General features: G+C 68.7%; 61 protein-coding genes, 1 other RNA gene and 4 pseudogenes (1 of these 66 cut by a window edge). 29 read left to right on the top strand and 37 right to left on the bottom strand.

Annotated features, from left to right (window positions below; all coding sequences use genetic code 11):
• Window positions 1-198, bottom strand: partial view of a dihydrofolate reductase gene (locus Q0V34_RS06940; RefSeq protein WP_297509736.1) — the start only. 321 nt of this gene lie to the left of the window's left edge; 198 of the gene's 519 nt are visible here — the first part of the coding sequence; its start codon is at window positions 196-198; its stop codon lies beyond the left edge, outside the window.
• A gap of 101 nt (window positions 199-299) precedes the next feature.
• On the opposite strand from Q0V34_RS06940, the gene Q0V34_RS06935 reads away from it, so the two are divergent.
• A complete protein-coding gene (locus Q0V34_RS06935) occupies window positions 300-1,322 on the top strand; it encodes a medium chain dehydrogenase/reductase family protein (protein WP_297509733.1) in 1,023 nt (340 codons plus the stop codon).
• Window positions 1,323-1,373: 51 nt separating this feature from the next.
• Here the strand turns inward: Q0V34_RS06935 and Q0V34_RS06930 are convergent, their stop codons facing one another.
• Both Q0V34_RS06930 and Q0V34_RS06925 read right to left on the bottom strand, forming a co-directional pair.
• Window positions 1,374-2,216: a thymidylate synthase gene (locus tag Q0V34_RS06930; protein WP_297509729.1), complete on the bottom strand. Its 843-nt coding sequence runs from the start codon at window positions 2,214-2,216 to the stop codon at window positions 1,374-1,376.
• A 93-nt stretch (window positions 2,217-2,309) separates the two neighbouring features.
• Window positions 2,310-2,873, bottom strand: coding sequence for a DUF924 family protein (locus tag Q0V34_RS06925; protein WP_297509887.1), 564 nt, complete (start codon window positions 2,871-2,873; stop codon window positions 2,310-2,312).
• A 100-nt stretch (window positions 2,874-2,973) separates the two neighbouring features.
• On the opposite strand from Q0V34_RS06925, the gene Q0V34_RS06920 reads away from it, so the two are divergent.
• Window positions 2,974-3,975 carry an RcnB family protein gene (locus tag Q0V34_RS06920; RefSeq protein WP_297509726.1) on the top strand — a complete coding sequence of 334 codons (1,002 nt, stop codon included), beginning with the start codon at window positions 2,974-2,976 and terminating at the stop codon, window positions 3,973-3,975.
• Between the two features lie 251 nt (window positions 3,976-4,226).
• Complete coding sequence (gene ilvC, locus Q0V34_RS06915) at window positions 4,227-5,246, top strand: ketol-acid reductoisomerase (protein WP_297509722.1); 1,020 nt, start codon at window positions 4,227-4,229, stop codon at window positions 5,244-5,246.
• Window positions 5,247-5,389: 143 nt separating this feature from the next.
• Here ilvC and Q0V34_RS06910 read toward each other — a convergent pair.
• A pseudogene (locus Q0V34_RS06910) lies at window positions 5,390-5,481 on the bottom strand (hypothetical protein); the annotation flags it as partial.
• Window positions 5,482-5,567: 86 nt separating this feature from the next.
• Between Q0V34_RS06910 and Q0V34_RS06905 the strand changes: the two are divergent.
• A complete protein-coding gene (locus Q0V34_RS06905; protein ID WP_297509884.1) occupies window positions 5,568-5,924 on the top strand; it encodes a helix-turn-helix transcriptional regulator in 357 nt (118 codons plus the stop codon).
• On the top strand, window positions 5,911-6,402 hold the full coding sequence (locus Q0V34_RS06900) for an SRPBCC family protein (RefSeq protein ID WP_297509719.1): 492 nt from the start codon (window positions 5,911-5,913) through the stop codon (window positions 6,400-6,402). Before Q0V34_RS06905 ends, Q0V34_RS06900 begins: the two co-directional genes overlap by 14 nt.
• Here the strand turns inward: Q0V34_RS06900 and Q0V34_RS06895 are convergent.
• Window positions 6,399-7,205 carry a CAP domain-containing protein gene (locus tag Q0V34_RS06895; protein WP_297509716.1) on the bottom strand — a complete coding sequence of 269 codons (807 nt, stop codon included), beginning with the start codon at window positions 7,203-7,205 and terminating at the stop codon, window positions 6,399-6,401. The two genes, Q0V34_RS06900 and Q0V34_RS06895, sit on opposite strands and share 4 nt — an antisense overlap.
• Window positions 7,206-7,294: 89 nt before the next feature.
• Here Q0V34_RS06895 and Q0V34_RS06890 point away from each other — a divergent pair, with 89 nt between their 5' ends.
• Entirely contained in the window at window positions 7,295-7,855 is a 561-nt protein-coding gene (locus tag Q0V34_RS06890; RefSeq protein WP_297509714.1) for a nucleoside 2-deoxyribosyltransferase, read from the top strand.
• Between the two features lie 41 nt (window positions 7,856-7,896).
• On the opposite strand, the gene Q0V34_RS06885 is transcribed toward Q0V34_RS06890, so the two are convergent.
• A complete protein-coding gene (locus tag Q0V34_RS06885; RefSeq protein ID WP_297509711.1) occupies window positions 7,897-8,964 on the bottom strand; it encodes a serine hydrolase in 1,068 nt (355 codons plus the stop codon).
• 83 nt (window positions 8,965-9,047) lie between these two features.
• The gene (locus Q0V34_RS06880) at window positions 9,048-9,791 is read right to left on the bottom strand and encodes a methyltransferase (protein ID WP_297509708.1); all 744 of its coding nucleotides are present in this window, start codon (window positions 9,789-9,791) and stop codon (window positions 9,048-9,050) included.
• A 98-nt stretch (window positions 9,792-9,889) separates the two neighbouring features.
• On the opposite strand from Q0V34_RS06880, the gene Q0V34_RS06875 reads away from it, so the two are divergent.
• From Q0V34_RS06875 to Q0V34_RS06865, 3 genes are all read left to right on the top strand, one after another.
• Window positions 9,890-10,900, top strand: a complete 1,011-nt coding sequence (locus Q0V34_RS06875) for a polyprenyl synthetase family protein (RefSeq protein ID WP_297509881.1) — start codon at window positions 9,890-9,892, stop codon at window positions 10,898-10,900.
• A gap of 2 nt (window positions 10,901-10,902) precedes the next feature.
• Window positions 10,903-11,496, top strand: a complete 594-nt coding sequence (locus Q0V34_RS06870) for a hypothetical protein (RefSeq protein ID WP_297509705.1) — start codon at window positions 10,903-10,905, stop codon at window positions 11,494-11,496.
• 114 nt (window positions 11,497-11,610) lie between these two features.
• Window positions 11,611-11,997: a YccF domain-containing protein gene (locus tag Q0V34_RS06865; RefSeq protein ID WP_297509702.1), complete on the top strand. Its 387-nt coding sequence runs from the start codon at window positions 11,611-11,613 to the stop codon at window positions 11,995-11,997.
• Here Q0V34_RS06865 and Q0V34_RS06860 read toward each other — a convergent pair.
• Genes Q0V34_RS06860 through fumC form a run of 5 tightly spaced genes read right to left on the bottom strand, consistent with a single transcriptional unit; the run spans window position 11,994 to window position 15,163 of the window.
• Window positions 11,994-12,311 carry a CcdB family protein gene (locus Q0V34_RS06860; protein ID WP_297509699.1) on the bottom strand — a complete coding sequence of 106 codons (318 nt, stop codon included), beginning with the start codon at window positions 12,309-12,311 and terminating at the stop codon, window positions 11,994-11,996. The two genes, Q0V34_RS06865 and Q0V34_RS06860, sit on opposite strands and share 4 nt — an antisense overlap.
• Window positions 12,305-12,547, bottom strand: a complete 243-nt coding sequence (locus Q0V34_RS06855) for a type II toxin-antitoxin system CcdA family antitoxin (RefSeq protein ID WP_297509696.1) — start codon at window positions 12,545-12,547, stop codon at window positions 12,305-12,307. The genes Q0V34_RS06860 and Q0V34_RS06855 overlap by 7 nt, the downstream gene beginning before the upstream one ends.
• Window positions 12,548-12,559: 12 nt before the next feature.
• Window positions 12,560-13,300, bottom strand: coding sequence for an AAA family ATPase (locus Q0V34_RS06850; RefSeq protein WP_297509693.1), 741 nt, complete (start codon window positions 13,298-13,300; stop codon window positions 12,560-12,562).
• Window positions 13,301-13,334: 34 nt separating this feature from the next.
• Window positions 13,335-13,775, bottom strand: a complete 441-nt coding sequence (locus Q0V34_RS06845) for a GNAT family N-acetyltransferase (RefSeq protein WP_297509690.1) — start codon at window positions 13,773-13,775, stop codon at window positions 13,335-13,337.
• Complete coding sequence (fumC, locus tag Q0V34_RS06840; protein ID WP_297509687.1) at window positions 13,772-15,163, bottom strand: class II fumarate hydratase; 1,392 nt, start codon at window positions 15,161-15,163, stop codon at window positions 13,772-13,774. Before fumC ends, Q0V34_RS06845 begins: the two co-directional genes overlap by 4 nt.
• A gap of 93 nt (window positions 15,164-15,256) precedes the next feature.
• Here fumC and Q0V34_RS06835 point away from each other — a divergent pair, with 93 nt between their 5' ends.
• Genes Q0V34_RS06835 through Q0V34_RS06825 form a run of 3 tightly spaced genes read left to right on the top strand, consistent with a single transcriptional unit; the run spans window position 15,257 to window position 16,514 of the window.
• Window positions 15,257-15,577, top strand: a complete 321-nt coding sequence (locus Q0V34_RS06835; RefSeq protein WP_297509684.1) for a YbjQ family protein — start codon at window positions 15,257-15,259, stop codon at window positions 15,575-15,577.
• Window positions 15,577-16,116: a DUF1697 domain-containing protein gene (locus tag Q0V34_RS06830; RefSeq protein ID WP_297509680.1), complete on the top strand. Its 540-nt coding sequence runs from the start codon at window positions 15,577-15,579 to the stop codon at window positions 16,114-16,116. The genes Q0V34_RS06835 and Q0V34_RS06830 overlap by 1 nt, the downstream gene beginning before the upstream one ends.
• The gene (locus Q0V34_RS06825) at window positions 16,074-16,514 is read left to right on the top strand and encodes a RusA family crossover junction endodeoxyribonuclease (protein WP_297509879.1); all 441 of its coding nucleotides are present in this window, start codon (window positions 16,074-16,076) and stop codon (window positions 16,512-16,514) included. Before Q0V34_RS06830 ends, Q0V34_RS06825 begins: the two co-directional genes overlap by 43 nt.
• Here the strand turns inward: Q0V34_RS06825 and Q0V34_RS06820 are convergent.
• From Q0V34_RS06820 to Q0V34_RS06785, 8 genes are all read right to left on the bottom strand, one after another.
• A complete protein-coding gene (locus Q0V34_RS06820) occupies window positions 16,482-16,868 on the bottom strand; it encodes a hypothetical protein (protein WP_297509677.1) in 387 nt (128 codons plus the stop codon). The genes Q0V34_RS06825 and Q0V34_RS06820 overlap by 33 nt on opposite strands.
• Before the next feature lie 87 nt (window positions 16,869-16,955).
• On the bottom strand, window positions 16,956-19,100 hold the full coding sequence (locus Q0V34_RS06815) for a serine hydrolase (RefSeq protein ID WP_297509674.1): 2,145 nt from the start codon (window positions 19,098-19,100) through the stop codon (window positions 16,956-16,958).
• Between the two features lie 78 nt (window positions 19,101-19,178).
• On the bottom strand, window positions 19,179-19,946 hold the full coding sequence (locus Q0V34_RS06810; protein ID WP_297509671.1) for a C13 family peptidase: 768 nt from the start codon (window positions 19,944-19,946) through the stop codon (window positions 19,179-19,181).
• An 11-nt stretch (window positions 19,947-19,957) separates the two neighbouring features.
• Entirely contained in the window at window positions 19,958-20,431 is a 474-nt protein-coding gene (locus Q0V34_RS06805) for a PaaI family thioesterase (RefSeq protein WP_297509668.1), read from the bottom strand.
• On the bottom strand, window positions 20,428-20,907 hold the full coding sequence (locus tag Q0V34_RS06800) for an SspB family protein (protein ID WP_297509664.1): 480 nt from the start codon (window positions 20,905-20,907) through the stop codon (window positions 20,428-20,430). The genes Q0V34_RS06805 and Q0V34_RS06800 overlap by 4 nt, the downstream gene beginning before the upstream one ends.
• 186 nt (window positions 20,908-21,093) lie before the next feature.
• Window positions 21,094-21,457: a transfer-messenger RNA gene (ssrA, locus tag Q0V34_RS06795) on the bottom strand.
• 5 nt (window positions 21,458-21,462) lie between these two features.
• On the bottom strand, window positions 21,463-21,702 hold the full coding sequence (locus tag Q0V34_RS06790) for an Atu4866 domain-containing protein (RefSeq protein ID WP_297509662.1): 240 nt from the start codon (window positions 21,700-21,702) through the stop codon (window positions 21,463-21,465).
• Window positions 21,699-21,854 carry a hypothetical protein gene (locus Q0V34_RS06785; protein WP_297509659.1) on the bottom strand — a complete coding sequence of 52 codons (156 nt, stop codon included), beginning with the start codon at window positions 21,852-21,854 and terminating at the stop codon, window positions 21,699-21,701. The genes Q0V34_RS06790 and Q0V34_RS06785 overlap by 4 nt, the downstream gene beginning before the upstream one ends.
• A gap of 184 nt (window positions 21,855-22,038) precedes the next feature.
• Here Q0V34_RS06785 and Q0V34_RS06780 point away from each other — a divergent pair, with 184 nt between their 5' ends.
• Window positions 22,039-22,947 (top strand): AraC family transcriptional regulator, encoded by a 909-nt coding sequence (locus Q0V34_RS06780; RefSeq protein WP_297509656.1) that lies wholly within the window; start codon window positions 22,039-22,041, stop codon window positions 22,945-22,947.
• Here the strand turns inward: Q0V34_RS06780 and Q0V34_RS06775 are convergent.
• From Q0V34_RS06775 to Q0V34_RS06750, 6 genes and pseudogenes are all read right to left on the bottom strand, one after another.
• A complete protein-coding gene (locus Q0V34_RS06775; RefSeq protein WP_367272042.1) occupies window positions 22,895-23,755 on the bottom strand; it encodes a hypothetical protein in 861 nt (286 codons plus the stop codon). The two genes, Q0V34_RS06780 and Q0V34_RS06775, sit on opposite strands and share 53 nt — an antisense overlap.
• A 12-nt stretch (window positions 23,756-23,767) precedes the next feature.
• Entirely contained in the window at window positions 23,768-24,325 is a 558-nt protein-coding gene (ilvN, locus tag Q0V34_RS06770) for an acetolactate synthase small subunit (RefSeq protein WP_297509876.1), read from the bottom strand.
• 114 nt (window positions 24,326-24,439) lie between these two features.
• Window positions 24,440-24,667, bottom strand: a pseudogene (locus tag Q0V34_RS06765) (GIY-YIG nuclease family protein); the annotation flags it as partial.
• Window positions 24,668-24,818: 151 nt separating this feature from the next.
• Window positions 24,819-26,630, bottom strand: a complete 1,812-nt coding sequence (locus Q0V34_RS06760) for an acetolactate synthase 3 large subunit (protein ID WP_297509650.1) — start codon at window positions 26,628-26,630, stop codon at window positions 24,819-24,821.
• 103 nt (window positions 26,631-26,733) lie between these two features.
• Window positions 26,734-26,781: a hypothetical protein gene (locus Q0V34_RS06755; protein WP_024265762.1), complete on the bottom strand. Its 48-nt coding sequence runs from the start codon at window positions 26,779-26,781 to the stop codon at window positions 26,734-26,736.
• A gap of 203 nt (window positions 26,782-26,984) precedes the next feature.
• Window positions 26,985-27,455, bottom strand: coding sequence for a CinA family protein (locus tag Q0V34_RS06750; RefSeq protein WP_297509648.1), 471 nt, complete (start codon window positions 27,453-27,455; stop codon window positions 26,985-26,987).
• Between the two features lie 116 nt (window positions 27,456-27,571).
• Here Q0V34_RS06750 and Q0V34_RS06745 point away from each other — a divergent pair, with 116 nt between their 5' ends.
• Window positions 27,572-28,090, top strand: a complete 519-nt coding sequence (locus Q0V34_RS06745) for a hypothetical protein (protein ID WP_297509645.1) — start codon at window positions 27,572-27,574, stop codon at window positions 28,088-28,090.
• Here the strand turns inward: Q0V34_RS06745 and miaA are convergent.
• Complete coding sequence (gene miaA, locus Q0V34_RS06740) at window positions 28,077-28,970, bottom strand: tRNA (adenosine(37)-N6)-dimethylallyltransferase MiaA (protein ID WP_297509643.1); 894 nt, start codon at window positions 28,968-28,970, stop codon at window positions 28,077-28,079. The genes Q0V34_RS06745 and miaA overlap by 14 nt on opposite strands.
• Between miaA and serB the strand changes: the two genes are divergently transcribed.
• Window positions 28,951-29,829, top strand: coding sequence for a phosphoserine phosphatase SerB (gene serB / locus Q0V34_RS06735; protein WP_297509641.1), 879 nt, complete (start codon window positions 28,951-28,953; stop codon window positions 29,827-29,829). The genes miaA and serB overlap by 20 nt on opposite strands.
• Window positions 29,826-30,503 carry an HAD family phosphatase gene (locus Q0V34_RS06730; RefSeq protein ID WP_297509637.1) on the top strand — a complete coding sequence of 226 codons (678 nt, stop codon included), beginning with the start codon at window positions 29,826-29,828 and terminating at the stop codon, window positions 30,501-30,503. Before serB ends, Q0V34_RS06730 begins: the two co-directional genes overlap by 4 nt.
• Here the strand turns inward: Q0V34_RS06730 and Q0V34_RS06725 are convergent.
• Window positions 30,500-32,833 (bottom strand): EAL domain-containing protein, encoded by a 2,334-nt coding sequence (locus Q0V34_RS06725; protein WP_297509635.1) that lies wholly within the window; start codon window positions 32,831-32,833, stop codon window positions 30,500-30,502. The two genes, Q0V34_RS06730 and Q0V34_RS06725, sit on opposite strands and share 4 nt — an antisense overlap.
• 7 nt (window positions 32,834-32,840) lie before the next feature.
• A complete protein-coding gene (locus tag Q0V34_RS06720) occupies window positions 32,841-33,464 on the bottom strand; it encodes a methylamine utilization protein (protein WP_297509632.1) in 624 nt (207 codons plus the stop codon).
• 161 nt (window positions 33,465-33,625) lie between these two features.
• On the opposite strand from Q0V34_RS06720, the gene Q0V34_RS06715 reads away from it, so the two are divergent.
• The 3 genes from Q0V34_RS06715 to Q0V34_RS06705 all read left to right on the top strand — a co-directional run bounded on the left by Q0V34_RS06715 (window position 33,626) and on the right by Q0V34_RS06705 (window position 36,198).
• Window positions 33,626-34,519 (top strand): DUF3034 family protein, encoded by an 894-nt coding sequence (locus tag Q0V34_RS06715; protein ID WP_297509629.1) that lies wholly within the window; start codon window positions 33,626-33,628, stop codon window positions 34,517-34,519.
• A gap of 13 nt (window positions 34,520-34,532) precedes the next feature.
• Window positions 34,533-35,030, top strand: a complete 498-nt coding sequence (locus Q0V34_RS06710; RefSeq protein ID WP_297509626.1) for a group 1 truncated hemoglobin — start codon at window positions 34,533-34,535, stop codon at window positions 35,028-35,030.
• Window positions 35,031-35,097: 67 nt separating this feature from the next.
• Window positions 35,098-36,198: an Mrp/NBP35 family ATP-binding protein gene (locus Q0V34_RS06705; protein ID WP_297509623.1), complete on the top strand. Its 1,101-nt coding sequence runs from the start codon at window positions 35,098-35,100 to the stop codon at window positions 36,196-36,198.
• Window positions 36,199-36,257: 59 nt separating this feature from the next.
• Here Q0V34_RS06705 and Q0V34_RS06700 read toward each other — a convergent pair whose 3' ends face one another.
• The 5 genes from Q0V34_RS06700 to Q0V34_RS06680 form a co-directional block, all read right to left on the bottom strand.
• Window positions 36,258-37,556, bottom strand: a complete 1,299-nt coding sequence (locus Q0V34_RS06700; protein ID WP_297509618.1) for an outer membrane protein transport protein — start codon at window positions 37,554-37,556, stop codon at window positions 36,258-36,260.
• A 225-nt stretch (window positions 37,557-37,781) separates the two neighbouring features.
• Window positions 37,782-38,687: an SDR family NAD(P)-dependent oxidoreductase gene (locus Q0V34_RS06695; RefSeq protein WP_297509615.1), complete on the bottom strand. Its 906-nt coding sequence runs from the start codon at window positions 38,685-38,687 to the stop codon at window positions 37,782-37,784.
• A 425-nt stretch (window positions 38,688-39,112) separates the two neighbouring features.
• Window positions 39,113-40,120, bottom strand: a complete 1,008-nt coding sequence (locus Q0V34_RS06690) for an HlyD family secretion protein (RefSeq protein WP_297509612.1) — start codon at window positions 40,118-40,120, stop codon at window positions 39,113-39,115.
• Window positions 40,121-40,140: 20 nt separating this feature from the next.
• Window positions 40,141-40,890, bottom strand: a complete 750-nt coding sequence (locus Q0V34_RS06685; protein ID WP_297509609.1) for an ABC transporter ATP-binding protein — start codon at window positions 40,888-40,890, stop codon at window positions 40,141-40,143.
• Window positions 40,887-42,083: an FtsX-like permease family protein gene (locus Q0V34_RS06680; RefSeq protein WP_297509606.1), complete on the bottom strand. Its 1,197-nt coding sequence runs from the start codon at window positions 42,081-42,083 to the stop codon at window positions 40,887-40,889. Before Q0V34_RS06680 ends, Q0V34_RS06685 begins: the two co-directional genes overlap by 4 nt.
• 205 nt (window positions 42,084-42,288) lie before the next feature.
• Between Q0V34_RS06680 and Q0V34_RS06675 the strand changes: the two genes are divergently transcribed.
• The 4 genes from Q0V34_RS06675 (at window position 42,289) to Q0V34_RS06660 (ending at window position 46,916) form a co-directional block, all read left to right on the top strand.
• Window positions 42,289-44,331, top strand: a complete 2,043-nt coding sequence (locus Q0V34_RS06675; RefSeq protein ID WP_297509603.1) for a S46 family peptidase — start codon at window positions 42,289-42,291, stop codon at window positions 44,329-44,331.
• Between the two features lie 159 nt (window positions 44,332-44,490).
• Window positions 44,491-45,771, top strand: a complete 1,281-nt coding sequence (locus Q0V34_RS06670; RefSeq protein ID WP_297509600.1) for a nucleoside transporter C-terminal domain-containing protein — start codon at window positions 44,491-44,493, stop codon at window positions 45,769-45,771.
• 189 nt (window positions 45,772-45,960) lie between these two features.
• Window positions 45,961-46,284: an endonuclease domain-containing protein gene (locus Q0V34_RS06665; protein ID WP_367272043.1), complete on the top strand. Its 324-nt coding sequence runs from the start codon at window positions 45,961-45,963 to the stop codon at window positions 46,282-46,284.
• Entirely contained in the window at window positions 46,281-46,916 is a 636-nt protein-coding gene (locus tag Q0V34_RS06660; RefSeq protein ID WP_297509597.1) for a glutathione S-transferase, read from the top strand. The genes Q0V34_RS06665 and Q0V34_RS06660 overlap by 4 nt, the downstream gene beginning before the upstream one ends.
• Here the strand turns inward: Q0V34_RS06660 and Q0V34_RS06655 are convergent.
• Entirely contained in the window at window positions 46,900-47,355 is a 456-nt protein-coding gene (locus tag Q0V34_RS06655; RefSeq protein WP_297509595.1) for a PaaI family thioesterase, read from the bottom strand. The genes Q0V34_RS06660 and Q0V34_RS06655 overlap by 17 nt on opposite strands.
• A gap of 105 nt (window positions 47,356-47,460) precedes the next feature.
• On the opposite strand from Q0V34_RS06655, the gene Q0V34_RS06650 reads away from it, so the two are divergent.
• From Q0V34_RS06650 to Q0V34_RS06625, 6 genes and pseudogenes are all read left to right on the top strand, one after another.
• Window positions 47,461-47,751 (top strand): DUF3253 domain-containing protein, encoded by a 291-nt coding sequence (locus tag Q0V34_RS06650; RefSeq protein WP_297509592.1) that lies wholly within the window; start codon window positions 47,461-47,463, stop codon window positions 47,749-47,751.
• A pseudogene (locus tag Q0V34_RS06645) lies at window positions 47,708-47,865 on the top strand (hypothetical protein); the annotation flags it as partial. The gene Q0V34_RS06650 and the pseudogene Q0V34_RS06645, both read left to right, overlap by 44 nt.
• A gap of 35 nt (window positions 47,866-47,900) precedes the next feature.
• On the top strand, window positions 47,901-48,485 hold the full coding sequence (locus Q0V34_RS06640; RefSeq protein WP_297509589.1) for a uracil-DNA glycosylase family protein: 585 nt from the start codon (window positions 47,901-47,903) through the stop codon (window positions 48,483-48,485).
• Window positions 48,482-49,528, top strand: coding sequence for an alpha/beta hydrolase (locus Q0V34_RS06635; RefSeq protein ID WP_297509586.1), 1,047 nt, complete (start codon window positions 48,482-48,484; stop codon window positions 49,526-49,528). The genes Q0V34_RS06640 and Q0V34_RS06635 overlap by 4 nt, the downstream gene beginning before the upstream one ends.
• Window positions 49,529-49,589: 61 nt before the next feature.
• Window positions 49,590-50,651, top strand: a complete 1,062-nt coding sequence (locus Q0V34_RS06630; RefSeq protein ID WP_297509583.1) for a Glu/Leu/Phe/Val dehydrogenase — start codon at window positions 49,590-49,592, stop codon at window positions 50,649-50,651.
• Window positions 50,652-50,697: 46 nt separating this feature from the next.
• Window positions 50,698-50,988: a UvrB/UvrC motif-containing protein gene (locus Q0V34_RS06625; RefSeq protein WP_297509580.1), complete on the top strand. Its 291-nt coding sequence runs from the start codon at window positions 50,698-50,700 to the stop codon at window positions 50,986-50,988.
• Window positions 50,989-51,095: 107 nt separating this feature from the next.
• On the opposite strand, the gene Q0V34_RS06620 is transcribed toward Q0V34_RS06625, so the two are convergent.
• Together Q0V34_RS06620 and Q0V34_RS06615 are read right to left on the bottom strand one after the other, a co-directional pair.
• The gene (locus Q0V34_RS06620) at window positions 51,096-52,520 is read right to left on the bottom strand and encodes an MFS transporter (protein ID WP_297509578.1); all 1,425 of its coding nucleotides are present in this window, start codon (window positions 52,518-52,520) and stop codon (window positions 51,096-51,098) included.
• A 144-nt stretch (window positions 52,521-52,664) separates the two neighbouring features.
• Window positions 52,665-53,152 (bottom strand): annotated as a pseudogene (locus Q0V34_RS06615) (hypothetical protein); the annotation flags it as partial.

The following is a 53,152-nucleotide window of genomic DNA, read 5'->3' as shown; positions in this document are numbered from 1 at the left end:
GATGTTCATCCGGCCGGGCAGGGGCTTGCGCGGCAGGCTGTCCCAGGTCTTGCGACCCATGATGATCGGCTTGCCCAGGGTGCACGCCTTGAAGATGGCGAGGTCCGACTTCAGTCGCCAAGGCAGGTCGTTGTCACGCCCGATCACGCCATTGATCGAACGGGCGACCGGTCCAAGCGTCAGGATAGGCATGCTCATGCGCCCTGATTAGCGTTTGCGAGCGCGACGCGCCATGGCTTGATCCAAACCTGAACCGTGATCACTGTCGTCGCCCAAGACCACGGGCCGGGGAGGGCGCGATGACGGTGACGGCGTTCGAGATGCACATGGCCCGCACGGGCGGGGCGGAGGTGCTGAAGGGCCGCGAAGTGACCCTGCCGCCGCCCGGTCCTGGCCAGGCGCGGGTGGCGATCGAGGCGGCGGGCGTGGCTTTCGCCGACATCGTGATGCGCACCGGTCTCTATCCCGGCGTGAAGGCGCCAGTGACGCCGGGCTATGACTTCGTGGGCCGGATCGAGGCGCTGGGTCCCGACGTCGCGGGCTTTCAGGTCGGCCAGCGCGTCGCGGCGCTGACCGTGACGGGCTCCTACGCCACGCGCCGCAATGTCGAGGCGCGGCATCTGGTGGTCGCGCCCGACACCGCCCCGGCCGAAGCCTTGGTCGCCGGGGTGCTGAACGGCCTGACCGCCTGGCAGATGTTCCATCGCGTCGCCAGCGCCGCCCCGGACGAATGGGTGCTGGTCCACGGCGCGGCAGGCGGCGTCGGCGGCCTGCTGCTCGAGCTGGCGCGCCTGTCGGGCGTCAGGACCATCGGCACGGCCTCGGCTGGCAAGAAGGCCGAGGTCGAGGCCAAGGGCGGCGTCCATGTCGACTACCGCGCCGAGGCGGTCGCCGAGCGGGCCCTGTCGATCTCCGGCGGCGGGGTCGTGGCGGCCTTTGACCATGTCGGCGGCGCGCACCTGAAGGCCGCGTCCCTGGCCGCGCTGCGTGACGGCGGGACCGCCGTGCTCTATGGCGGCTACGACGCCACCAAGGGCGGCAAGGCTCGCCCGCTGGCCATGATCAAGATGCTGCTGGCGGACCGGCTCTCGGCGCTGAGCCTGTTCAGCGGCAGCCGGGGCGTGGCGGGCTACAACGTCACCTCCTGGCGCGACGCGCGACCGGGACCCTATCGCGAGGACCTGGCCAAGGTTCTGGACCTGATCGGCCAGGGCGCGATCCAGCCCAAGATCGCCAAGGTGCTGCCGCTGGCGGAGGCCGGCGAAGCCCAGGCGCTTCTGCAGTCGGCGAAGCTGGCCGGGAAGATCGTGTTGAAGCCGTAGCGGGCTGTCTCTCTTTCCCGCAAGAGGAAGAGGGCGACCCCGCTCCCACCCCTAAACCGACACCTCGGCCTTGATGTGCGGGTGGGCCTGATAGCCCTCCAGCGTGAAGTCCTCGTACGTGAAGCCGAACAGATCGCGCTTGTCGGCGATCTTCATCGTCGGGAACGGATAGGGCTCGCGAGTCAGCTGCTCGCGGGCCTGGTCCAGGTGGTTCAGATAGAGGTGGGCGTCGCCGAAGGTGTGAACGAACTCGCCGGGCTCCAGTCCCACGACCTTGGCGACCATCAGGGTCAGAAGGGCGTAGCTGGCGATGTTGAACGGCACGCCCAGAAAGACGTCGGCGCTGCGCTGATAGAGCTGGCAGGAGAGCTTGCCGTCGGCGACGAAGAACTGGAACAGGCAGTGGCAGGGCGGCAGGGCCATGTCGTCGACGTCGGCCGGGTTCCAGGCCGTGACGATGTGCCGGCGGCTGTTGGGATTGGTCTTCAGGTTCTCGACCAGGTTGGCGATCTGGTCGATCACCCGACCGTCGGGGGTGGCCCACGAGCGCCACTGCTTGCCGTAGACGGGCCCGAGGTCGCCGTTCTCGTCGGCCCACTCGTCCCAGATGCGTACGCCGTTGTCCTTCAGATAGGCGATGTTGGTGTCGCCCTTCAGGAACCACAACAGCTCGATGATGATCGAGCGTAGGTGCAGCTTCTTGGTGGTCAGGACCGGGAAGCCCTGGGCCAGATCGAAACGGATCTGCCGGCCGAACACGCCCAGCGTGCCGGTGCCCGTGCGGTCGCCGCGCTCGACCCCGTTTTCCAGGATGTCGGCCAGCAGGGCCAGATACTGGCGCTCGGGATGGTCGGTCGCGGCGGGCCGCGTGGCGAGGGGCAGGATGGCGTTCATGGCGAATCGTCCGCTTTGAACCCCTAGCCTCGCGCGGACGCAATGGGCTGGCCAATCAACTCTGAGCGAACCGCGCGCTTGCCTGTGGACCGTTCAGCCGGCGAAGCCGCCCTCGTCGAGGAATTCCTGCTCGGCGGGCGTGGTCTCGCGGCCGAAGCCCGCGTTGCGGTGCGGGAAGCGCCCGAAGCGGGCGATGATGTCGCGGTGGAGGAGGGCGTATTTCATCGATTCCTCGTCGCCCGTGTCGGCCTGCAGGGCCGCGAACAGCTGGACGCTGAACTCCTGGTCGACCAGCGATTCCGAATGCTCGAACGGCAGGTAGAAGAACCGGCGGAGTTCGGGCGCTATCGCCGGATCCTGGTCGTGGCCGGCGGCGATGGCCTGGCGGGCGAACATCCGGGCCAGCGGGTCGGTGGCGAAGGCGTGCGGCGTGCCGCGGAACATGTTGCGCGGGAACTGGTCCAGCAGGATCAGCAGCGCCAGCGCGCCCTCCGGCGCGTCGTTCCAGGCGTCGTAGCGGCGCATCGCGGCGCGATAATGCGTCTGCTCGAACTTCAGGATGATCGCCTGGTCGAAGGCGGTGTCCTTGGCGAACCACTTCTTGGGCCCCGCCTGGCGCCAGAAGGCGACGACATCGTTGAAGTGAGCGGTCATCATGCCCTCGTTCGGTTCGTTCAAGCCTGGTTCATCCGGCGAGTCCGAGAGTGCTATCAAGGGACAAGCCCGGGCCGCGCTTCAAGGCCCTTCGGAGCACGAAATGAAACGTCTGATCACGACCGCCCTGGCGCTCTCGCTGCTCGGCGGCGCGGGCGCGCAGGCGGGGGCGGCGGGGGCGGTGGTCGCGCAGCTGCAACAACAGGACCGGATGACGCCGTCGGACGGCGAGGGTCACCGCGATCGCGGTGATCGCGGCGGCGATCGTGGCGGCTGGCAGGGCGCGGGAGACCGTGGCGGCGATCGCGGCGGTTGGAACCGGGGCGGCGACCGCCCTCAGCCGCAACCTCAACCCCAGCCTCAGCCCCAACCCCAACCTCAACCTCAGAACCGGGGCGGCGGCGACTGGAATCGCGGCGACCGCGGCGGTTGGCAAGGCGGCGGCTGGCAGGGCGGCGATCGCGGCGGCTGGAACCGGGGCGGCGATCGTCCGCAGCCCCAACCTCAGCCGCAACCCCAACCCCAACCTCAGCCGCAACCCGGCGGTCGCGACTGGAACCGCGGCGGCGACGACCACCGCGACCGCGGCGGTTGGGACCGCAACGGAAACCGGGGCGGCTGGGACCGAGACGACCGGCGCGACAACCGCCCCGGCGGCTGGGACCGCGATCGCGACAACAACCGCTGGAACGACAACCGCTGGGGCAACAACTGGGGCAACAACTGGGGCGGTAACAGCTGGAACAATGACCGGGGCGGCTGGGATCGCGACGACCGGCGCGGTCCGGGCTATGGCCACTACCGCGATCGCGACCGGGGACGTCCGCGGTACGATCGCGACGACTTCCGCCCCAGCTACCGCGCCATCCACCGCTATCGCGCGCCGGCCTATCGCTATCCCAGCGGCTGGTACGTGCGGACCTGGAGCTTCGGCGACTATCTGCCGGGCGGCTGGTACTCCAGCTCGTACTATCTCGACTGGCGCCTCTATGACCTGCCGCTGCCGCCGATCGGCTGCGAGTGGGTCCGGGTCGGCGACGACGCCCTCCTGGTCGACATCTGGAGCGGCCAGGTCCTGAGCGTCTATTACGACCTCTTCTGGTAAGCCGGACGCCCCTTTCCTCCAAGCGGGGAAGGGGGCGAACGCTAGAGGACGGGCGGGTTTGGCCGCTTAAGGTCATGGTCGGCGTGGCGATGAGGCGCGCGAGCGCCTAGAACGGGTCCGCGAAGGGTCCGGATTTTCGCGTTCTGTCGGCTTCGCCTTGACGAAACGGCAAAAAAACGCTCAAACGCCCGGCCTTCGTCGCTCAACCGTTGCGTCGAGCGACCCTGATTGACCAGTCCTGGAGAAAAAACATGCGCGTCTACTACGACCGCGACGCTGATCTGGCCCGCATCCTGGACCGGAAGATCGCCATCGTAGGCTATGGCAGCCAGGGCCACGCCCACGCGCTTAACCTTCGGGACTCGGGGATCAAGAACGTAGCCGTCGCCCTGCGCGCCGGTTCGCCCACCGCCAAGAAGGCGGAAGGCGAGGGCCTGAAGGTCATGACCGTCGCCGAGGCCGCAGGCTGGGCCGACATGATCATGATCCTGGCGCCGGACGAGCATCAGGCCGCGATCTACAAGCACGAGATCGCGCCGAACATCCGTGACGGCGCGGCCCTGCTGTTCGCCCACGGCCTGAACGTCCACTTCGGCCTCATCGAGCCGAAGGACACCATCGACGTGCTGATGGTCGCGCCGAAGGGGCCCGGTCACACCGTGCGCGGCGAATACCAGAAGGGCGGCGGCGTGCCGTGCCTGATCGCGGTGCATCATAACGCCACCGGCAACGCGCTGGACCTGGGCCTGGCCTATGCCAGCGCCATCGGCGGCGGTCGCTCGGGCATCATCGAGACCAACTTCCGCGAAGAGTGCGAAACCGACCTGTTCGGCGAGCAGGCCGTCCTGTGCGGCGGTACGGTCGAGCTGGTCCGCGCCGGCTTCGAGACGCTGGTGGAAGCCGGCTACGCGCCGGAAATGGCCTATTTCGAGTGCCTGCACGAGCTGAAGCTGATCGTCGACCTCATGTACGAGGGCGGCATCGCGAACATGAACTACTCGATCTCGAACACCGCCGAATACGGCGAGTACGTGACGGGTCCGCGCATCATCACCGCCGAGACCAAGGCCGAGATGAAGCGCGTTCTGGAGGACATCCAGTCGGGCAAGTTCGTCCGCGACTTCATGCTGGAAAACCAAGTGGGCCAGCCCAGCTTCAAGGCCACCCGCCGGCGCTCCAACGAGCACCAGATCGAGGAGGTCGGCGCCCGCCTGCGCGGCATGATGCCCTGGATCGCCAAGAACAAGCTGGTCGACCAGGCCAAGAACTAAGCGCGATAGCCGAAAGTGGTCGCCGGTTTCGGCGGCCATCGCGCGGCGAGCCAAGCCCTTTTCAGTACCCAAGCTTAAATCCCACGAAGCCCTCGGCCCTCCCAGGCCGGGGGCTTTTCGTTTGGCGAGTTGTGTCGTCCCGGCCGGAAATCCTCGTCCTTCGACAAGCTCAGGATGAGGATTTTGTGCGAACGGCGCCCACTGTCGTCCTCACCCTGAGCTTGTCGAAGGGCGAGGACGCCTCCAAGGGGCGATCCACGCCGAGGCCAGCCTTCGTTTGGCGCTTGCGCCGGCGCGCCGACCGTGCCTAAACTGAACTACATGGTTCAGTATTTAGCCGCCCGCCTCGACGTTTCGTTCGCCGCGCTTTCCGACGCCACCCGGCGCGGCGTGCTCGAGGAACTCGGCCGCGGCGAGGCGTCGATCACTGAACTCGCCAACCGGTTCCAGATGACCCTGACGGGCATCAAGAAGCACGTCGCGGTGCTGGAAGAGGCGGGCCTGGTGAAGACGGAAAAGCTCGGACGGGTGCGGACCTGCCGGCTCGCCGCCGGGGGGCTGGACGCGGAAGCGGCCTGGATCGAGCGCTACCGCCAGCGCTGGGCGCTGCGCTTCGAAGCGCTGGACGCGGTCGTCGAGGATTTGAAGCGAAGGGAAGAGACGGATGGACGGGAATAGCGGCGCTCAGGCGCGTGAGACGGTGGTGACGCGCAAGTCGGACCGGGAACTGGTCGTCACCCGCGTGTTCGACGCCCCGGCGCGGATCGTGTTCGAGGCCTGGAGCCGGGCCGAGCTCTTCCAGCGGTGGTGGGTCCCCAAGGCTCTGGGCGTACCGCTGCGGGCCTGCGAAATGGACGTGCGAACCGGCGGCGGCTATCGCCTGGAGTTCGGCCTCGACGCCGCCAACGCCATGGCCTTCTACGGCAAGTACGTCGAGGTCGTCCCGCCCTCGAAGATCGTCTGGACCAACGAGGAAAGCGGCGAGATCACCGTCACGACCGTCACCTTCGAGGACCGGGGCGACAAGACCCTGCTGACGTTGAGCGAGCTCTATCCCAGCAAGGACGCCTGCGACGAGGCCCTGCAGGGCTCGGCCGCCGGCCTGCCGATCCAGTTCGAGCAACTGGACGAACTGCTCGTCGAACTGGCCGGCTAGCTCAGCACGAACACCGGCCCCCAGGCCACCAGGTAGTTGCGCTCGCTCGTGATCAGGTGCGGGCGCAGCTGCCAGGCGCCGGGCGCCAGCCTGGGCGGCGGGCGGCCCGGAACGCCCTCGACATAGGTCGTGGTCAGGATCTCGCCGCCCGGTTCGGAGACCGAGAACTGCTCGATCGACGGCGTGGCGTTCGTCAGGGCGCGGGCGATCGCGTCGGTCGAGGCCACGCGCAGAGGCGCGGGCGCGGCCAGACGCGCGACGACTTGGGCATAGGCGCCAACCGCATAGACGCGGAGGCCCTGGCGCAGAACGCCATAGCCCACATGGGTGAAGCCCGGGGCCAGCAGGTTGGCGCGGTGGCCAGGACTGGTCTTCCACTGCTCCATGATCTGTTCGGTCCGCACCGCGCCCGAGGCGTTGCGGCGCATGGCGATGTTCTCGCCCGGCGCGCCGATCAGGTCTCGGGCCAGGAGGCCGACGCGCCCGGCGGGGGAGTAGCCTTCGCGCGTCATGTGGTCGAACACGCCGGTGGTGGCGATGTCGGCGGCGTGCGCGCGGGCCGCCAGGCTGAGGCCCTTGTCCCAGGCCAGAGCGCCCCGGCCTTGGCGGTCGCGGAAGATGTTGTTGAGGTCCAGCAGCGTCTGTTCGAACTCGGGATCGAAATCGCCCCCTGGCGGATCGGCCAGCAGGCCGCGCAAACGCCCCTCGTAGGCGATCCACGGCTCGGCCCGCGCGGCCAGGGCCGGGGAGGCGGCCAGGCCAAGCGCGCCGGTCAACAAGGTTCTTCGGGGGATCGACCGCATCGGCTCCTAGACGTTCTCCTGATCGCGTTCCTGGTCTTTCGCCGGACGCGGCATTGACTCCGACCCTCGGGGACCAGACCTAAGACGCCATGCGCCCCGTCCGTTCCCTATGGCTCGCCGGCCCCGAGGCCTGGCTTCCCGACCACGAAGTCCAGGCCGCCCGCCAACGCGCCTTGTGCCTCGACGCCGGCCTGGAGGCCATTTTGCCCACCCGAATGCCGCCCGGCGAGAGCGGCGACGAGTTGGCGGCTCGCCAGTACTACGCCGCCCGGATGGCGCAATTGCGCCAGGCCGACGCCGCGGTCATCAACCTGACCCCGTTCCGGGGCCCCTCGGCCGACACCGCCGCGGTGTTCGAGGCGGGCGTCCTGGCGGGCCTTGGCAAGCCCACCTTCGCCTATCTGAACGTCACCGACGAGGTTCAGGCCGAGTACGTGGCGCGAGTCGACGCGATCATGGGCGCCAGTCTCGACGAGCATCGCGTCTGGCGCGACGGCGACGGCTGCGAGATCGAGGACCACGGCCTGCCCGAGACCGTCATGCTGTGGGCCGAGGCCAGGCGTCTGTTCGTGATCGTCACCCAGGATCCGCTGCGGGATTTGACCGGGCTGGAGCTGTGCCTGGAGGCCCTGGCGCTGTACGCGGAGTAGGGGGGGCGGGCTCGCTCGGCGCCGTCGCGCGGTCCTTCTGGTCAGCCGCAGAACGCCGCGCTCGCCAGGTCGTAGGTCAGCCCCTTGCCCTGCCAGATTTCCCCGAAATCGATCCCCGCGCGGTCCGCGAAGACGATCAGGGCCAGCTTCCTTTCGGGCGCGAGAAGGTTGCGGACCTCGACGCCGCCGATCTCCCCCCGGCGTTCAACCAATTTGACGGGACCCTCGCAGCCCTTCAGAGGCGCGGGAAAACTCCAGACCCCGAGAGCGACATAGCCCAGCTTGGGTTCGCCGGCCCAGCTGGCGGCCGTCGCCGCCTTGTCGAGCAGGGTCCCATTGAGAAGCGCGCGGTCGAACCGGGCGAGATCGTCCGAGCTGCCATAGGCGGCGCCCGCCGCGCCAAAGGTCGCGAGATTGAACGGAGGCTCCGGCGAGCCGTCTTCCATCACCCCCTTGACGAGGGCGCGCTGGTCGGTCGCCTTGGTGGCGATGCGAAGCGTGGCGAGCCCGTTCGGCCGCGCCAGGGCGTCGCGCGCGAGCAGAGCGTAGGGCTTGCCGGTCGCGCGTTCGAGAATGGCGCCAAGAACGATGAAATCGCAGTTGTTATAGGCGAACGCCTCGCCCGGCGGCCCCTTGGCCGGCCCCGCGCAGTAGCCGAGGGCGTCGGCCGCGCCGCCAGCGCCCGACCGCGTTCGGCGATAGAAGGCGGGAAAGTCCCGCTCCGTCGCGGCGGCGGTGTCGTCCGGATTGGGAAGACCGGAGGTGTGCCGCAACAGCATTCGGATGGTGACGCGGTTGGCGCTCGGCCCCTTGAACGCCCGCAGGCGCGCGCCGACGGTGTCGTCAAGGGAGAGGCGTCCGGCCGACACCGCCTGCATGGTCAGCGTCGCCGTCAGCTGCTTCGTCACCGACGCCCAGCGCCAGAGTTCGCCCCGCTTATGGGGCCGACCCGTCGCGGAGACGGCGCGCGAATAGGTGACCGCGACGGGATCGGTGACCAGCACCTCGCCCGCGAATCCCTTGGCGATCGCCCCCTCGAGAGCGAGATCGATCTTGCCTGGCGCGGTCGCCGCCACGGCGGCGGCGAAGGCGAGCGCGGCGGTCGGCATTAGCGGTGTCCCCCGTGAGAGATCATCGTTACACAGCCGCGCCGCGGTTGAAATCGTTGTCTAGTCTGACGGCGCCCGCCGGCTCACCAGCCCAGCGCCGCCTCGCCGCGCAAGATCGCCTCGGCCAGGGCCGTATGCTTGCCGCCGTCGCGGTCGTGCAGAACCAGCGGCGGCAGCAAGGCGAGCGGCGCCTTGCCGGTCTTGATGGCGCGCACCAGAACGCGCTTGGCCGGGGCGTCGGCGAACGGCGCGATCGGCCGGATCTGGAACGAGCCGGCCTTGGGGGCCAGCAGCGCCAGCAGGTCGGCCAGGCGGTCGGCGCGGTGGATCAGGGTGATGGTCCCGCCCTCTCGCACCGCCTTCAGACAGAAGGCGATCCAAGCCGCCAAGCCGCCGTCGGCCATCCACGCGGCTCGCTTGGCCGGGGAGGGCGCGCGAAGGGCGGCGGGATCGTCGAAGAAGGGCGGATTGGCCATCACCGCGTCGAACACCGGCCGATCCAGCGCGCGAAAGCCCGCTTCGATGTCGCCCTGAACAACCGAAACCCGCCCGTCCAAGCCGTTCAGGGCGATGTTCCCCGTGGCGAGAGCGGCCGCGGCGGGATCGCGCTCGACGCCCTGGAAGATTGACTCGGGCCGCCGCGTCGCGGCCGCCAGCAGGGCGCCGCCGACTCCGCAGCCCGGCTCGATCACGCGCTGGCCGGGCAGGGCGTCGCAGGCGGCGGCCAGCAGGGCCGCGTCCATGCCGGCCCTGTAGCCGTCGGGCGCCTGACACAGCCGAACCCGGCCGCCCAGCACCCGATCTTCCGTCAACCGCTTGTCGTCCAATGCTCGCTAGGCCTTGTGCTCGCCTTGACCCTGACCTATCCCGCCACCATTGTCCCTCGCAATGGTTCGTGGGGGGCCGCCGTAAGGAGAGAATGGTTTTGGACGCAGCCGCAGCGACCCTCCCCCGGAAGTCGGGCTCGGTGGATCGTCTCGTGCGCCTCGCCGAGGCCGACATGGCGGGGGTCAACCGCCTGATCACCGACCGCATGCAAAGCGACGTGGCGATCATTCCGGCCCTGGCCGAGCACCTGATCGCCGCCGGCGGCAAGCGTCTTCGGCCCCTGCTGACCGTGGCCGCCGCCCGTCTGTGCGACACGGGCAATGACCACGCCCTGAAGCTGGCGGCCGCCGTCGAGTTCATCCACACCGCCACCCTGCTGCATGACGACGTCGTCGACGGCAGCGCCCTGCGGCGCGGCAAGGTGGCCGCCCATCTGATCTGGGGCGGCGCGCAGAGCGTGCTGGTCGGCGACTTCCTGTTCGCCCGCGCCTTCGAGCTGATGGTCGAGACCGACTCGATGAAGGCGCTGGAAATCCTGGCCCGCGCCAGCCGCGTGATCGCCGAGGGCGAGGTGCTTCAGCTCACCCGCAGTCACGACCTGAATCTCTCGCAGGCGGTCTATCTCGAGATCATCCAGGCCAAGACCGCCGAGCTGTTCGCCGCCGCCTCCGAGGCCGGGGCCGTGGCCGCTGGCGCCGAGCCCGCCAAGGCCGCCGCGCTGCAGGCCTATGGCCTGAACCTGGGCCTGGCGTTCCAGTTGGCCGACGACGCCCTCGACTATGGCGGCGCGACCGAGACCCTGGGCAAGAACGCCGGCGACGATTTCCGCGAAGGCAAGGCGACCCTGCCGCTGCTGTTGGCCATCGCCCGCTCGGGGCCGCGCGAGGCGGAGTTCTGGGAGCGCGCCATCGGCCGCCGCGAGCAGACCGAGGCCGACTTCCGCCGCGCCCGCGAGCTGATCATCGGCTCGGGCGCCCTGGACGCCACGCTCGACCTCGCGGCCGACTATGCCGACAGGGCCAAGACGGCGCTGGCGATCTTCCCGGAAAGCGACTGGCGCGCGGCGCTGGAGGAACTGGCCGATTTCGCCGTGAGCCGCAGGGCCTGACCATGTCGCGGCGGAAGTCTCCCGGTCTTGGCGGTCTTCCGCCCGCGGCGCCGGGCGAGAGCCTGCCCCGGCTTCAGACGATCGTGGCGACCTCGCCCGAGAACCCGGCCGGCGATCCCAATATCCGTCCTCATCCGGCGGGCGAAGCGGCCGGCAAGGTCATCGGCGGCGGCGTGGGCGTGCTGTTGGCGGCTATTCTGGTGCTCTTGCTGCTGGGGCCCGTGCTTTGGGGACCGGTCTGGGCCGGCCTGCGGACGGCGCAATTCGCGTCCGGACCCTGGCTGCCCTGGCTGGCGGGCTTCGCCGCGTTCGCCGCCGCGGCCGTCTTCCAGGCCTGGCTGCTGGTTCAGCGTCACCCGCTGCTGCGGTACCCGATCGTGGCCGTGTTCTCGCTGCTGTGGGTGGGCGGACTGTGGCTGGAGCTGAGCTCGCCGCGCCACGACTGGATCACCACGGCGCCGACTCCCCGCATGCCCGGCCCCTGGGGCTGGGCCGTGATCGGCGTCGGGACCGTGCTTTACGCGGGCATGTACCTGCTGGCCCTGAACGCCGTCGGCAAGGGCCGCTGGGCGCGGCGCTGGCAGCTGCTCAGTTAGGCTTCGGCCCGGTCGCGGTGAATTCGACGTAATTCAGGTCTATACGGCTCGACTTGAGGGGCGGGCGAGGCCACCTGTAGGTCCAGCGCTAGACGCATCGCTTAGGGGCAAGTCGTGATCCGGTTCATTCTGAACATTCTTTGGTTCATCTGCGGCGGCTTTTTTACCGGTCTGGGCTGGCTGTTGGCCGGTCTCCTGCTGGCCATCACCATCGTGGGCCTGCCCTATGCCGGCGCGGCCTGGCGGATCGCCGGCTTCGCCTTCTGGCCGTTCGGCAAGGAGATCGTCCACCGCGAGGGGCCGGATCTGGGCACGGGCGTGCTGGGCGGCTTGCTGAACGTGATCTGGTTCATCCTGGCCGGCTGGTGGCTGGCGATCGGCCATATCGTGGTCGCCGCCGCCGAGGCCGTGACGATCATCGGCATCCCGTTCGCCCTGAAGGACCTGCAACTGGCCTATATCGCCCTGGCCCCGATCGGCCGGGACGTGGTCAGGCGCTAGAAGCCGGTGAACAGCCGGTCGAGCGCGCGGCGGAGGGCGTCTTCGTGGCCGCGCAAGTCGCCACACCGTTGGTTCAACAAGGCCGCGCTGACCGCGACGAGTTCGGGCACGCAGACGATCAGGCTCTCGCCTTCGATCGCGATCTCAACGCTGAGTTTGGCGAACGCCTCGAAGACGTCCCGCCGATAGACAGGGGCGACAACAATCGTGGGGAGGTCGCCCGCGAAGTGGGATTGCAGGACAACGACGTAAGGCGCCTCGTCGCGCGTTCGGGGCGACGGGTTGATGAAGAGATCGAATTGGCGGATCACCACGTCCGCAAATCGTCTCCGAACGCGCCGCGGCGCTCGATCCGCTCGCGATAGGCCTTCAGCGCCTCGGCGTTCTCCTCGGCCCAGCGGCGAGCGCGTTCCTCGGCGCCGGCCGGATCGACTTTCTGGAGATGCAAGCGAAGCTGGCTCTCGCTCATGCCGGACGTGCGAACGCCGAGCCGCTCAGCCTGGGCCAGCAGTTCCGGGTCGATGCCGAGGTCGAGTTCGGGAGCGTCCATGACTGAACGCTATCACGCCTGGTCATCGTCCGACAGCAACACCTCCAAGAAGGTCTGGCGGCGGTTGAGGAAGTTGCGGGTCACCTGGAAGTGCTCGGTATCTTCATACTCCACGCGCTCGAGGCCGCGTTCGGACGCCTGATAAATCCAGGCGTCGGGATAGCCCAACAGGATCGGTGAGTGGGTAGCGATGATGAACTGTGAGCGAGCCATCACCAATTCGTGCAGCCGCGCCAGGAATGACAGTTGACGTTGGGGCGATAGCGCCGCCTCGGGCTCATCGAGGATGTAGAGACCGTCGCCCCGAAAGCGGTTGTCGAACAGCGCGAAAAAGGCTTCGCCGTGAGATTGCTCATGAAGAGGTATCTCGCCGTAGCCGGTCACGCCGACGTCCTCGATGTAGCTCGCGACGTTGAAGAAGCTTTCAGCCCGGAGGAAATAGCCGTCGATGGGCCGTAGGTGAGAGCGCACTGGGCGGATATGTCGAGTTAGCGGCGAGTGCGAAGTCCGGGTCGAGAAGTTCACTCCGGTGGACCCGCCTTCGGCGTTGAAGCCCCAAACCGCGGCCAGCGCTTCGATCAGAGTCGACTTCCCGGAACCATTCTCACCGACTAGGAAGGTGACGCGAGGATGAAACGCGACCGCATCCAGGTCGCGAATGATCGGGAGGTTGAACGGGTAAGCGCCAGCGTCCCAGTCTTCTCGCCGCTCCAGTCGAGCTTCGATCCAGTAAGGACGTTCCAGGGCGGCCATGCAGTCCTGGATAGCATGGGTTGCGGAGGTCGTATCACCCGTTCCGCATGATGTGTGTCCAAGGCCCGCTGCCATCCGCGACGAAGCCCTGCGCCTCCCAGAAGGGCGCTGCGGATTCGGAGGCGCGGGCGTTGACGGTGAGCAGGTTCACGCTGTCGAAGCCCTCATGGATGAGGGCCGAGGCGAGGGCGGCGGCCACGCCTCGACGGCGCATCGCCGGACGGACGTAGAACCGGCGCAGACGGCGCGCCGGCTCGGGAGCGGCGAGCTCGGCCGAGAGGCCGCCGACGCCCGCCAGCTCGCCGGCCGAGAATGCGGCAAGGAGCGCCTCGCCGTCGCCCTGAAAGCGAGCGCCGCGCCGCCAGTCCTCCACCAGCAGCGCCATGTTGCGTACGCCTTCTCCGACGGCCTCTACGACCAGGTCGTCGAACCCGTCCGGCAGTTCGTCAAATAGACGAACGATTTGGAGCCTCACCCCGGCGAGACCATCTTTTCCGGACGGACGTACTGGTCGAACTCCTCGTCCGTCAGATAGCCGCCGCCGACGGCTTCCTGGCGCAGGGTCGTGCCGTTCTTGTGCGCCGTCTTGGCGATCTTGGCGCAGATGTCGTAGCCCAGGCGGCCGTTGAGCGCGGTGACCAGCATCAGGCTGTTCTCGACGCCGTGCTTGATGTTGTCGACGCGCGGCTCGATGCCGACCACGCAGTTGTCGGTGAAGCTGATCGCCGCGTCGGCCAGCAGGCGGACCGACTGCAGGAAGTTGTAGGCCATCACCGGGTTGAAGACGTTCAACTCGAAATGGCCCTGGCTGCCGGCGAAGGTCACCGCGGCATGGTTGCCGAACACCTGGACGCAGACCTGGGTCAGGGCTTCGCACTGGGTCGGATTGACCTTGCCCGGCATGATCGACGAGCCGGGCTCGTTTTCCGGCAGGGCCAGCTCGCCGAGACCCGCGCGCGGGCCCGAGCCCAGGAAGCGGATGTCGTTGGCGATCTTGAACAGGCTCGCGGCCACCGTGTTGATGGCGCCGTGCGAGAAGACCATGGCGTCGTGGGCCGCCAGGGCCTCGAACTTGTTCGGCGCGGTGGTGAAGGGCAGGCCGGTGATCGCGGCGATGGCTTCCGCCACGCCCTCGGCGAAGCCGATCGGGGCGTTCAGGCCGGTGCCGACGGCGGTTCCGCCCTGGGCCAGCTGCATCAGCTTGGGCAGGGTCTGCTCGATGCGCTCGATCCCGTTGGCGACCTGCTGGGCGTAGCCGCCGAACTCCTGGCCCAAGGTCAGCGGCGTGGCGTCCTGGGTGTGGGTGCGGCCGATCTTGATGATGTCCTTCCACGCCTCGGCCTTGGCGGCGAGGGCGCCATGCAGATGCTTCAGCGCCGGCAGCAGGTCGTGGACGATCTGCTCGGCGCACGCCACGTGCATCGCCGTCGGATAGGTGTCGTTCGACGACTGGCTCATATTGACGTGGTCGTTCGGGTGGACGGGCTTCTTGCTGCCCATCTCGCCGCCCAGCATCTCGATCGCGCGGTTCGAGATCACCTCGTTGGCGTTCATGTTCGACTGGGTGCCCGAGCCGGTCTGCCAGACGACCAGCGGGAAGTGGTCGTTCAGCTTGCCCTCGATCACCTCGTTGGCGGCGGCGATGATCGCCTCGGCCAGCTTTGGATCCAGCTTGCCCAGCTTCAGGTTCGTCTCGGCGGCGGCGCGCTTGACGACGCCCAGGGCGCGGACCACCGGCAGCGGCTGCTTCTCCCAGCCGATCTTGAAGTTGCCCAGGCTGCGCTGGGCTTGAGCGCCCCAGTAGCGGTCGGCGGCGACTTCGATCGGGCCGAAGGTGTCGGTCTCGGTGCGCGTGGCGGTCATGCGGCGATCTCCGGAAAAACGGTCGAGCGCGGTCTAGACCTTGGGGGCGCGAAGGGCAATGTTCGCGGGCGCGAAGGAAACCCGGAGTTCGTCATGCTCGTCGCCACCACCAACGATCTGCCTGGCTATCGGGTCGTCGAGCACCTGGGGCTAGTGCGCGGCGTCACGGTTCGCTCGCGCAGCGTGATCGGCAATATCGGCGGGGCGGTGCAGTCGATCTTTGGCGGCAACCTGTCGATCTATACGAATCTGGCCGAGACGGCGCGGCGGGAGGCCTACGACCTGCTGGTGGCCCATGCCCGCGAGTTGGGCGCCAACGCCATTCTGGCCATGCGCTATGACGCCAACGAGATCATGGAAGGCATCACCGAGGTTCTGGCCTATGGCACCGCCGTGCGGGTCGAGGCGCTTTAGTGCCGGCGTTCGTCGCCTTTCCGCGCTCGATCAACACCGGCAAGCGCAAGGTGCTGAAGGAAGACCTGCTGGGGATCGCCGAGGACACCGGCTTTGCCGAGGCTAAGACCTATTTGGCCAGCGGCAACCTGCTGCTATGGGGCGACCACGCCGGGGGCGAGGCGCTGGAGACAGCGCTCGAGGACGCGTTGGAAGAACGCATGGGCCTGCGGACCGACTTCATGGTCCGCTCGTCCGCCGACCTCCGTTGCACCATCGACGCCAATCCCTTCAAGACCGAGGCCGAGGATCATCCGAGCCACGTCATCGTCAATTTCCTGAAGACGCCGCTGCCCCCCGGCGACGAGGCGATCCTCCGCGAGGCGATCACGGGGCCGGAGCGCTTCGCCGTCGGTCCACGCGAGCTCTACATCGACTTCCCGATCAGCATGGCCGACTCGGCGCTGGATCGTGACTGGAAGAAATCCAAGCGCGCCCCGGTCGGCACGACCCGCAACTGGAACACCGTGCTGAAGCTGGCCGACATGGTGGGCGCGTGAGCGCGGCGCTGGACGGCCAGGACTGGACCCATCACGGCAAGGTCCGCGCCCGCGAGGCGGCGGGCGAGCTCACCCTCGTGGTCGATGGCCTGACGACGCAGGGTAAGTACTACAAGCCGCTGATCTATGAGTTCTTCCGCAAATCCTGGCGCGGCTCGCGGCCGGCCTGGGGCGAGTTCAGCGTCGAGATCGGCATGGAATATGTCGGCGAGCCCCCGTGGATGGATCTCGACAACCTGGCTAAGGCGCTGCTGGACGCGATCAAGGGCTATGCCTTCCACGACGACGCCCAGGTCGCCCGGCTGCTGGTCGAGCGCCGTCCAGGGGAGCGCGAGCGGATCGTCATCCAGGTGCGGAAACTGACCTCAAGCCTTATGCGGCGCACGCTCGAAGATTGACGCGGCGACCGCCAGATAGGCGACGGCCAGGAACGCGCCATAACGGCCGACGCTGACCGGATCGCCGGTGGGCATCACCTCGGCGTAGCGGGCCACGACCAGGGCGCCGCCGACCAGGCCCGGCGTCGAATAGAGGATCATCGGCATCAGCCGGCGGCGGCGCGGCGTGCGGGTCAGTCGCGTCACCGCGTGGAAGGCGAAGGTCAGGGCCGCCGCCGCCGCGAACGCGTTGACCGCGTAGAACCAGAAGGCGCTCTCGATGAGGCCTCCCCCGAAGGCGGCGTAGAAAAGGGTGGCCGCCGACCAGACCGCCAGCCCGGTTCCCCCAAACGCCAGAGCGTCCAGCTTTGACACGTCGCGTCTCCCTCGCTCGTCTCCCCGGGCGGCGCGCTGCAAGCCGGGCGCCGCGCCCGAGGATAGCGACGGATCGTGACGCGGCGATCAGACCCAGGGCAGCAGGTAGCCCCAGACGCCGAGCAGGACGCTGAGGAAGACCATCAGCAGGGCGGTGAAGGTGAAGGCGACCTTGCGCGTCTCGCTCCAGCTGTCCACCCGGCGGCCGCCGCGCCACGCCATCGGCAGCATGCCCAGCGTCAGGACGCCGAGCACCGCGGCGACCAGGGCGCAGGCCGAGCCCGTCAGCAGCCAGCCGCTGGGCCATCCGAAGAAGACGGCTGTCTGATCCGCGGCCTTCTGGGCGAAGATCCCCAGGCATCCCGCCGAGATCAGCCACAGCACGGCCTGCATGACCTGCATCTGGCTGGCGCGGGCCTGGATCGGCGTCTGACGCGATTCCCGGCGGTTGCGGAAGAAGACGCCCAGGATGGTCGCGACCGAGGCCGCGCCGGTCAGGATCGCGGTCCACAGCAGCAAGCCGGCGGAATGGAAAAAGTCGATCCGCTCGAAGGTGGAGGTTCCCCGCGCCGCGTAGAAGCGGGACGGGCGATCGCCGTTGGCGTCGAAGACCAGGGTCAGGGCGCTGTCGACGGCCTTGAACACGCCCGGCTTTCCGGTTCCGTTGAACAAGGTGCGGACGCCGCCGTCCGTGACCGCCAGTCGGCCGTCGGGCGTGGCGCGCACGCTGGCCCTGCCCACGATGCGGCCGCTGAAACCCTCGAGCCCGCCATAGGCGCGTCGGGTGGTCAGGTAGTCGCCCTCATAGACCCGGGCCTGGTCGTAGGTGAGGGCGCTGGCCGGCGGCACGGCGGGCGCGGGCGCGTAGAAGTGTTCGACGATGGTTCCGGGCAGGGTGGCGGGCAGGTTGGCGCCGCTGTCGGTATTGACCGACACGAAGATCCCAAGGCCCAGATCCGGCGCGATCACCATGTTCGAATAGAAGTAGAGCGTCGCGCCCTGGTGACCATAGCCGCGGCGGCCGCCGGGAAGCGGCGTGTCCTGGAAGCCGGCGTTCCAGCCGGCGGCCTCGGGCGCGGGGCGGTACATCGGCGTGCGGAAGGCCAGGGCGGTCTTCGGGGAGAAGATCGTCTTACCGTCGATCGTCCCGCCGTTGAGCAGCAGGGTCATGTAGCGGGCCATGTCGCCGGCGGTCGTGGAGGCCGCCGCCGCCGGCGCCACCTGACCCATGAATTCGCGCGGCTGGGTCTTCCACCCGGTCGGAGTCCACGAGAAGCCATCCGAAAGGTTCGCGGCCAGGGCCTCGTTCATCGGGGCGGGCAGACCGTCGCGCCAGGGGCGAGCCTCGCGGAAGGTGGTGTGGGTCATGCCGGCGGGCAGGATGATCTCCTGGCTGACCAGATCCTCGTAAGGCTTGCCGGTCACGTTGGACACCGCCGCGCCCGCGAGGGCCGCGCCGTAGTTCGAATAGCTGGGCAACAGGCCCGGCTCGCGGACCCGGCGCGGGCGCTCCTGGCGCAGGTATTCCGTCAGCGTGCGGATGCGATTGGGGTCGCGCTCGAACAGCTGCCCGAGCGCCCGATCCTCGAAGCCGGCGGTGTGGGTCATCAGATCGCGCAGCCGAACCTGGGTCTTTTTGCCCTGGTCCTTCACCTGCAGCGGTTCGGGCAGATAGAGGTTCACCGGACCGTCCAGCCGCATGTGGCCGGACTCGATTTCGTTCATCAAGGCGATCCAGGTGAAGGTCTTCGAGATCGAGGCGACCCGGAACAGCGTCTTGTCGGGATCGACCGGCTGCCGACGGCCCAGATTGGCGAAGCCGTAGCCCTTCTTCAGGATCACCTGGCCGTTCTGCACCACCGACAAGGTCACGCCGGCGATGTGGTCGCGGGTCATGGCGCGCTCGACGACGCCGTCGACAAAGGCTTCCAGTTGCTGGGGCGGAATCGCCGCGACCCCGGTCGGCGCCGGCGCCGCCACGGGCGTCGGCGTCGACGGCGCGATCACGGGCTTGGCGCGCGCGGCCAGCGTCGCGGCGGTGATCTGCGCGGGGCGCGGGCGCCGCTTGGGGCGAAGGCTGTTATAGGGGCGCGGGCCGTCGGTGAAGGTCGGCGGCGCCGCCGCCGGCGGCTTCGGATCGGCGTCCTGCGCTCGCGCCTCCGATCCCAACCCGCAGCAAAGAGCGATGAAAGCCGCCGCGAAGGCGGCGACGGGCGATACGCGCGACGTCAAAGATGTCCCCTGGGTGTTGCGGAAAACCCCAAGGGTTTGTGTAGCGTGCTGGCCGCCAGGGTCAAACCCGATCACCGCTCAAGGCGCCGCCGGCTTGCCTCGATTGAACGCGTACAGCGGCAGCATCGGGCGCAGCGCCGGACCGATCCACACCTGCGGCTCGGACGCGGGTTCGGCGCCCGTCTCCTTCTCCTTGCGCGCGACGCACGCCTGGACGCCCGCGCCCAACGCCGCGAAGTCGTGCGCGCCCGGGGCGGCGGACAGGAAGCAGTCGTCGAAGAACGGATATTTGTCGCTCTCGCCACAGCCGAACGAGGCGCGGTCGGGACGCGCCGCGGTAAGGATCAGCCGGTCGCTCTTCTGCAAAGGCGGAATGAAGACGCCCGAAAAACAGGCGGAAATCACCACGATGCTGGGACGGTTCGGGCAAGCGTCGTCCAGCATGGCGGCCAACAGGTGCGGCCGCAGATAATCCTCGCCGAGAATCGCGCCTTCGGGACTGCCGTGCGAGCTGATGTAGAACAGGCAGCCGGCCTTGGCTGTCTGGGCCTTGACGCGGAGCGCGTCGTAGATGGTCGGGGCGTCCGACCGTCCAGGCGCTTCGGCGGGATAGCGCTCTGGCCGCACCGAGAACTGCTGGATGGCGGCCTTGTCGAAGCCGAGGCCGACCAGGGTCTTGGCGACGTCGCGCCGCGCGTTGTCGAAGGCTTCGGTCGGCCCGCCCGAGTGGGCGTGAAAGTCGCCGGCCACCACGACCGCCGCCCAGTTCGAGAACGGTCCGGTGGCTCGCGCGGGCGGGGAGAGGAGCAACACCAGAAGTCCGATGACCGCCGCCGCCCCCCGCATGCTCTGGGTCCCTATTTCTTCTTGAAATTGGCGAAGGGCGTCGGGACCGCCGTGCCGGTGGATTTGGCCAGCAGCTTGCCCTCGGCGTCGTAGAGTTCGCCCTCCATGAAGCAGACCGTGCGGCCCCACTTCACCACGCGACCGACGCCGCGCAGCGCGCCCGGCATGGCGGGCCGCAGGAAGCTGGTCTTCATCTCCAGGGTGGGAACGACGTGGGTCATGCCCGACGTGATCATGCCGGCCACCGACATGCACTCGTCCAGCATGGCGCAGACATAGCCGCCCTGGATCTGGCCCATCGGGTTGCAGAGCAGCTCGGCCCGCGCCGTGAAGCCGACCTCGACCTCGCGATCGGCCTGGCGGACGGCGAGCAGCTCGAACCCCAGGGTCTGGGATCCGGTCGGCTGGCTCTTGGACGCGCGAAAGCGGGCGAGGATCGCCTCGTCGGTCAGGGCTTGTGGCGTGTCGGCGGCGACGTCGCTCATTTCTTCCGGAACTGGTCCAGCGAGACGATCTTGGGGCCGTCCTCGGCCTGCGGCGCGGGGGGCTCGGGTTCGGGCTCGGGCTCGGGTTCGGCCTCGACGATCTCGGGCGCGGCGAACTGCAGAGCGAACTGGACCGACGGGTCGTAGAATCGCGTCACCGCCGCATAGGGCACCGACAGGCGCTTGGGCTGGCCGCCGAACTTCAGCGTCACCGAGAAGAAGGTCTCGCCGGGCGCCAGGTCCCAGTACTGATGCTGCAGGACGATGGTCATCTCGTCGGGGTACTTGCCCAGCAGATCCTGCGGTCCCGAGACGCCGGCGGCCTTGGTCTTGAAGGTGATGTACAGGTGGTGCGGCTCGGGCAGGCCGCCCGGCGCGGCGGCCTTCTTCAAGGCCGCCTTGACCACGCCGCGCAAGGCGTCCTGGGCCATGGCCTCGTACTGCATGAGGTCTTCGGGCGGATTGGTCTGGGACATGCGCTCGGTCGATACTTCGAACTGGAAACGGGACCGCGACCCTACCGCGTCGGCGGCTTCGCGCAAAGCGGCCGCTGCTGTCCGGAGAAAAAGTCGCAACCGATTTTCGGTGAGCAGCCTCAGGCATAGATGCGCGCGCCCTCCCGCGCGGATGGGAGAGCGAAAGAAAGGCCAGGTTCCGGATAGAGTGGAGGGATTCTGTTGGCAGGCTCCCTCCGGGCCCCGCCTAGGGATCTGAACCCCTAGGACTTAAGAGGCGAATTCACCTGCGCCGCATTACGCGGCGACGGCGAACTCTTCAGCGAAGTTATCGTTCGCATTTAGATAAAGACCCGAAACGGTGGGTCAGGCCGAGAGAAAGCTACACCTTTACACGTCTGTCGATGCTGATCGGCCCCGCACAGTCCCATGATAACTTGGGAGAGATTTGGTGGAGCCGCCGGGAATCGCACCCGGGTCCAGTCCGCTTATTACGTGCGCGTTTATCCCCATAGTTCGGCCGAAGCCGGACATTTCCAATATAGGGTGTTCGCCGTCCCGAGGGAAGGGCGCGGCTCAGGCCGTCCCCAGGCTGAGTCGGCCGTCGACCAGCTTGCCGCTGATCACCGCGCCGCGATCCTCGAACAGCTTCAGGGTCTCGCCGACCAGCACATAGACGCCGGTGAACACGTCGGCGAAGTCGTCGCGGGTCTCGATGAAGCGGCCGTCGGCGCGCAGTTCGAGCGAGACGTGGCCGTCGGCCGAGGTCCAGACGCCCGAGACCGGCCGGTGGGGAACGATGGCGGACATCATCATCGGGAAGAGCTCCTGGAAACGAGGGCGGCCGGAGCGGCCGAGGGACTGGGAAGCGCGGCGGTCATGGCGGTCAGCGCGGCCGCGCCGCCCAGCAGCAGGGCGACGAACCAGCGCGGAGCCGCCACGCCGCGCCGGGGCGTGGGGGATCTCATCGCGAACCGAATTTTGGGAGTTGCCGCGTCGGGGAGCGGAACGAGGCCACTATGGGGCGCCCGCCCGTCCAGCCGGTAGACCGATGCTCCGGCATGATTGCACGATCCTCCGCAACCGAACGCCGTCGCGTGACGGGGGATCGTGTAAGGCTTAGAAATAGCCTTGGTTCCAAAAGGAAGTCGCATGAGTACGCGCGAGGCGCTGGCTGCTTTGATTGAACGATTCACGCCGGATGAAGGTCCGGTCGACACCTGTTGCCCCAGGGTCAATCTCTATCGGCTGACGCGGCCGAGCGAGCCCAACCACGGGCTTCACGACCCTTCGTTCTGCGTCCTGGCGCAGGGCCGCAAGCGGATCATGGTCGGCGACGCCCTGCACGAGTACGACGAGCGCAACTTCTTCCTGTCCTCGATCGACGTGCCGGTGGTCGGCCAGGTGGTCGAGGCCTCGCCGGAGAAGCCCTATCTCAGCTTCCGGATCGTGTTGGACGCCAATCTGATCAGCGAGATGATGATGGAGTCGGGTCTCGCCGCGCGGCTGGACGCCGCCGCGCCCCTGGTCGGCGGCATGTCGGCCGGGGCCATGACCCCGCAGTTGTTCGACGCCGTCTGCCGGATGGCCCGGCTCCTGGAAACGCCGGAGGAGGTAGCCGTAATGGCGCCGCTGATCGAGCGGGAGATCATCTATCGCCTGCTGAGCGGCCCGCAGGGACCGCGCCTGGCCCAGATCGCTCGCCGCGACGGCCGCCTGCGCCAAGTCAACCGCGCCATTGGCTGGATCAAGCGCAACTTCGACCAGCCGTTCAGCATCGACGTCGTGGCCGAGGAGGCGCGGATGAGTCCGTCGGCCCTGCACCAGCACTTCAAGGCCGTCACGTCGCTGTCGCCGCTGCAGTACCAGAAGCAGATCCGCCTGCAGGAGGCGCGGCGGTTGATCCTGGTCCAGAGGCTGGACGCGGCCGCGGCCGGCCACGCGGTCGGCTATGACAGCCCCTCGCAGTTCAGCCGCGAATACGCCCGCCTCTTCGGCGCGCCGCCCCTCAGGGACGTGGCGCGGCTGCGGGAACAGCCTGAGCAGATGGCGAGGGCGTAGAGGCCTCTTCGCCCGCCGAGACCGGAACCGGCGGCGGCTGAGGGCGGTCGTGCTCGCCGGGGACCAGTCGGCCGCCCGAGGCGATCAGGTCGTCATAGGCGCGTTGCTGGCGCGAGAAATCGGCGCCCTTGGGCAACACCGCGTCGAAGCGCGGATCGCGGCCCGCCGCCGCGCCGATCACCGAGGACAGGACCCGGGCGATCGAGCCGACCTCGGCGTCGTCGCAGGCCCGGCGCAGGTGGCGCGCCTGGCCGGGAACCAGCAAGGTCACATCCCAGGAGACGCCGTCGACGCACAGGGCCGAGACCGCGCCGCCGCCATAGTCGACGATCACGGCGCGGGGCTGGCTCCAGGCGGCATCGGCCGCGAGCGGCTTCAGGCGCGCGGCTTGTTCGTTCGAGAGCTCGGCGTTGACGTCGACGCGCCGCCCGATTTCGGGCGTACAGCAGCCCAGGCCGGCGCGGGCCTGGACAAAGGCGCGGCCGTCGCGGCGCACGGTGACGCGGACCACGGCCTGCCGCACCCCCCGCGCGGGCCGCGCCCAGACCTCGACGATCAGTTCCCCTTTGTAGAGGATCTGGCTCTGCAGCGGCTGCAGGCCCCAGAGCCGGTAGAGCAGCGGCTCGACGCCGTTGTCGATCGGGATCGGCTGATCGCCTTTGCCCAGCCGGCGGTTATAGAGAGGCTCCACCTCGGGAGGCGGACGCGGGACGTCCGGCGACCACCAGATCGCGGGATCGGGAACGGCGGCCGGCGGCGGCGGGGCTTGCTGGACGGCCAAGGCCAGCCCCGCGATCAGTCCCGCCATGCCGCCCATCGCCTACATCCCTTCGACGCCCCGCTCGATGGAAAGGACGCCGGTCCGCGAAAGTTCCACCAGGCCCAGCGGGCGCATCAGGTCCAGGAACTTGTCGATCTTGGACGGCGCGCCGGAGACCTCGAACACGAAGCTTTCCAGCGTGGTGTCCACGGGCTTGGCGCGGAAGATCTCGGCGATCCGCAACGCCTCGACGCGGTCGGCGCCGACGCCGCGCACCTTGACCAGGGCCAGCTCGCGCTCGACGCCGTTCGGGTCGCGGGTGACGTCGTGCACACGGCGGACGTTGACGACCTTGTTCAGCTGAGCCTCGATCTGGTCCAGCACCTGACGCGTGCCCCGGGTCACCACGGTGATCCGACTGGTGTGGGCCTTGCGGTCGGTCTCGGCCACCGTGAGGCTCTCGATGTTGTAGCCGCGCGCCGCGAACAGTCCGACGACGCGATGCAGGACGCCGGGTTCGTTATCGACCAGCAGGGCGAAGGTCGCCGACTGCTCGGCCTGTTCGTTGGGGCTGAGGTCGTAGGCCGAGGCGGGAGCGGGCTGGGTGTTGGTGGTCATTTTGACGCGCTTTTGCTGAGTTTTCTGGTTCAATAGGGGCTTGCCGCCCCGACGACGAGACAGAGCGGGCAGGGCGTCCCAATCTCCGCGGATCATGGCTTCCTTCTTGGCGCGAGACCAACCTTTGATGCGCCGTTCGGCCGCGATGGCGTCCGTGATGAATTGGAAGGCCTCGCACCAAACCAACTCCACTGGAAGCCGCGCCGCAGTGTAGTCGCCGCCCAAGCCTTGGCGGTGCATTGATACTCTAGCGTCTGGATCGGGCCCGCGATGCGAGCCAACATAATAGGACCCATCACTGCATCGCAAAATGTACACCCAGGCGCTCTGAACGTCGTACATCGGCCGTGCGTCCTTCGAGGCCCTCCTACGGAGGGCGCCTCAGGATGAGGAAGTTTTTTCGGGGTGGAAGTCGAAAAACCTTGCTCTCACCCCACCGTCCTCATCCTGAGGCGCCCTCCGTAGGAGGGCCTCGAAGGACGCAGGGCATGGCCTACACCAGCCCGCGCCCGGCCTCGTCGATCACCGAGCCCAGGTCCTCGACCTCCTCGGGCAGGATCATCTCGTTGTGGGCCTTGCCCGACGGGATCATCGGCAGGCAGTTCTCGTGCTTCTCGACGCGGCAGTCGAAGATCACCGGCTTGTCGCTGTTGATCATCTCCAGGATCTTGGCGTCCAGCTCGGCCGGGTCGTCGCAGCGGATGCCGTGCGCGCCATAGGCCTCGGCCAGCTTCACGAAGTCGGGCAGGCTGTCGGAATAGGAGTGGCTGTAGCGCTCGCCGTGCAGCAGCTGCTGCCACTGGCGGACCATGCCCATCCATTCGTTGTTCAGGATGAAGATCTTGACGGGCAGGTCGAACTGGATGGCGGTCGACAGCTCCTGGATGCACATCTGGATCGAGGCCTCGCCGGCGATGTCGACGACCAGGCTGTTCGGGTGGGCCAGTTGCACGCCCAGGGCGGCGGGCAGGCCATAGCCCATGGTGCCCAGGCCCCCGGAGGTCATCCAGCGGTTCGGCTCCTCGAAGCGGAAGAACTGGGCGGCCCACATCTGATGCTGGCCGACCTCGGTCGTGATGTAGACGTCCTTGTCCTTGGTCAGCTCGTACAGGCGCTGGATGGCGTGCTGCGGCTTGATGACGGTGTCGGACGCCCGGTACTTCAGGCATTGGCGGGCGCGCCACTGGTCGATCTGGGCCCACCAGTCGCTCAGCGCGGCCTTGTTCGGCTGGAGATTGGCGGCCTTCCAGGCGGCGATCAGGTATTCCAGCACGGAAGCCGCGTCGCCGACGATCGGCAGGTCGACACGGACGTTCTTGTTGATCGAGGACGGGTCGATGTCGATGTGGATCTTCTTGGAGCCCGGCGAGAAGGCGTCCAGGCGGCCGGTGACGCGGTCGTCGAAGCGCGCGCCGACGCAGATCATCACGTCGCAGTCGTGCATGGCGTTGTTGGCCTCGAACGTGCCGTGCATGCCCAGCATGCCCAGCCAGGCCGGATCGGCGGCCGGGAAGGCGCCCAGGCCCATCAGGGTCGAGGTCACCGGCGCGCCGGTCAGGGCCGCGAACTCGCGCAGGGCCTGGCTGGCCTTGGGGCCGGCGTTGATGACGCCGCCGCCGGTGTAGAAGATCGGCCGGCGGGCGTTTGCGATCATCCGGGCCGCCTCGGCGATGCGGTTCGGATCACCCTTGGTGCGCGGCGCGTAGGCGTGGGTCGAGCGGACCTCCTCGGGGCCGTAATATTCGCCCTTGGCGAACTGGACGTCCTTGGGGATGTCGATCAGCACCGGGCCGGGACGCCCCGTGGTGGCGATCTTGAACGCCTCGTGGATCACGTGCGGCAGGTCGCGGACGTCCTTGACCAGATAGTTGTGCTTGGTGCACGAGCGGGTCATGCCGACCGTGTCCGCCTCCTGGAAGGCGTCGGTGCCGATCAGGTGGGTCGGCACCTGGCCGGTGATCACGACCATCGGGATCGAGTCCATCAGGGCGTCCATGATGCCGGTGATGGCGTTGGTCGCGCCGGGACCCGAGGTGACCAGGACGACGCCCGGCTTGCCCGAGCTGCGGGCATAGCCCTCGGCGGCGTGGGCCGCGCCTTGCTCGTGGCGCACGAGAATGTGCTGCAGGCGCGGCTCGTGGAACAGCGCGTCGTAAATCGGCAGCACCGCGCCGCCCGGATAGCCGAAAAGCACCTCGACGCCCTGATCCACGAGGCCGCGAACCACGATCTCGGCGCCGGTCATGGCGCGGTCGGCGGCTTCGGCGGCGGGAGCCTGGCTCTCGATGGTCTGGTGGGCGGTCATGGGACGGATCCGGTGGGGAGAGGCGAGAAGGGGGAAGCTGGAAAAGAAAAAAGGCCCCGAAGGACCTTTGCGCGCGCGACCGAGCTACGACGTGACTTCGAGGTCACCCCGCGAACGGCCGCTCCATAAGTACGATCATGGTTTTGCGCACGAGTATTGCTCCAAAGCTACGGAACGGGTCATGACATGCGCGGCAACCCCCGTCAAGGCGCGGAACGCCGCAAGGTTCTGCCTCCAACGCGCGGTGCGGCATGCCATAATCGCCGACCAGGAGGGCAGGTTCGACCGCGCCTGGGCGCTACCCTGAAACCGATTGGCGCGAGGCGCCTGCTTGGCGCCAATTCTTGGCCCTCGTCAGCCGTTCAGCGCTTCCAGTAGAAGTTCGAGCGCGGTGTCGCGGAAGGTTTCCATATTCGCCATGCGCTCGCCGTGGCCGGTCTCCAGGACTCGGCTCAGCGAAACGGGCCCCGAGACCGCCAGGCAGCAATGGCCGGCGGCGTCGCCGTAGGCGTTGCCGGACGGACCGGTCGCGCCGGTCTCGGCCAGTCCCCAGGTCGCCGCCATGTGCTGGCGGACACGATCGGCCATGAAGCGGGCGTAGGGCTCGCTGGCCGAACGCATCTCGCCCATCTGCTCCTTGGAGACGCCCATCAGGGCCGCGCGGGCCTTGGGCGTGTAGACGATGGCTCCGCCGCGATAATAGGCCGAGGCCCCGCCCTGGCTGAGCAGCGCCGCCGAGATCAGCCCGCCGGTCGAGGACTCGGCCACGGCGATGGTCTCGCCGCGCGCTTTCAGGCGCTGAGCGATCTGTTCGATGAGGGACATGACGGTCTCCTTCTTGGGGCCTGACATCGCTCGGACGGGCGGCGGCGTCCAGTCGGCCGCTCGCCAACGTTGAGAAAACATGCTCACCATGGCCAAGCTCAACCTTGGAGGCCACCTTGCCGCCGCAAGCCGCCACGCCGCCCGCCGCGACCGCCCCGGCGCCGCCCGCATCGCCCACCTTGCAGCGCCTGGCGCCGGTGGCGCAGAAGGCCAAGGCCTTGCTGCTGACCAAGGGCGGCAAGACCGAGAACGCCGTCGTGCGCTATCAGATCTTCACGCGGACGATCGCCAAGCCGGGCGCCGTTCCCGTCGCGCCGGCGGGCGTGACCGTGTCGGCCATCCCCTGCGCCTGGGTTGTCGAGTCCTACCTCCAGCGCGATCTCTGCTTCTACTCGATCACTGGAACCCTCGGTTGCGAGGAGGGGGCGACCAAGCCGTTGCAGGCCATCGAGAACGGCCAGGCCGATCTGCCCGTCGGGACCGCGTGCGAGGTGTTCGCCAAGCCCGTCACCGACGCCGAGGATCGGGTGATCGCCAGCCTGGACCGCCTGAAGGACCAGATGTTCGAGGACGACTACAAGCTCGCGGTCCAGCCGCGTCTCCTCAAGAGCGGCGTTACGATCACGGAACGCTGACGCGTTCCCAGTCCGGGGTCTGGTTGCGGAACCAGGTCAACTGGCGCTTGGCGTAGCGGCGGGTCTCCTGCCGCGCGGCGTCCAGAGCCTGCTCCAACGTGGTCTCGCCCCGGAGATGAGCGGCGAACTCGCGGTAGCCGACGGCCTTCAGGGCGGGCAGGGCAGGATCGAGCTTCCGCGCCTCCATGGCTCGCACCTCGTCCAGCGCGCCTTGCTCGACCATGACCGAGAGACGCGCGTCGCAGCGGGCGTAGAGGTCGGCGCGCGGCGGGTCGAGCACCAAGCCCTTCCAGGTTCCAGGCGCGAGCGCGGGCTTGGTGTCGGTCTGCCAGGCGGTCAGCGACTTGCCGGTCGCCACCGCCACGGCGTGGGCGCGAACCAGGCGTTGGCGGTCGCCCGCCTCGATGCGGGCCTCGGCGTCGGGGTCCAGGGGGCGAAGAATCTCGCGGAATTCCGCTTCGCCCCGCGCGGCGTAGAGCAGGCCGGAGATCTCGCGCTGGGTCTCGGGCACGGGCGGCACGTCCGCCAGGCCATGGGTGAGGGCGCGAAAGTAGAGGCCGGTGCCGCCGACCACGATCGCGGGCCGTCCCCGGGCTTCGATGTCCGACAGCGCCTTGGTCACCGCCTCCAGCCAACGGCCGACCGACCAGCCGACGGCGGCGTCGGCCACTTCGAACAGGTGATGCGGCGCGCGGGCGATCTCCTCGGGCGAGGGACCGGCGGTCAGGACGCGCAGGCCCGCATAGATCTGCATGGAGTCGGCGTTGACGATCTCGCCGCCCAGCGCCTCGGCCAGCCGCAGGGCATGGGCCGACTTACCGCTTGCGGTCGGGCCGGCAATCAGCCAGATGCGGGGCGCGATGTCCGAACTCTCCACCATTCCGACCGTCCTCACCGTCGTGGGGGCGAACCCCGACGCATACGCCGCCGCCGTTTCGCGCGCCGAAGCCGTGCTGTCCAGCCGCCGCGAGACCCTGGGGCCTCTGGCCGCCGACGTCCATGGGGATCGCGGCGTGCTCGAGACCTTGGCGGACGATCTCGCCGGCCTGCCGGTCGACCTCGCGATCCAGCCGGTCGCCAACCGCCGCAAGCGCCTGCTGATCGCCGACATGGACTCCACGATCATCAACGTCGAGTGCCTGGATGAACTGGCCGACTTCGCCGGGGTCAAGGACAAGGTCTCGGAGATCACCGAGCGGGCGATGCGCGGCGAACTGGCCTTCGAAGGCGCCCTGCGCGAGCGGGTCGGCATGCTGAAAGGGCTGGGCGTCGACGCCCTTCAGGCCTGTTACGATCAGCGGGTGCGGCTGAACCCAGGCGCCGAGACGCTGGTGCGCACGATGGCCGCGCACGGCGCGCGCTGCGCCCTGGTCTCGGGCGGCTTCACCTTCTTTACCAGCCGCGTGGCCGAGGCGGCCGGCTTCCACCTGAACCGCGCCAACACCCTGATCGAGCGCGACGGCGCGCTGACGGGCGAGGTCGGCGATCCGATCCTCGGCAAGGAGGCCAAGCTGGCGGCGCTCCGCGAGGAGACGGCGGCGCTGGGCCTGACCCCCGCCGACGCCCTGGCCGTCGGCGACGGCGCCAACGATCTGGCGATGATCGAGGCCGCGGGTCTGGGCGTCGCCTATCGCGCCAAGCCGATCGTGGCGGCCCAGGCCGACGCCAAGGTCGACCATACCGACCTGACGACCTTGCTCTACTTCCAGGGCTTTCGGGCCGAGGAGTTCCGCCGGTGAGCTTCCCCCGCCGCGTCGAGGCCGTCGTGTTCGACATGGACGGCCTGCTGCTGGACACCGAGATCGTCTACCGCGCGGCGATGATCGACGCCGGCAAGGCGTTCGGCGTGGCGTTCACCGGCGAGATCTACGCCGCCATGGTGGGCAAGACGACGCCCGAGAGCGCCGCCATGATGCGCCAGCTCTATGGCGAGGATTTCCCGGTGCAGGCCTATTTCGAACGGGTCTGGGCCGACATCGAGGACCTGCTGGAAGCCGAGACCAAGCTGAAGACGGGGGTCGTCGAGATCCTCGACTATCTGGACGACCTGGGCTTGCCGCGCGGCATCGCGACGTCGAACGGCATGGCCGCCGTCGAGCGTTATCTGGGTCGCTTTGATCTGCTTCACCGGTTCAACGCGGTGGTCGCCCACCACGACGTGACGCGACACAAGCCGAACCCCGATCCCTACCTGCTGGCCGCCGAGCGCCTGCGCGTCGACCCCGCCGGGTGCCTGGCGCTGGAGGACAGCCACCCCGGCGTCCGCGCCGCTCACGCGGCCGGCATGATGACGGTGATGGTGCCCGACATCCTCGATCCGAACGAGGAGATGCACGACAAGTGCGTGCACATCGCCGACAGCCTGCACCATGTGCTGGATCTGCTGAAGGCGTCCGTCGAAGGCGTCGCCTAAGCCTTCCGGCGCGCTTCTTCCGGCAGGTCGATCGACCAGCGGTCCAGGAACGCGACCAGCGCGTCCAGCGCCATCGGCTTGGCGATGTGATAGCCCTGGGCCAGGTCGCAGCCCATCAGTTGCAGGGCGGCCAGGCCCTCGCGGGTCTCGACGCCCTCGGCGGTGACCTTCATGCCCAGGCTGTGGGCCAGGTCGACCGTCGACTTGACCAGCAACGCGTCCTTGTCGCCGGCCTGCAAGGTCATGACGAAGGCCTTGTCGATCTTCAGCTCGTCGGCGCGGATCTGCTTCAGATAGGCCAGGGACGACAGGCCCGAGCCGTAGTCGTCGATCGACACCGACACGCCCGCCTCGGCGAAGCGCTCCAGCACGCCCAGGGCCACGTCGGGATTGCCGATCACGGCGGTTTCGGTGATCTCGAAGCAAAGCCGCGCCCCGGTCGCGGCGACGCGCGCCAGGGCGTGGTCGGCGAAGGCGTGGTCGTCGATCAGGCGGCCCGAGATATTGACGGACATCAGCACGTCGTGGCCGGCGGCGGCCAGGCGGGCCTGGTCCTCGATCGCCTGGTCCAGGACATAGTCGGTCAGCGCGCGGATGTGGCCGGTTTCCTCGGCCATGCCGACGAAGAGATCGGGGCGCAGGAAGCCGCGCGTCGGGTGGTTCCAGCGGGCCAGGGCCTCGACGCCGGTGATGAGGCCGGTGCGCAGATCCAGCTTCGGCTGATGATTGAGATAGAGCTGGCCGCGACGGACCGCCTCCAGCATCTCGCTCATCAGCGACAGATTGGCGGACGGATCGCCATAGGCGGCCGCGTCGAAAGACATCAGCTTTTTCCGGGCGGCCCGGGCCTGGTCCAGCGCGATCAGCGCGCGCTCGATCAGGCGGGAGGCATCCAGCTCGCCCGCCGTCGTCGCGGCCAGGCCGTGGCTGACGTGGACGTCGACGGGTTCGCCGCCGATCAGAATGGGGGCCTCGAGACTCGGCACGAAGCGCTCGGCGCGCCGCAGCACCGAGTCCATGTCGCTGGCCGCCGAGATCGTGCAGAGGATCGAGGTGGTGAGGCGTCCGACGACGACGCCCGGCACGGTGGCGGCGACGCGTTGGCCCAGTTTCGCCACCAGCTGCGTGGCCTGCTCGTAGCCGATGGCGGCGCGGACCTGCGGGAAACGGTCGAAGCCGATCGTGCTGATCACCACCTGCTCGCCGGGCGCCAGCCCGGCCAGACGGCGCTCGATCTCGCGCTCCAGGGCGCGGCGGTTGGGCAGTCCGGTCTCGCTGTCGTGCAGGGCCTGTCGGATCATGTCGGCTTCGCGCTGGCGGATCTCGCTGGCCATCAGGTTGAAGCTGTCGGCCAGGCGGCCGATCTCGTCGCGCGTGTTTACCTCGACGGTCACTTCCTCGCCGCGCTGCAGACGGCGCGCGGCGACGTCGAGGGCGGTGATCGGCTTGGCGAGCCCACGCGACAGAGCCCAGCTCGCCGCCGCGACCAGGGCCGCGCCGATCAGGCCGACGACCAGCACGGCCGCCATCAGCGGACGGTAGGGCGCCATGGCCTGGGCCATCGGATAGCGCAGCACCAGGGCCGCGCCGCTGGCTCGGTCCAGCGCCTGGATCGGCTTGACCAGCACGAGGCTCTGGGCCCCGCCCGCGCCCAGCATGGCCGGCTCGCGCAGTCGGCCGCGCATGGCTTGACCGACGAAGGCGGCGAGGGCGGCGTTGGCCGGTCCTCGGTCGGCGGAGATCCACTGCTCGCCGCGCTGGTCGAACACCTGGGCGTCGAGGCCGATGGCCGAAAGCTTTTCCAGCGCCTGCATCTCGCGCTCGTCGAGCTTGGCGGCGAAGACGACCCAGCCGGCCAGGGTCGGCGACAGGATCGGCGCGGAGATCACCTGGTAGGGCTGGCCGTCGATGGTGAAGACGCCCTGGGCGTCGTCCCGGGCGTCGAGCGCGCTCCAGAGCTTCTGGAGGTCGAGCCGTGACGGGTCGACGCCCTTGACCTCGCCGTCGACGCCGACCGTGAACGCCAAGTCGAGACCCAGCCGCTGGCGCAGATTGCCGACCGCCGACTCGATCGTCGGTCCGTCATGGGTCGCGACCGCCGCGCGGAAACCGAAGTCGCGCGACAGCAGCTCGGCGCCGTCGTGAAGGCGCTGGGTGCGCAGGGCCCAGACGCGGTCGAACACCGTCCCCGAGGCGGCCAGCTCCTCGCGCACGGCGCGCTGGGCGTTGTGGGCGATCGCGACATAGACCGTGACCGCGATCAGGCTCAGCGCCAGGGCGAAAAGCCCGGCGTAGAGGACGGTCAGCTTGGTCTGGAGCCGCGTGAACATCTGGGCTTCAGTGATGCTCGGCCGGCGCGCGCAGATCGATGGCCACGGTCTCGCGAGCCGGGCCCGCGCCGAGGCTGGTCGTGGTCAGCGCCCGCTCGTTCTTCAGGGCGCGCATGTAGGGATGCCAGAGCTTGGCGGTGACGGCGCCCGGCGGCACGTCCTGGATAGTCACGACGCCATTGGCGTCCGTCTTGCCGGCATAGGCGGTGTCGACCACGCGAATGAAGCCGACCATTTGATCGTGGATGTTGCAGCCGATCGCCACCGCGCCCGGGGCGCTCATCTTGGCGGTGCGGTTCTCCTCGTGGCCGTACAGCTTGATCTCGAACTTGTTGCCCGGCGAGAAAGAATAGACGTGGTGGCGGACCTTATCGAGGTTGGGGAACGAGACCTCCGCGCCGACCGGGACCACCAGCATGAAGGGGCTGAACTGGATGTTCTGCTGCGCCACCCGATAGGGCCAGGGGAACTTGATCGGGCCCTTGGTCGGCTGACCGTTGGGATAGACCATCACCACAGCGTCGGGGACGGGTTTGCCGTCGGCGCCCCGCACGGTGACCGTGAAGTCCCCCGCCAGCGCCTGGCCGCCCCACAAGGTCGCGGCCGCCATGAGCAGAACTGCGTGTTTCATCGGCTTTTTCCTAGCCTTGAGCGCGTGAAGTGCGCGTTAACATCGTGGCCGGGCGGCGCCAAACGTGACGTGAGCTTGTCGAGACCTTCGAAACCCTCCGTAAAACCTTGGCGGTCCAAGGTCGCTTCTGTTGAAGACGATGCGACGGCGGGGGCGATTCCTTGATCAAGGCCATGAAGCGACTGGCGGGCGCGGCGATCGTCGCGGGCGCTCTGACCGGCTGCGGCGCGGGGGCGGCCCTGGCCGGCGAGATCGAGACCGGTGGCAAGCTCCTACTGACTCACGGCGTCAGCGCGCTGGAGGGCGGGGCGGGCGGCGGTCTCTCGACCTGGGCGGTGATCGCCGGCGCCGAGACCAGCCGCGGCGTCGGCGGCGAGGCGCACGCGACCTATGTCGGCGTCCGCGATTACAAGCTGCGCGCCTTCGGCGCCGCGGTCGGCTGGCGCGACCGGTTCGAGCTCTCGGCGACGCGCCAGGACTTCGACACCGGCGCGACCGGGGCCAAGCTCGGCCTCGGCAAGGGCTTCACGTTCAAGCAGACCGTGCTGGGCGCCAAGGTGCGGGTGCTGGGCGACGCGGTCTACGATCAGGACACCTGGGTTCCGCAGATCAGCGTCGGGGCGCAGTACAAGCATAACGACCAGGGCGCGATCGTGAGCGCGGTGGGCGCCAAGGACGAAAGCGGCGTCGACGGGTACGTGGCGGCGACCAAGCTTCTGCTCGACAAGTCGCTGGTGCTGAACGGGACGGTGCGGCTGACCAAGGCCAATCAGACCGGCCTGCTGGGCTTCGGCTCGGCCACGGACAATGGCTACAGGCCCCAGTTCGAAGGCTCGGCCGGCCTGCTGCTCAGCAAGCGCTTCGTGGTGGGGGCCGAGTACCGGACAAAGCCCAGCAACCTGGCCTTCGCCAAGGAAGACGACTGGATGGACCTGTTCGCGGCCTACGCCGTCAGTCAGCACCCGTCGGTCACCGCGGCCTATGTCGATCTCGGCGACATCGCCACCTTCAGGAATCAGCGCGGGCTCTACCTGTCGCTGCAGGCCGGCTTCTAGGGAGGAAGCGACCATGACCAAGATCTCCGTCATCGCCGCCGTCGCCGCCCTGGCCCTGGCCGGTTCGGCCTTGGCCCAGACGGTTCCTCCCGGCGAGAAGCCGGTCGATCCCTACAAGCAGTCCAACGCCAACGCCGGCGCGACGCCGATCACCGATCCGTCGGTCTGGGTCGCGTTCCACGGCAAGCCCGGCGTCGATCGGATCGTCGAGACCTTCGTCGAACGGAACTACGCCGACCCGCGGGTGAAGGACTTCTTCGCGGCGGCCGACAAGGCGCGGCTGACGCGGACCCTCAAGGAGCAGTTCTGCTACATCCTGGGCGGCGGCTGCGACTACACCGGCAAGGACATGCGCGAGGCCCACAAGGACCAGGGCGAGACCAACAAGGATTTCAACGCCATGGTCGAGAACCTTCAGTTCGCCATGGACCGCGAGCGCGTCCCCTTCGCCGCGCAGAACAAGCTCTTGGCCAAGCTGGCGCCGCAGCAGAAGGACATCGTGCAGCGATAGGGTCGCTACGGCCTTGTAAATCGACAGGACCGCGCGGATATCAGGCCCCCGACCTGGAGGCCCGACCTTGACCGCGACCCTCGATGACGCCCGCGTGGCCCTGGACCGCATCGCCGACCCGGCGAGCGGGCGGGGGTTGGTCGCCGCCGGCCTGGTGCAGGGCCTGGTGGTCCGCAACGGCCGCGCCGGCTTCGTGCTTGAGGTGCCCGCCAGCCAGGCCGCGACCTACGCGCCGGTCCGAGACGCCGCCGAGAAGGCGCTCGCCGGTCTGCCCGGCGTCGAGATCGCCCAGGTCGTGCTGACCGCCCAGGCCGCCGAGGGCGCGACACGCGTGCGCAAGGGCGCCAAGATTTCCGAGGATCCACAGGCCCGCGTGGTCCCGCCGCCGGAGGCCGAGAAGCCGGCCCATGTCCGCCATGTGATCGCCGTGGCCTCGGGCAAGGGCGGGGTGGGCAAGTCCACGGTCTCGACGAATCTCGCCGTCGCCTTCGCCCGGATGGGCCTGCGCGTCGGCCTGCTGGACGCGGACATCTATGGTCCGTCGGCGCCGAAGATGATGGGCGTGGACGGCGATCCGCTGTTCGAGGACGGCAAGCTCCAGCCGCTGGAGGCCCATGGCGTCAAGCTGATGTCGATCGGCTTCATCGTCGACGAGGGCAAGGCGATGATCTGGCGCGGGCCGATGGCCTCGTCGGCGGTGCGCCAGATGATCCACGACGTGGCCTGGGGCTCGGAAGCCCAGCCCCTGGACGTGCTGGTCGTCGACCTGCCGCCGGGCACCGGCGACGTGCAGCTGACCCTGGTTCAGAAGCTGCGGATCGACGGCGCGGTGCTGGTGACGACGCCGCAGGAGATCGCCCTGATCGACGCCCGGCGCGCGGCGGCGATGTTCGAGAAGACCGCGACCCCGATCCTGGGCCTCGTCGAGAACATGGCCTTCTTCGCCGATCCCGCGACCGGCGCGCCGATCCCGATCTTTGGCGAGGGCGGCGGCGTGGCCGAGGCCGAGCGCCTGAAGGTTCCGCTGCTGGGCCGCGTGCCCCTGGAGATCGCGGTGCGCCTCGGCGGCGACCAGGGCGTTCCGGCGGTGATCTCCGAGCCGGAGGGACAGGCGGCGCGGGTCTTCGTGGGGGCGGCGAGGATCCTCTGGGAAGCGGTCGGGCCGTAAAGTGAAAAGCCCGCCCGGATCGCGCCGGGCGGGCTTCTCGTTTCAGCGGTTCGCCAGCCTTAGAAGCTGAAGCGGGCGCCGGTCGAGAGCACGACGGCCGAACCGGTCACGTCGCCCATAAGACGCACCGTCGAGCCGGTCGCGGTGACGTCCGTGCGGTTGATCCGCGCGTTGTCGAAGCTGATGTAGCTGATCGCCGCGTCGAGCTTGAGGTTGTCGGTCGCCGCCCAGGTGGCGCCGGCCGCGTACATCATGCGATCGCCGTCCGGCACGCGGGCGGTGCGGCCGACGTCCGGCGTCGGGGTCGGGTCGTACTGGACGCCGGTGCGCAGGGTCAGGCGCGGCGAGGCCTGGAAGTCGACGCCGACGGCATAGGTCGTCACGTCCTTGTAGTTCTGCGGCACGGCGGTGGCCGAACCGGGGAAGTTGACGCGGATGGCGTCGAACTCGCTCCAGCCCACGCGGCTGACCGAGCCGTTCAGCGTCCACTGGTCGTTGACCATCCAGCGCGCGCCGACATTGGCGATCCACGGCAGGCTGATCCTGGCCTGGCCGTCGACCGAGAAGTTGTTGGCCGCCGGGATCGGGGCCAGGAGGCCGGCGACGGCCACGGTGCCCTTCAGCTTCTGATCGATCTTGCTGCGATAGCTGGCGCCGATCGTGAAGCGTTGCGACGGGTGGATCTGGGCGCCGACGGTGTAGCCATAGGCCCAGCCGTCGCCCTTCAGCGACTGGGTCCCGTCGGGCTGCAGCGGCGAGATGTTCGGCAGGGCGTTGGTCAGCTTGGCGTCGGCATAGAGGGCGGTGACGCCCACGCCGAGGTCGATCATGTCGTTGACGCGATAGGCGACCACGCCGTCGACATTGACCGTGCGCAGCTGCGACTTCAGGGCGTCGTAGCGGGTCCAGGCGTCGGGATTGTATTCGGTGGTGAAGTTGTACGGCGCGGCGACCGACACGCCGAGCGACAGGCGGTCATTGATCCGGAAGGCGCCGCCCAGGTTCGGCACGACGCCGTCGTTGATCGGGTCGAAGGCCGTGCCCGCGCCGCCGACCGGGGTGGTCAGGCCGGCCGGCGGGATCGGACGGGTGATGGTCGAGCCGTCATTGACGACCTTGGAGTTCACCTGGATCAGGTTCAGGCCGAAATAGCCTTCGCTGCGCTCGATGCCGGCGATCGAGGCGGGGTTCCACCACAGGCTGCCGACGCCCTTGTCGGCGACTTCGCCGGAATAGGCGCGGCCGGTGCCGCGCACCGACTGTTCCTGCAGGTAAAAGGCCGAGGCGGAGGCCTGGGAGGCGGCGGCGAGCGCCACGAGGGCCACGCCGGCGGCGAGGCGGGTACGCGAGAGAGACATTTTGACTAGCGACCTTCTTGGGGAGGAAGAGGCTCGCGAGCACCGGGCGGCGCTCGGGGAGCGCCGCGTTTAACGCATGTTGCCGGATAGCGTTGCTATTAATTGATCGAAAGGAGAATTTTATCGCTTTTGTTAAAGATGCGGGGCCGCTAGGGCCCCACATCAATCGTCGTTATGTCAAAACTGGGCCGTAATCTTGAGCTCGGCCAGTCTATGTTTCGCGGCTCAGCCGCCGGCCATCTTGCGGAAGAACTTCTGGCCCTGCTCGCCGCCGTTGAAATAGGCCTTCTGGCCCGCTTCGGCGGTGATCTGGTCCCAGCTGTCGCGGACTTCCTCTGCCGACAGCCCGCCTTCGCCCAGATAGACGCCCTCGGTCTCGTAGATCCGCGACAGGGCGAAGGCGCCGGCGCCGGCGGTCAGGATCGCGCCGGTCGGGGCTTCTTCCGAGCACAGGTAGACGACGCCCGGGGTGACGTATTCCGGGGCCAGCTTGGCCAGGACTTCCGGCGGCATCAGGCCCTCGGTCATGCGGGTGGCCGCGACCGGGCTGATGGCGTTGATCTTCACGTCGTTCTTGGCGCCCTCGAGCTTGAGGGTGTTCATCAGGCCCAGCACCGCCATCTTGGCCGCGCCGTAATTGCTCTGGCCGAAATTGCCGTACATGCCCGACGACGACGTCGTCACGACGATACGGCCATAGTTCTGGGCCTTCATGATGTCCCAGACCGCCTTGATCGGCTTGAAGGTGCCGAACACGTGCACCTGCATGACCAGTTCGAAGTCGGCCAGCTCCATCTTGGTCAGGGTCTTGTCGCGCAGGATGCCGGCGTTGGCGATCAGGATGTCGATGCGACCCCAGGCGTCCATGGCCTGCTTGACCATGTGGGCCACCCCGGCGTCATCCGCCACCGACGAGCCGTTGGCGATCGCCTCGCCGCCGAAGGCCTTGATCTCCTCGACGACCTTCTGGGCCGCCTCGGACGAGCCGCCCGAGCCGTCGACGCTGCCGCCCAGGTCGTTGACCACGACCTTGGCGCCCCGGCGGGCCAGTTCCAGGGCGTGCTGCCGTCCCAGGCCGCCGCCGGCGCCCGTCACGATCGCCACCTTGCCGTCGAAGCGGATGTCCGCCATGCCGAAGTCTCCCTCAAACGCGTGTTTGGTTTGGCGGTGTTGTGCGGCGCGGGAGAGGGCAGGTCAAGGGGACCGCCGACGCCCACGCGAACTCATCCTCACGCGGCGCGACCGCTGAAGGTGAGGGGAGGCGACGGAGCGGCCGGGCAAGCCGGAGACCGTGAGATGTGTTTGCGTTTCGGCTCGATCGTCCGCTCCGCCAGGCTGTTCTTGCCCGTGAGGGGGCGGGCGTGAGCGTTGCCTGCTCGGGTCCCCCTTCGCCCCCGCGACGGGGACGCGGAAGATTGCGCGGGGGAACTTGGCGCGGATCATTCAGGGGCGCGAAAAAATCGTAGAGCGTTGATTTTGTGTGGTTCTAGTCATCGAACGCCGAGCATGGACGCCGCCTGATCCCCTCTCTTTGGAGAGAGGGGGTTGGGGTGCGGCTATGCCTTCTTCTTCGTCATGCCCCCCGCCACCGGAGGCGTCGGCTTGTTCCGCTTCACGCCGGCCTTCTGGCCGGGCTTCATGAACTTGACCAGCACGCGCTGGCCCACCAGCAAGGGCGAGCCGTCGGCGCTGACCACGACTTCGACGACGCGTTCGTCGCTGCGCTGGCTGGGATCGTCCGAGGCGAGCTTGCGGGCGCCGAAGACTGAGGCGCGGCGCAGGACCTTGCCGACATAGGCCTTGTCAGGATCGCTCTCGGGCTGGATTTCGACCTCCTGGCCGATCGCCACGTTCGGGATGTCGGCCTCGACGATCTCGGCGCGGACGATGCGCTGGGTGTTCGGCTCGAGGTCGAACATCGAGGTGACGTTCAGGGTCGAGGCGCCGGCCCCGGGATTGGCCTGGCGGCGGGCGATGCGGCCGTCGGCCGGGGCGCGGATCACCGTCAGCTCCTGGGTGTACTTGGCCTGGGCCAGCTGGGCGGTGGCGACGCCGATGGCGGCCTGCTGGGCGCCGATGCTGGCCGTGGCCGAGGCGATCTGGTCGCGGGCGGTGTCCAGCTTCTGGGCGGCCACGTAGTTGGAGGCGGCCAGGCCTTGCAGGCGGTTATATTCGCGCTGGGCCGTGCGCAGCTGCACCTGATAGAGCGCCAGCTGAGCGCGGGCCGAGGCGAGGGCGGCGCTGGCGGTCTGGGCGGCCAGGCGCGCGTCGTCGTCCTCCTGCTTGGCCAGCGGCTGGCCGGCCTTCACCATGTCGCCTTCCTGGACATAGACCTCGCGGATGATGCCTTGGCGGCGGGCGGCTACCTGGATCACGCCGCCCTCGATGTCGGCCTTGCCCTGCGCGATGGCCGCGTAGGGCGAGGGCTCCTCCTGGGCGGCGGCCACCTCCAATTGCTTCTTCTTGGCGGCGGCCTGCTTCTTGGCGAAGACGAAGCCCCCGCCCAGCAGCACGACGACGATGATGACGATCCAGAAGGCGGGTCGGCGCAGGAAGCCGGGCATCTTTGAGGTTCCCCCAGAAATCAGTGGCTGAGCGGCGCGGGATTGGCGTCGGGCGTGCGGCGCACGTCGTCCAGGATCCGGCCGTCTTCGATGTGGATGACGCGGTCGGCATAGGCCTCGAGCCGCGGGTCGTGGGTCACGCAGATCACCGCCGCGCCGCGCTCTGTGGCGGCCGCGCGCAGCAGCTTGATCACGATCTCGCCGCTCTTGCCGTCGAGGGCCGAGGTCGGTTCGTCCGCGAAGATCAGGTTCGGGTTCTTGGCCAGGGCGCGGGCGATCGCCACGCGCTGCTTCTCGCCGCCCGACAGCTCGGACGGGCGCTGGTTGACGCGCGGGCCCAGGCCCACCGACTCCAGAGCCGCCTGGGCGCGCTTGGCGGCCTCCCCGGGACCGATGTCCTGGTACTTGAGCACCGTCATCACCTGCTGCTTGGCGGTCAGGGCCGGGAACAGGTTGAAGCCCTGGAAGATGAAGCCGCAGTGGTCGAGGCGGAACTTGTCGATCTTGCCCTTGGGCAGCGCCCAGAGGTCTTTGGCCTCCAGGGCGGAGACCTTGCCCTCGTCGGGCATCAGCAGGCCCGACAGCGCCGCCACCAGGGTCGACTTGCCCGATCCCGAGGGGCCCATGACCATGGTCACGTCGCCGTGCTTGGCGTCGAAGTCCACGCCCTTGAGCACCTCGATGAAGGTCCGGCCGGTCTTGAACCGCTTGACCAGGCCCTGGGCGGCCAGGGCGGTCTCGCCCCGCTTGTGGCTGTGATCGTGACTCATCGCAGCAGGTCCGCCGGTTGGCTGTTCTTGAGGATGCCCAGCGACAGGAAGCCGGACAGCATGGCGATGCCGATCAGGAAGACCGCGACGATGATCACCAGGGTGGGCGGGAAGTACATCGGCACGCCGCCGGCGACGGCGAGCAGCGACACGCCCCAGGTCAAGAGGCCCGCCGCCAGAACGCCGACGATGCCGACCCAGAAGCTGAGCTCCATGACGATCTTGCGCAGGTCGCCCATCGAGACGCCCAGGGCGCGCAGGGAGGCGAACTCCTTGATGTTGGCCATGATCGCCCCACGCAGGGTCTGCCAGGTGATGGCCACCCCGATCAGCAGGCCCAGGAACGCCGAGAAGCCCAGCATGATGCCGATGATCTGGTCGTCCAGCATGGCGCTGGCGTTGGCGTCGGCGAGTTCCTGACGGGTCCAGGCGCGGAACTTGCCGTCGGCCTTCTTGTTGAGTTGGGCCGCGACGATCTCCGCGCGGGCGGGGTTCTTGATCTCGACCATCAACGGTCCGACCCGCTGGCCGGTATCGGCCTCGCCCAGCATCCGCAGCGTGTCGCGCGACATGACCAGGGTCGCCTGGATGACGTTCGGATAGCCGTGGGTCACCACCGCGATGTAAATGGTCTTGCCGTTGTAGAGGGCCTTGTCGCCCTTCTTGACGCCCAGGCGCTTGAGCGCGGTTTCGTCCACGGCGACGGCGAACGGGCGGCGCAGGGCCTCGATCATATCTTGGGTGTAGTCGGTCGGGACCGTCACATATCCCGGGATGGCGTCGATCACGAGGACGTTGACGAACTCGCTCTTGCGGCCTCCGCCGGCCGCGCCCTTGCCGCCCTTTTTGGCGCGCGCCTCTTGCTTGGCCTGCTGCTCGGGCGTGAGGATATTCTGGAAACGGCCCCCGGAGCCGTCCAGCGGCGCCACCTGCGTGACCTCGGGGTGGCTGTAGACCAGCGGGATCATGCGCCGGGGCAGGCCGGATTGACCCCCGCCGAACAGCGCCTTGGCGCCCGGGCCCAGCACCATGATGTCGGCGCGCGCGCGGTCGATCTGGGCGGTGAAGCCCTTGCCGATGCCCACGAACATGCCGACCTGGGCCAGCACCAGAAGGCCCGAAAAGGCCAGGGCGACCACGGCCGCCATGTAACGACGCCACTCATAGAGAAGAGTGGCCAAGGCCAACGACATTCGAAACCCGCTCCCCCATACCGACGGTTGCAGGAATGAACGGGGATCGGCGAACGTCCAAGTTAAATCGGGGTAAGGCGGATTGCCGCAGTGAAATATTCGTGGATGTCGTGGAACAAAGGCGTCTTGGCCCTCCCATCCCGAGCCTGGAACGACCCACTCAGTGCAACGACCGACCCTTCCCCCGATCGTCCCGCGACTCGCCTTGGCGTGGGTCCTGACGCTGGCGGCGACCGCGCCGGCGCGAGCCGACGAGGGGATGTGGCCCCTCGACAAGGTCCCGGTCGACAAGATCAAGGCCGCCTATGGCGTGACCCTGGACCAGGCGTGGCTGGACGCCGCCCAGGCGGCGGCGATTCGGCTGAGCGACGGCTGCTCGGGCGGCATCGTCAGCCCCGAGGGACTGGTGGCGACCAACAATCACTGCGTCGCCGAGTGCGCCCAGGGCCTGGCTGGCCCGGGCCGTGACTACGTGCGCGACGGCTTCCTGACCAACGCCCGCGACGAGGAGCTGAAATGCGCCGGCCTGCAGGCCGAGGCGCTGCTGTCGATCATCGAGGTCACCGATCAGGTCCGCGCCGCGGCGGCCGGAAAGACCGGCGAGGAGTTCTCGCGCGCCCGCGACGCGGCGATGGCCCTGGCCGAGGTGGCGGCGTGCGGCGGCGAGGCCGGGCTGCGCTGCCAAGCGATCAGCTTCTTCCGAGGCGGTCAGTACAAGGTCTACAAGTATCGCCGCTACGCCGACGTGCGTCTGGTGTTCGCGCCCGAGCAGGCGGCCTCCGCCTTCGGCGGCGACCCGGACAATTTCAACTTCCCGCGCCACGGTTTCGACGTCGCCTTCCTGCGGCTCTATGTCGATGGCCGTCCCGCGGCGACGCCGCGCTTCTTGAAGTGGCGCGAGCACGCCCCGACGGACGGCGAGGTCAGTTTCATCGTCGGCAATCCGGGCTCGACCGATCGGCAGCTGACGGTGGCGCAGCTGGAGACCCAACGGGACCTCACCCTGCCTTTCGGCCAACTGCAGCGGGCCGAACTGCGCGGACGCTTGACGCAATTCTCGACGGAGAGCGGCGAGCGCGCGCGGCTGATCGCGCCGGCCCTGGCCTCGATCGAGAACAGCTACAAGGCCATCCAGGGGCGCCAGAAGGCGTTGAACGACAAGGACTTCATGGCCGCCAAGCAGGCGGCGGAGACCGCCCTGCGCGCCCGGATCGCCGCCGATCCCAAGTGGTCGGTCGAGGTCGGTGACGCCTGGGACCGGATCGCCCGCGCCCAGGTCGCGGCGCTGGACCTGTTCGCGCCCGTCCGTCAGTTGGAAACGGGGGCGGGGGGCGGGTCGGACCTGTTCTACCTCGCGCGCCTGCTGGTTCGCGCGGCCCAGGAGCGCGACAAGGCCAATGCCGACCGCCTGCCGGAATATGTCGACACGCGCCTGCCGATGATCGAGCGCCGGGTGCTCGACACCCAGCCGGACGAGCCCACCGTCGAGCAGATCTATCTGGAGCAGTGGCTGCTGAAGACGCGCGAACTGCTGACCGTCGACGCGCCGCAGGTGCGGGTGATGCTGGGCCGCGAAAGCCCGGCGGCGCTGGCCGAGAAGCTGGCGCACAGCCGCGTGGGCGATCCGGCCTTCCGCAAGGCCCTGTGGCAGGGCGGGATCGAGGCGATCGAGGATTCCAACGACCCGCTGGTCCAGCTGGTGCGCCGCACCGACCACGGGGCTCGCGTGGCGCGGGCGGCCTGGGAGAAGACGGTCTCGGGTCCCGTCGACACGGCCGCCGAGAAGATCGCCCGCGCGCGCTTCGCGCTCCTGGGCGACACGGACTATCCGGACGCGACGTTCACGCTGCGGCTGTCGTACGGCAAGGTCGCCGGCTGGCGCGAGCGGGACGGCCTGGTCGCGCCCTTCACCACGTTTGGGGGGCTCTACGACCGGGCGACCGGCGCCGCGCCGTTCGCCGTCGCGCCGCGCTGGCTGAAGGCCCGCGCCAAGCTGAACCCGGACACGGTGTTCGACTTCGTCACCTCCAACGACATCATCGGCGGCAATTCGGGCTCGCCGGTGCTGGACGCCGCCGGCGAGGTGATGGGCGTGGCCTTCGACGGCAACATCCACTCGCTCGGCGGCGCCTACGGCTATGACGGCGCCCGCAACCGGGCGATCTCGGTCTCGGCCGTGGCCGTCTCCGAGGCCCTGGCCAAGGTCTATGGACGAAATGCTCTGCTGCGCGAACTGACCGGTCCTTAGGCCCGACACCGTGACGGCGGGGCCCCGGGAGCGACGCCGAGCGCTTTCGTTAAGCCTTCCTTACGCAAGGCGCTTGCGCCGGACGCCGGACTTGGTGTCATTCTTCGCCCCTTGGTCGGCGTCGCGGGGGCGTCGCCTCATCGTAAGGTCTTCGTCTTGATGTTCCGTCCCGAGAACGTTCAGGCCCTGGCGGGTCTGGCGCTCACTTTGGGCCTCTGCTGGCTCGTTTCCGAGAATCGCAAGCGATTCCCGTGGTTTCTCGCCATCGCCGCCCTGATCGTCCAGGTGCTGCTGGTGCTGGTGCTGTTCGGCCTGCCGCAGGCCCAGCAGCTGATGCGCGGCGTCAACGGCGCGGTGGAGGGCCTCGGGACCTCGACCCAGGCGGGGACGGCCTTCGTATTCGGCTTCCTGGCCGGCGGCGACCAGCCCTATCCGGTCAGCAATCCGGGGGCGGGCTTCATCTTCGCGTTCCGGGTCATGCCGGTGATCCTGGTGGTCTGCGCGCTGTCGGCGCTGCTGTGGCACTGGAAGATCCTGAAGTGGCTAGCCCAGGGCTTCGGCTTCGTGTTCCAGAAGACTTTGGGCCTGCGCGGCCCGCCGGCCCTGGCCACCGCCGCCACCATCTTCATGGGCCAGATCGAGGGTCCGATCTTCATCCGCGCCTATCTCGACAAGCTGTCGCGCTCGGAGCTCTTCATGCTGATCGCGGTCGGCATGGCCTGCGTCTCGGGTTCGACCATGGTCGCCTACGCCACCATCCTGCACGACGTCCTGCCCAACGCCGCCGCCCACGTGCTGACGGCCTCGATCATCTCGGCCCCGGCCGGCGTGCTGCTGGCCCGGATCATCGTGCCGTCCGACCCGATGGAGAAGGGCGGGGACCTCGACCTTTCGACCGAGGACAAGACCTACGGCAGCTCGATCGACGCGGTGATGAAGGGCACGACCGACGGCCTGCAGATCGCTCTGAACGTCGGGGCGACCCTGATCGTCTTCGTGGCCCTGGCCACCATGGTCGACAAGATCCTGGGGGCTTTCCCGCCGGTCGGCGGCCAGCCGCTGAGCATCGCGCGGGGCCTGGGCGTGGTTTTCGCCCCGCTGGCCTGGTCGATGGGCGTGCCGTGGAAGGAAGCCGGGACCGCCGGCGGCCTGCTGGGCGTCAAGCTGATCCTGACCGAGTTCACCGCGTTCATCCAGCTGGCCAAGGTCGGCGCCGGGACGCTGGACGAGCGCACCCGGATGATCATGACCTATGCGCTGTGCGGCTTCGCCAATATCGGCTCGGTGGGCATGAACGTCGCCGGCTTCTCGGTGCTCGTGCCCCAGCGCCGCCAGGAGGTGCTGAGCCTGGTCTGGAAGGCGATGATGGCCGGCTTCCTGGCGACCTGCCTGACGGGCTCGCTCGTGGGGCTGATGCCGCGGAGCCTGTTCGGGCTTTGATCAACTTTTAGTTGCCCTTATCCCTCCCTTCCCCCTCTGATGGGGGAAGGGTCGGGGATGGGGGTGACAGCGTGTCCGAAGAGTCCGCGAGGCCAAGGCACGCTCCCGGCGCCGTCAAGCGCGCTCGTCGTCTCAGGCACGGGATGACCGCCAGCGAGAGAGTGCTCTGGAAAGCTCTCCGCGCGCTCGATCTCCACATTCGCCGACATTCGCCGACAAGCGCCGATCGGTCCCTACATCGCTGACTTCGTCCATCACGGCGCGCGGTTGGTTATCGAGGTCGACAGCGGCTGGCACGACGACCCGGAGGCGCAGCGTCGCGACGCTGAACGCGACGGCTGGCTGGCGTCTCAGGGCTATCGGGTGATGCGCGTCCGGGACGGCGAGGCGTTCGCCGATCCGTATGGCGTGGCCGAGCGCATCGCGGCGGAGATTCAGCGGCCACCCCCATCCCAACCCTTCCCCCATCAAGGGGGAAGGGCTTTTCTGGTCGGAAAGGGAGGAGCCACATGAAGCTCTATGACTGCCTGCGCGCGCCCAATCCTCGCCGGGTGCGCTGGTTCATGGCCGAGAAGGGGATCGAGGACGTCGAGATCGAAACCCTGTCGATCATGAAGGGCGAGCACCGCTCGCCCGCTTACCGCGCCAAGGTCGGCGTGTCGCACATGCCGGCCCTAGAACTGGACGACGGGACCGTGATCACCGAGTCGGTGGCGATCTGCCGCTATCTCGAGAGCGTCTATCCCGAGCCCAACATGTTCGGGCGCGATCCCAAGGAGACGGCGATCATCGAGATGTGGCAGCGCCGCACCGAGATGACGATCGTCACGCCCCTGGCCCTGGCCGTTCGCCACACCAATCCGAACATGGCCGCGCTGGAGGCTCAGGTTCCCGAGGTCGGCGAGAACAACCTGACCGGGGCCAAGCGCGCGTTGAGGTTCCTGGACCAGCGCCTGGCCCAAAGCGAGTTCGTCGGTGGCGACCGCATCACGATCGCCGACATCGTCACGGTCACGGGCGTCGATTTCGGGCGGATGATCGACTTCCGGCCGGATGCCGAGCTGGTCCACGTCAACCGCTGGCTCTCGGCCATGCTGACCCGGCCGGCGGCGGCGGCGGGGATGCCGGTCAAACCCGCGGCCTGATTTTCTTCACCACGCCCGAGAAGTTCAGCATCGGCCCGGTCCCGGTCGAGATCAGGCCCCGGATGAACAGCAGCGAGCCGCCGGCGCGGATCACCTCGCCGGTGGCGGTGACGAGGTCGCCGGTCTTGGCGGGGCCGACGAACTCGCCGTTGAGGCTGACGGTCACCGCGCGGCTGTCGATCAGCTCCTTCCAGGCGATCGCGAACAGCGAGAAGTCGGCGAAGGTCATCATGCAGCCGCCGTGCATGAAGCCGCCGCCGTTCATGTGCTTCTTCTCGGCGCGGAAGGCGGCGGTGACGCGGCCGTCGTCGTCCTGCCGGAAATAGAAGGGGCCCGACTGATCCTCGAACGGATCCATGCCGGACCAGGTGCGCCAGCCGGCCCACTCGCCGTCGGTGATCAGGCGAGGCCCGCTCGAAATCTCGTTGCCGCCGTCCATGACCGTCCCCTCCGCGTGGCTTATCATCGTTCAGCTAGAAGGCCGGGACGCTCCGCGCAAGCCGCCGCGCTCGCCTGGGCCGACAATCCGTGGCATGGGAGCGCCATGACTACCCCCATCCAAGAGACCATCCTGTCCCAGCTGGCGGCCCTGCCGGCGGGCAAGTCGATCGACCCGATGAACGTCGCCAAGGCGATCCAGCCCGAGCGCTGGCAGCAGCAGCTGGGCCACGTGCGGACCAACGCCATCGAGCTGGCGCGCGAGGGCAAGATCGTGATTCTGCGCCACAACAAGCCGACCAATCCCGAGAAGTTCCGGGGCGTTTATCGCATCCGCCTGCGCATGGAGGGCGATCCGACCAGCTTCGAGGAGGCGGTCGAGGGGGACGAGGACTGACGGCGGAGGCGAAATCCTCTTCCTTCGACAGGCTCAGGATGAGGATTTCTTTTGAACCGCCGGCAAAATAGCCCTCATCCTGAGCTTGTCGAAGGACGAGGGCGGCGCCTCCGGTTTGGAGAACGTTCGAGCGCGCCTAAATCTCCGCCATGTCCCTAGACGCCCTGCTGTCCGAGATCGCCGCCTGCCGGGCCTGCGCGCCGTACCTGCCGCACGTCCCCCGGCCGGTGACGCGGGTCAGCGCGGAGACCCGCATCCTGATCGCCGGCCAGGCGCCCGGCCGGCTGGTGCACGAGACCGGCCTCCCGTTCAACGATCCGTCGGGCAACCGCCTGCGCCAGTGGATGGGGATCGACCGCGAGACCTTCTACGGCCGGCCCGAGATCGGCGTGGCGGCCATGGCCTTCTGCTTTCCGGGAACCAATCCGAAGGGCGGCGACTATCCGCCGCCGCCGCGCTGCGCGGCGCTGTGGCGGGCGCGCCTGCTGGAGCGCCTGCCGAACGTCGAGCTGACCCTGCTGGTGGGGAGCTACGCCCAGGACTGGGCGCTGCCGGGCCGGACCGGCAAGACCATGACCGAGACCATCGCCCGCTGGCGCGAATTCGGGCCTACCGTCCTGCCGATGCCGCATCCCTCGTGGCGCAACACCGCCTGGCTGAAGCGCAATCCGTGGTTCGAGGCCGAGGTCGCGCCCTATCTTCGCCAGCGGGTCGCGGACATTCTGGGGCGATGAACCGCCGCGCCTTGATCCTGACCGCCTCGGCCGCCGCCCTGGCGGGCTGCGCGCCGCTGCGCCAGCGGCCGGACCTGGCGGCCCTGGGCTTTCGAGGGCCTCGGATCACCGACGAGGGCTTCGTCAGCTTCGACGGCGCGAAGCTCGGCCTGATGCGCTGGCTCCCGGCCGGCGAGCCGGCGTGGGTGGTGGTCGGGCTGCACGGCATGAACGACTATTCCAACGCCTATCACCTGGCGGCCGCCTGGTGGGCGGAACGAGGCGTCGCGACCTACGCCCTCGACATCCGGGGCTTTGGCCGCTCGCCCGAGCGCGGGGTCTGGGCGCCGACGGATCTGGTGCTGGAGGACGTGCGGGCGCTGGTCGCGGCGGTGCGCGAGCGACATCCCGGGGCCAAGCTGGCGCTGGCCGGCGTCAGCATGGGCGGCGCCCTGGCCATCGCCGCCATGGCCTCGGACGACCCGCCGCCGGTCGACAAGCTGATGCTGTTCGCCCCGGCCGTCTGGGGCTGGTCGAACCAGCCGCTGCCCAACCGCCTGAGCCTGTGGGTCACCGCCCATACGGTCGGCCAATGGATGGTCAAGCCGCCGGACTGGCTGGCGCGCCACGTGATGGCGTCCGACAATGTCGACGAACTGCGCCGCATGGGCCGCGACCCGCTGATGATCTGGGGCGCGCGGTCCGACGCCATCTACGGCCTGGTCGGGCTGATGGAGCGGGCCTGGCGCTCGACCGGCGTGATCAAGGTCCCGACCGCCTGGTTCTACGGCGCGAACGACCAGATCATTCCGCGCGCGCCGACCGTCGAGGCGGCGGCGCGCCTGAAGCCCGGCGCGAAGACGGCCTATTACGCGCGGGGCTATCACCTGCTGCTCATCGACCGGCAGGCCGAGCGGGTCTGGAGCGACGCCGAGGCCTTCCTGCGCGACAGCGCCGCGCCCTGGCCGCCCTCGGGGGCGCCGCCGATCCCGTCCAGCGTCGCGGCGATGACAGCGTTGGATCCGCGCAGGCCACGGAAGGCGGCCCAGCGTTCGGGCTTGTGACCGCGGACGAGGGGGCGTAAACCCGCGCCACGTTCATTCTGGCCTAGCCGAGACCGACAGCATGACCTTGTTTGATTCCCCCGATTTCGAGGGACACGAAGGCGTCCACGCATTCTTCGACGAAAAAACTGGTCTGAAGTCGATCATCGCCATCCACTCCACCGCGCGAGGCCCCGCCGCCGGCGGCTGCCGGATGTGGGACTATGCCAGCGCCGACGCGGCCGTGACCGACGCCCTGCGCCTGTCGCGCGGCATGTCCTACAAGAACGCCATGGCCGATCTCGACTTCGGCGGCGGCAAGGCCGTGATCCTGGGCGACAGCCGCAGCCAAAAGACGCCCGAGCTGTTCGAGGCCTTCGGTCGCGCCGTCGACAGCCTGGGCGGGCGGTACTGGACCGCCGAGGACGTCGGCGTCTCGCCGGCCGACCTGACCAGCACCCGCAAGACGACCCGCTTCGTGGCCGGTCTCGAGGGCCATGCCGCCGCTTCGGGCGATCCGTCGCCGGTGACCGCCGAGGGCGTGTTCCGGGGCGTGCGTCTCTGTGTCGAGCGAGCGCTGAACCGCGACCTGAAGGGCGTGCATGTCGCTCTCCAGGGCGTGGGCCATGTCGGCGCCTATCTGGCCGAGAAGCTGCACGCCGCCGGCGCGGTGCTGACCATCGCCGACGTCAATCAAGCGGCTCTGGAGACGGTCGCGGCCAAGACCGGCGCGACGATCGTCCCCGTCGAGGCCATCTTCGACGTGGAGGCCGACGTCTTCGCGCCCTGCGCCTTGGGCGGGGCGATCTCGGCGGCGACCCTGCCGCGCCTGAAGGTCAAGGTGATCGCCGGCGGGGCCAACAACCAGCTGGCCGACGCGATGATCGGCCAGGCCGTCTTCGATCGCGGCATCCTCTACGCCCCGGACTACGTGATCAACGGCGGCGGCATCATCAATGTCGCGGCCGAGATCCGCGCCCTGGAAGCCGGCGGCGCGTTCGACGGCGGCTGGGTCGCGGCCAAGCTCGATCGGCTCGCCCAGACCCTGGCCGAGGTCATCGACCAGTCCATCGCCGAGAAGCGGCCGGCCAACCTGGTCGCCGACCAGATCGCCCGCGCGCGCATCGCCGCCGCGCGCGGCTAAACCGGCTCTTCAAGCGTTCTTCCGGGGAAGCCCCACGGAGACGCCGATGTCGCATCTGGACGACCTGAAACAGCAGCTGGACGACGCGGTCGCGGCCCAGGATTTCGAGACCGCCGCCAAGCTGCGGGTCGAGATCGAGGGCATCCAGCACAGCGCCCTGGTGCGCGAGGTCGAGCCTCGGCCTCGCGCCTCGTATTTCGAGCGCCAGGTTCCGGGGCGGATGGGGCTGGGGACGGATCAGCCGGTCCCCAAGAAGCCGGACGGCTGGGTCATGCCCAAGAAGCCCGATCCGATGACCGCCAACCACTCGCGCGGCGGGCGGCGGCGAAAGGGTTAGGGCCCAATACCTCGTCCTTCGACAGGCTCGGGATGAGGTATTCTCCTGACGGGCCTCGAAAATCGTCCACACCCTGAGCCTGTCGAAGGGCGGGGACGTGATCCTCGCTAGGCCTCGGCGCGCGCCCGACCGCTGATCGCGGCGCCGGCGTCCTTGTCGAGCGCCAGATAGACCGGCAGGGCCAGCAGGGTGACGACGCCGATCGCGGCGAACGGCAGGACGAAGCGGTCGGGCGTCAGCACCCCGCCGGCGCCGCGCGCCACGTGCAGCATCACCCCGCCGAAACTGACGCCCAGCGCCAGCCCGACCTGCTGCATCACCGCCGCCAGGGTGGAGGCGGCGGCCGTCGACGCCTCGGGCACGTCGGCATAGGCGATGGTGTTGGCGGCGATGAACTGGCTGGAGCGACAGAAGCCGCCCAGGGTCAGGATCGCCATCATCAGGAGCTCCGGCGTGCCGGGGCGGAAGAAGCCGGGCGCGGTGGTGAAGAGGGCGGTCAGGGAGACGAAGACCGCCAGGGCGGTGCGGAAGCCAAAGCGCCTGAGAAAGGCGCTGGCGATCGGGCGGGCCACCAGAACGCCGACACCGCCGGCCAGGGTGACGAAACTGGCGCGCAGGGGGCTCCAACCCAGGGCGACCTGCAGCAACAGCGGCATCAGGAACGGACTGGCGCCGATGCCCAGCCGCACCAGGGTCCCGCCCAGCAGGCTGGCGCGAAAGGTGGGATAGCGCAGCAGGGTCAGGTCCAGGATGGGCCGCGCGTTCCGGCGGCTGATCCGCAGATAGGCGATCCCGCAAGCCAGGGAGAGGGTCAGCGCGACGATCCGCGCCCAGGGCGGCAGCAGGTTGACGCCGGAGGTCTCGGCCACGCCCACGAGGCCGCTGATCGCCAGGGCCGAGAGCGTGAAGCCCGCGGTGTCGAAGCGTCCGAGGTCGCGGCGCGGCTGGCTCCTCGGCACGAACCGCAGGACCGCCGCCATGCCCAGAAGGCCGACCGGCAGGTTGATGTAGAAGATCCAGGGCCAGTCGGCGACGCTGAGCACCAGGCCGGCGAGCGGCGGGCCGATCAGGGGGCCGACCAGGGCGGGCATGGTGAACCAGCCCATCGCCTGCAGCAGGCGCTCGCGCGGCGCCGCGCCGACCGCGATCAGCCGCGCCACGGGGGTCATCATCGCTCCGCCCAGGCCCTGGACGATGCGCGCGGCGACCAGGCCGCCAAGGTCGCGCGACAGGCCGCACAGCGCCGAGCCCAACAGAAAGACCGTCATCGCCGACAGGAACACGCGCCGCGCGCCGAACCGCTCGGCCGCCCAGCCGCTGGCCGGCGTGAACACCGCCAGGGCCAGAATGTAGGAGGTCAGGGCCAGCTTCAGGTGGATCGGATCGACCGCGAAGGCCCGCGACAAGGTCGGGAGCGCCGTCGACAACGCGGTGGAGTCGATGAACTCCATCAGGAGCGCGCTGGCGACCGCGATCGAGACGAGGCGGGACGACAGCGGGGAGGGCGCGGGCTGAGGCGGCGGCTCGGACACGGGGGCGCTTTACGCCCAGGACGCCCCCGGGTCTAGAGCCTGTCTGTTTCGAATGGAAACCTTCGAAGCAGATAAACAGGCTCGATTTCAAACATTTAGAGCGTGCTAGCCGCCGAAACGGCTCACACTTTCGGCTATCACCCTCTAGCGCCCGCGCACCGAGACGCTGACGCCGACGACCGTGTCCTTGTCGGCGTAGTCGAAGCCGTTGAACTTGCGGCGGGTCGCCGTCAGCGAGACCAGGCTGGACCCCTTGCGATAGCCGACGCCCACCTGGCGGCTGCCGAAACGCGCCAGCTTTTCCTCGCTGAAGCCGGCGTTGCGCCAGCCGCCGAAGGTGTCGCGGATCAGGTTGAGGCCGAGCGCCTTGCCCGAGCTGGCGGCGAACAACATCCAGCGGCCGCGGCGCAGATCCTCGGCGGAGGCCGTCGCCTTCGACATCAGGCTCGAGGCGTTCAGGGTCAGGCGTTTGACCGCGCTGGACCGCAGGCCGAGCGGCGTGAAGGCCAGCGGCTGGTCGTCGACCCGCGCCTGCAGCACCTTGCCGTAGGCGCGCTGGGGCGCGGTCTTGGTCAGGGCCAGCACGGGGCGGGGGGCGGGGACCGGCGCTTCGGCCAGAACGCGAGCCGCCG

Origin of the sequence: uncultured Caulobacter sp., from assembly GCF_947036865.1 — a bacterium.
Taxonomy (GTDB): domain Bacteria; phylum Pseudomonadota; class Alphaproteobacteria; order Caulobacterales; family Caulobacteraceae; genus Caulobacter.
Note: the sequence above shows the minus strand (reverse complement) of the source record. Positions and strands in the feature narration are given on the sequence as shown.

Coding starts and splice junctions, on each gene's coding strand:
- Q0V34_RS06690 (WP_297509612.1), bottom strand. CDS start 40,120: ATGCCCGGCTTCCTGCGCCGACCCGCCTTCTGGATCGTCATCATCGTC.
- ilvN (WP_297509876.1), bottom strand. CDS start 24,325: ATGACCACCAACACCCAGCCCGCTCCCGCCTCGGCCTACGACCTCAGC.
- Q0V34_RS06640 (WP_297509589.1), top strand. CDS start 47,901: ATGTCCCTAGACGCCCTGCTGTCCGAGATCGCCGCCTGCCGGGCCTGC.
- Q0V34_RS06630 (WP_297509583.1), top strand. CDS start 49,590: ATGACCTTGTTTGATTCCCCCGATTTCGAGGGACACGAAGGCGTCCAC.
- Q0V34_RS06900 (WP_297509719.1), top strand. CDS start 5,911: ATGGACGGGAATAGCGGCGCTCAGGCGCGTGAGACGGTGGTGACGCGC.
- Q0V34_RS06850 (WP_297509693.1), bottom strand. CDS start 13,300: ATGGCCGCCCTGGAACGTCCTTACTGGATCGAAGCTCGACTGGAGCGG.
- Q0V34_RS06835 (WP_297509684.1), top strand. CDS start 15,257: ATGCTCGTCGCCACCACCAACGATCTGCCTGGCTATCGGGTCGTCGAG.
- Q0V34_RS06895 (WP_297509716.1), bottom strand. CDS start 7,205: ATGCGGTCGATCCCCCGAAGAACCTTGTTGACCGGCGCGCTTGGCCTG.
- Q0V34_RS06680 (WP_297509606.1), bottom strand. CDS start 42,083: ATGTCGTTGGCCTTGGCCACTCTTCTCTATGAGTGGCGTCGTTACATG.
- Q0V34_RS06870 (WP_297509705.1), top strand. CDS start 10,903: ATGTCGCGGCGGAAGTCTCCCGGTCTTGGCGGTCTTCCGCCCGCGGCG.
- Q0V34_RS06775 (WP_367272042.1), bottom strand. CDS start 23,755: ATGGCGGGACTGATCGCGGGGCTGGCCTTGGCCGTCCAGCAAGCCCCG.
- Q0V34_RS06935 (WP_297509733.1), top strand. CDS start 300: ATGACGGTGACGGCGTTCGAGATGCACATGGCCCGCACGGGCGGGGCG.
- Q0V34_RS06720 (WP_297509632.1), bottom strand. CDS start 33,464: ATGAAACACGCAGTTCTGCTCATGGCGGCCGCGACCTTGTGGGGCGGC.
- Q0V34_RS06750 (WP_297509648.1), bottom strand. CDS start 27,455: ATGTCCCTCATCGAACAGATCGCTCAGCGCCTGAAAGCGCGCGGCGAG.
- Q0V34_RS06925 (WP_297509887.1), bottom strand. CDS start 2,873: ATGATGACCGCTCACTTCAACGATGTCGTCGCCTTCTGGCGCCAGGCG.
- serB (WP_297509641.1), top strand. CDS start 28,951: ATGTCCGAACTCTCCACCATTCCGACCGTCCTCACCGTCGTGGGGGCG.
- Q0V34_RS06890 (WP_297509714.1), top strand. CDS start 7,295: ATGCGCCCCGTCCGTTCCCTATGGCTCGCCGGCCCCGAGGCCTGGCTT.
- Q0V34_RS06655 (WP_297509595.1), bottom strand. CDS start 47,355: ATGGACGGCGGCAACGAGATTTCGAGCGGGCCTCGCCTGATCACCGAC.
- Q0V34_RS06635 (WP_297509586.1), top strand. CDS start 48,482: ATGAACCGCCGCGCCTTGATCCTGACCGCCTCGGCCGCCGCCCTGGCG.
- Q0V34_RS06695 (WP_297509615.1), bottom strand. CDS start 38,687: ATGGCGGACATCCGCTTCGACGGCAAGGTGGCGATCGTGACGGGCGCC.
- Q0V34_RS06670 (WP_297509600.1), top strand. CDS start 44,491: ATGTTCCGTCCCGAGAACGTTCAGGCCCTGGCGGGTCTGGCGCTCACT.
- Q0V34_RS06805 (WP_297509668.1), bottom strand. CDS start 20,431: ATGAGCGACGTCGCCGCCGACACGCCACAAGCCCTGACCGACGAGGCG.
- fumC (WP_297509687.1), bottom strand. CDS start 15,163: ATGACCGCCACGCGCACCGAGACCGACACCTTCGGCCCGATCGAAGTC.
- Q0V34_RS06710 (WP_297509626.1), top strand. CDS start 34,533: ATGACCAAGATCTCCGTCATCGCCGCCGTCGCCGCCCTGGCCCTGGCC.
- Q0V34_RS06920 (WP_297509726.1), top strand. CDS start 2,974: ATGAAACGTCTGATCACGACCGCCCTGGCGCTCTCGCTGCTCGGCGGC.
- Q0V34_RS06905 (WP_297509884.1), top strand. CDS start 5,568: ATGGTTCAGTATTTAGCCGCCCGCCTCGACGTTTCGTTCGCCGCGCTT.
- Q0V34_RS06790 (WP_297509662.1), bottom strand. CDS start 21,702: ATGATGATGTCCGCCATCGTTCCCCACCGGCCGGTCTCGGGCGTCTGG.
- Q0V34_RS06930 (WP_297509729.1), bottom strand. CDS start 2,216: ATGAACGCCATCCTGCCCCTCGCCACGCGGCCCGCCGCGACCGACCAT.
- miaA (WP_297509643.1), bottom strand. CDS start 28,970: ATGGTGGAGAGTTCGGACATCGCGCCCCGCATCTGGCTGATTGCCGGC.
- Q0V34_RS06780 (WP_297509656.1), top strand. CDS start 22,039: ATGAGTACGCGCGAGGCGCTGGCTGCTTTGATTGAACGATTCACGCCG.
- Q0V34_RS06785 (WP_297509659.1), bottom strand. CDS start 21,854: ATGAGATCCCCCACGCCCCGGCGCGGCGTGGCGGCTCCGCGCTGGTTC.
- Q0V34_RS06700 (WP_297509618.1), bottom strand. CDS start 37,556: ATGTCTCTCTCGCGTACCCGCCTCGCCGCCGGCGTGGCCCTCGTGGCG.
- Q0V34_RS06810 (WP_297509671.1), bottom strand. CDS start 19,946: ATGCGGGGGGCGGCGGCGGTCATCGGACTTCTGGTGTTGCTCCTCTCC.
- Q0V34_RS06625 (WP_297509580.1), top strand. CDS start 50,698: ATGTCGCATCTGGACGACCTGAAACAGCAGCTGGACGACGCGGTCGCG.
- Q0V34_RS06855 (WP_297509696.1), bottom strand. CDS start 12,547: ATGGACGCTCCCGAACTCGACCTCGGCATCGACCCGGAACTGCTGGCC.
- Q0V34_RS06760 (WP_297509650.1), bottom strand. CDS start 26,630: ATGACCGCCCACCAGACCATCGAGAGCCAGGCTCCCGCCGCCGAAGCC.
- Q0V34_RS06800 (WP_297509664.1), bottom strand. CDS start 20,907: ATGTCCCAGACCAATCCGCCCGAAGACCTCATGCAGTACGAGGCCATG.
- ilvC (WP_297509722.1), top strand. CDS start 4,227: ATGCGCGTCTACTACGACCGCGACGCTGATCTGGCCCGCATCCTGGAC.
- Q0V34_RS06725 (WP_297509635.1), bottom strand. CDS start 32,833: ATGTTCACGCGGCTCCAGACCAAGCTGACCGTCCTCTACGCCGGGCTT.
- Q0V34_RS06685 (WP_297509609.1), bottom strand. CDS start 40,890: ATGAGTCACGATCACAGCCACAAGCGGGGCGAGACCGCCCTGGCCGCC.
- Q0V34_RS06650 (WP_297509592.1), top strand. CDS start 47,461: ATGACTACCCCCATCCAAGAGACCATCCTGTCCCAGCTGGCGGCCCTG.
- Q0V34_RS06885 (WP_297509711.1), bottom strand. CDS start 8,964: ATGCCGACCGCCGCGCTCGCCTTCGCCGCCGCCGTGGCGGCGACCGCG.
- Q0V34_RS06660 (WP_297509597.1), top strand. CDS start 46,281: ATGAAGCTCTATGACTGCCTGCGCGCGCCCAATCCTCGCCGGGTGCGC.